60 protein-coding genes and 1 tRNA gene (2 of these 61 running past the window's edge) are annotated in these 56,004 nt (G+C 57.4%); 12 read left to right on the forward strand and 49 right to left on the reverse strand.

From position 1 onward, the window contains the following. Nucleotides 1-681, forward strand: the final stretch of a protein-coding gene (locus FEZ63_RS23625; protein ID WP_150949674.1) for a hypothetical protein. Its footprint begins 783 nt before the window's first position; only the last 681 of its 1,464 coding nucleotides appear in the window; its start codon lies beyond the left edge, outside the window; its stop codon occupies nt 679-681. Between the two features lie 123 nt (nt 682-804). On the opposite strand, the gene FEZ63_RS25860 is transcribed toward FEZ63_RS23625, so the two are convergent. The 8 genes from FEZ63_RS25860 to FEZ63_RS23665 form a co-directional block, all read right to left on the reverse strand. Continuing rightward, on the reverse strand, nt 805-1,260 hold the full coding sequence (locus FEZ63_RS25860; RefSeq protein WP_244622960.1) for a protein phosphatase CheZ: 456 nt from the start codon (nt 1,258-1,260) through the stop codon (nt 805-807). A 262-nt stretch (nt 1,261-1,522) separates the two neighbouring features. Further along, nucleotides 1,523-1,906 carry a response regulator gene (locus tag FEZ63_RS23635; protein WP_150949678.1) on the reverse strand — a complete coding sequence of 128 codons (384 nt, stop codon included), beginning with the start codon at nt 1,904-1,906 and terminating at the stop codon, nt 1,523-1,525. Between the two features lie 56 nt (nt 1,907-1,962). Then, nucleotides 1,963-2,451 (reverse strand): chemotaxis protein CheW, encoded by a 489-nt coding sequence (locus FEZ63_RS23640; RefSeq protein ID WP_150949680.1) that lies wholly within the window; start codon nt 2,449-2,451, stop codon nt 1,963-1,965. A gap of 1 nt (nt 2,452) precedes the next feature. Continuing rightward, a complete protein-coding gene (locus FEZ63_RS23645; RefSeq protein WP_150949682.1) occupies nt 2,453-5,194 on the reverse strand; it encodes a hybrid sensor histidine kinase/response regulator in 2,742 nt (913 codons plus the stop codon). A 71-nt stretch (nt 5,195-5,265) separates the two neighbouring features. Next, on the reverse strand, nt 5,266-6,951 hold the full coding sequence (locus tag FEZ63_RS23650) for a methyl-accepting chemotaxis protein (RefSeq protein ID WP_150949685.1): 1,686 nt from the start codon (nt 6,949-6,951) through the stop codon (nt 5,266-5,268). A gap of 50 nt (nt 6,952-7,001) precedes the next feature. Continuing rightward, entirely contained in the window at nt 7,002-8,699 is a 1,698-nt protein-coding gene (locus FEZ63_RS23655; protein ID WP_150949687.1) for a methyl-accepting chemotaxis protein, read from the reverse strand. A gap of 204 nt (nt 8,700-8,903) precedes the next feature. Next, nucleotides 8,904-9,581 carry a response regulator transcription factor gene (locus FEZ63_RS23660; RefSeq protein ID WP_150949689.1) on the reverse strand — a complete coding sequence of 226 codons (678 nt, stop codon included), beginning with the start codon at nt 9,579-9,581 and terminating at the stop codon, nt 8,904-8,906. A gap of 939 nt (nt 9,582-10,520) precedes the next feature. After that, nucleotides 10,521-10,937 (reverse strand): hypothetical protein, encoded by a 417-nt coding sequence (locus FEZ63_RS23665; RefSeq protein WP_150949692.1) that lies wholly within the window; start codon nt 10,935-10,937, stop codon nt 10,521-10,523. Nucleotides 10,938-11,398: 461 nt separating this feature from the next. On the opposite strand from FEZ63_RS23665, the gene FEZ63_RS23670 reads away from it, so the two are divergent. After that, complete coding sequence (locus FEZ63_RS23670) at nt 11,399-11,770, forward strand: hypothetical protein (RefSeq protein WP_150949694.1); 372 nt, start codon at nt 11,399-11,401, stop codon at nt 11,768-11,770. A gap of 11 nt (nt 11,771-11,781) precedes the next feature. Here the strand turns inward: FEZ63_RS23670 and FEZ63_RS23675 are convergent, their stop codons facing one another. The 20 genes from FEZ63_RS23675 to flgF form a co-directional block, all read right to left on the reverse strand. Next, nucleotides 11,782-12,567: a DUF1217 domain-containing protein gene (locus tag FEZ63_RS23675; RefSeq protein WP_150949696.1), complete on the reverse strand. Its 786-nt coding sequence runs from the start codon at nt 12,565-12,567 to the stop codon at nt 11,782-11,784. 56 nt (nt 12,568-12,623) lie between these two features. Further along, entirely contained in the window at nt 12,624-13,187 is a 564-nt protein-coding gene (locus tag FEZ63_RS23680; protein WP_150949699.1) for an SRPBCC family protein, read from the reverse strand. Between the two features lie 91 nt (nt 13,188-13,278). Further along, nucleotides 13,279-14,715, reverse strand: a complete 1,437-nt coding sequence (locus FEZ63_RS23685) for a flagellin N-terminal helical domain-containing protein (protein WP_150949701.1) — start codon at nt 14,713-14,715, stop codon at nt 13,279-13,281. Nucleotides 14,716-15,033: 318 nt separating this feature from the next. Further along, nucleotides 15,034-15,891 carry a CheR family methyltransferase gene (locus tag FEZ63_RS23690; protein WP_150949703.1) on the reverse strand — a complete coding sequence of 286 codons (858 nt, stop codon included), beginning with the start codon at nt 15,889-15,891 and terminating at the stop codon, nt 15,034-15,036. Beyond that, nucleotides 15,891-16,979, reverse strand: coding sequence for a protein-glutamate methylesterase/protein-glutamine glutaminase (locus tag FEZ63_RS23695; RefSeq protein ID WP_244622961.1), 1,089 nt, complete (start codon nt 16,977-16,979; stop codon nt 15,891-15,893). Before FEZ63_RS23695 ends, FEZ63_RS23690 begins: the two co-directional genes overlap by 1 nt. A 117-nt stretch (nt 16,980-17,096) precedes the next feature. Continuing rightward, complete coding sequence (locus tag FEZ63_RS23700) at nt 17,097-17,546, reverse strand: hypothetical protein (protein ID WP_150949708.1); 450 nt, start codon at nt 17,544-17,546, stop codon at nt 17,097-17,099. Then, entirely contained in the window at nt 17,543-17,929 is a 387-nt protein-coding gene (locus FEZ63_RS23705; protein ID WP_244622962.1) for a flagellar protein FlgN, read from the reverse strand. Before FEZ63_RS23705 ends, FEZ63_RS23700 begins: the two co-directional genes overlap by 4 nt. After that, nucleotides 17,930-18,436: a rod-binding protein gene (locus tag FEZ63_RS23710; protein ID WP_150949710.1), complete on the reverse strand. Its 507-nt coding sequence runs from the start codon at nt 18,434-18,436 to the stop codon at nt 17,930-17,932. A 32-nt stretch (nt 18,437-18,468) separates the two neighbouring features. Further along, complete coding sequence (locus FEZ63_RS23715) at nt 18,469-18,885, reverse strand: hypothetical protein (protein ID WP_150949713.1); 417 nt, start codon at nt 18,883-18,885, stop codon at nt 18,469-18,471. Between the two features lie 2 nt (nt 18,886-18,887). Beyond that, nucleotides 18,888-19,643: a flagellar biosynthesis protein FliR gene (gene fliR / locus FEZ63_RS23720; protein ID WP_150949715.1), complete on the reverse strand. Its 756-nt coding sequence runs from the start codon at nt 19,641-19,643 to the stop codon at nt 18,888-18,890. Beyond that, nucleotides 19,640-21,715 (reverse strand): flagellar biosynthesis protein FlhA, encoded by a 2,076-nt coding sequence (gene flhA / locus FEZ63_RS23725; RefSeq protein ID WP_150949717.1) that lies wholly within the window; start codon nt 21,713-21,715, stop codon nt 19,640-19,642. The genes fliR and flhA overlap by 4 nt, the downstream gene beginning before the upstream one ends. Before the next feature lie 231 nt (nt 21,716-21,946). Next, nucleotides 21,947-22,213 carry a flagellar biosynthesis protein FliQ gene (fliQ, locus tag FEZ63_RS23730; protein ID WP_150949720.1) on the reverse strand — a complete coding sequence of 89 codons (267 nt, stop codon included), beginning with the start codon at nt 22,211-22,213 and terminating at the stop codon, nt 21,947-21,949. Continuing rightward, a complete protein-coding gene (gene flgD / locus FEZ63_RS23735) occupies nt 22,213-22,611 on the reverse strand; it encodes a flagellar hook assembly protein FlgD (protein WP_150949722.1) in 399 nt (132 codons plus the stop codon). The genes fliQ and flgD overlap by 1 nt, the downstream gene beginning before the upstream one ends. A 17-nt stretch (nt 22,612-22,628) precedes the next feature. Beyond that, the gene (gene flbT / locus FEZ63_RS23740; RefSeq protein ID WP_150949725.1) at nt 22,629-23,048 is read right to left on the reverse strand and encodes a flagellar biosynthesis repressor FlbT; all 420 of its coding nucleotides are present in this window, start codon (nt 23,046-23,048) and stop codon (nt 22,629-22,631) included. Beyond that, complete coding sequence (flaF, locus tag FEZ63_RS23745) at nt 23,045-23,392, reverse strand: flagellar biosynthesis regulator FlaF (protein WP_150949727.1); 348 nt, start codon at nt 23,390-23,392, stop codon at nt 23,045-23,047. Before flaF ends, flbT begins: the two co-directional genes overlap by 4 nt. Before the next feature lie 13 nt (nt 23,393-23,405). Then, complete coding sequence (locus FEZ63_RS23750) at nt 23,406-24,449, reverse strand: flagellar hook-associated family protein (protein WP_150949730.1); 1,044 nt, start codon at nt 24,447-24,449, stop codon at nt 23,406-23,408. A gap of 2 nt (nt 24,450-24,451) precedes the next feature. Continuing rightward, nucleotides 24,452-25,915, reverse strand: a complete 1,464-nt coding sequence (gene flgK, locus FEZ63_RS23755) for a flagellar hook-associated protein FlgK (RefSeq protein ID WP_150949732.1) — start codon at nt 25,913-25,915, stop codon at nt 24,452-24,454. A 26-nt stretch (nt 25,916-25,941) separates the two neighbouring features. Further along, nucleotides 25,942-27,168: a flagellar hook protein FlgE gene (locus FEZ63_RS23760; RefSeq protein WP_150949735.1), complete on the reverse strand. Its 1,227-nt coding sequence runs from the start codon at nt 27,166-27,168 to the stop codon at nt 25,942-25,944. Between the two features lie 134 nt (nt 27,169-27,302). Continuing rightward, nucleotides 27,303-28,625 carry a flagellar protein export ATPase FliI gene (gene fliI, locus FEZ63_RS23765; protein ID WP_150949737.1) on the reverse strand — a complete coding sequence of 441 codons (1,323 nt, stop codon included), beginning with the start codon at nt 28,623-28,625 and terminating at the stop codon, nt 27,303-27,305. Nucleotide 28,626: 1 nt separating this feature from the next. Then, nucleotides 28,627-29,352: a flagellar basal-body rod protein FlgF gene (gene flgF, locus FEZ63_RS23770; RefSeq protein ID WP_150949739.1), complete on the reverse strand. Its 726-nt coding sequence runs from the start codon at nt 29,350-29,352 to the stop codon at nt 28,627-28,629. Nucleotides 29,353-29,577: 225 nt separating this feature from the next. On the opposite strand from flgF, the gene motA reads away from it, so the two are divergent. The 8 genes from motA to FEZ63_RS23810 all read left to right on the forward strand — a co-directional run bounded on the left by motA (nt 29,578) and on the right by FEZ63_RS23810 (nt 35,409). Beyond that, entirely contained in the window at nt 29,578-30,459 is an 882-nt protein-coding gene (gene motA / locus FEZ63_RS23775) for a flagellar motor stator protein MotA (RefSeq protein ID WP_150949741.1), read from the forward strand. A gap of 2 nt (nt 30,460-30,461) precedes the next feature. Continuing rightward, nucleotides 30,462-31,394, forward strand: a complete 933-nt coding sequence (locus tag FEZ63_RS23780; RefSeq protein WP_150949743.1) for a flagellar motor switch protein FliM — start codon at nt 30,462-30,464, stop codon at nt 31,392-31,394. After that, entirely contained in the window at nt 31,375-31,686 is a 312-nt protein-coding gene (locus tag FEZ63_RS23785) for a hypothetical protein (protein ID WP_150949745.1), read from the forward strand. The genes FEZ63_RS23780 and FEZ63_RS23785 overlap by 20 nt, the downstream gene beginning before the upstream one ends. Nucleotides 31,687-31,698: 12 nt before the next feature. Then, nucleotides 31,699-32,049 (forward strand): flagellar motor switch protein FliN, encoded by a 351-nt coding sequence (fliN, locus tag FEZ63_RS23790; RefSeq protein ID WP_150949747.1) that lies wholly within the window; start codon nt 31,699-31,701, stop codon nt 32,047-32,049. A gap of 14 nt (nt 32,050-32,063) precedes the next feature. Next, complete coding sequence (locus FEZ63_RS23795) at nt 32,064-33,095, forward strand: flagellar motor switch protein FliG (protein ID WP_150949749.1); 1,032 nt, start codon at nt 32,064-32,066, stop codon at nt 33,093-33,095. A 17-nt stretch (nt 33,096-33,112) separates the two neighbouring features. Beyond that, nucleotides 33,113-34,180 carry a flagellar biosynthesis protein FlhB gene (gene flhB, locus FEZ63_RS23800; protein WP_150949750.1) on the forward strand — a complete coding sequence of 356 codons (1,068 nt, stop codon included), beginning with the start codon at nt 33,113-33,115 and terminating at the stop codon, nt 34,178-34,180. A gap of 164 nt (nt 34,181-34,344) precedes the next feature. Beyond that, a complete protein-coding gene (locus tag FEZ63_RS23805; protein WP_150949752.1) occupies nt 34,345-34,683 on the forward strand; it encodes a hypothetical protein in 339 nt (112 codons plus the stop codon). Between the two features lie 39 nt (nt 34,684-34,722). Next, nucleotides 34,723-35,409, forward strand: coding sequence for an AprI/Inh family metalloprotease inhibitor (locus tag FEZ63_RS23810; RefSeq protein WP_162419833.1), 687 nt, complete (start codon nt 34,723-34,725; stop codon nt 35,407-35,409). A gap of 29 nt (nt 35,410-35,438) precedes the next feature. On the opposite strand, the gene FEZ63_RS23815 is transcribed toward FEZ63_RS23810, so the two are convergent. The 17 genes from FEZ63_RS23815 to FEZ63_RS23895 form a co-directional block, all read right to left on the reverse strand. Further along, nucleotides 35,439-36,053: a transglycosylase SLT domain-containing protein gene (locus FEZ63_RS23815; RefSeq protein WP_244622963.1), complete on the reverse strand. Its 615-nt coding sequence runs from the start codon at nt 36,051-36,053 to the stop codon at nt 35,439-35,441. Then, nucleotides 35,968-37,161, reverse strand: coding sequence for a flagellar hook-length control protein FliK (fliK, locus tag FEZ63_RS23820; protein ID WP_162419834.1), 1,194 nt, complete (start codon nt 37,159-37,161; stop codon nt 35,968-35,970). The genes FEZ63_RS23815 and fliK overlap by 86 nt, the downstream gene beginning before the upstream one ends. 283 nt (nt 37,162-37,444) lie before the next feature. Continuing rightward, complete coding sequence (locus FEZ63_RS23825) at nt 37,445-38,629, reverse strand: chemotaxis protein MotC (protein WP_150949758.1); 1,185 nt, start codon at nt 38,627-38,629, stop codon at nt 37,445-37,447. Nucleotides 38,630-38,634: 5 nt separating this feature from the next. Beyond that, on the reverse strand, nt 38,635-39,813 hold the full coding sequence (locus FEZ63_RS23830) for a MotB family protein (RefSeq protein ID WP_150949760.1): 1,179 nt from the start codon (nt 39,811-39,813) through the stop codon (nt 38,635-38,637). A gap of 3 nt (nt 39,814-39,816) precedes the next feature. Then, nucleotides 39,817-40,500, reverse strand: coding sequence for a hypothetical protein (locus FEZ63_RS23835; RefSeq protein ID WP_150949762.1), 684 nt, complete (start codon nt 40,498-40,500; stop codon nt 39,817-39,819). Next, nucleotides 40,500-42,149 carry a flagellar basal-body MS-ring/collar protein FliF gene (gene fliF, locus FEZ63_RS23840; RefSeq protein ID WP_150949764.1) on the reverse strand — a complete coding sequence of 550 codons (1,650 nt, stop codon included), beginning with the start codon at nt 42,147-42,149 and terminating at the stop codon, nt 40,500-40,502. The genes FEZ63_RS23835 and fliF overlap by 1 nt, the downstream gene beginning before the upstream one ends. A gap of 154 nt (nt 42,150-42,303) precedes the next feature. Then, nucleotides 42,304-43,059: a flagellar type III secretion system pore protein FliP gene (gene fliP / locus FEZ63_RS23845; protein WP_150949766.1), complete on the reverse strand. Its 756-nt coding sequence runs from the start codon at nt 43,057-43,059 to the stop codon at nt 42,304-42,306. Nucleotides 43,060-43,142: 83 nt separating this feature from the next. Further along, a complete protein-coding gene (locus FEZ63_RS23850) occupies nt 43,143-43,658 on the reverse strand; it encodes a flagellar basal body-associated FliL family protein (RefSeq protein ID WP_150949769.1) in 516 nt (171 codons plus the stop codon). Nucleotides 43,659-43,681: 23 nt separating this feature from the next. After that, nucleotides 43,682-44,380: a flagellar basal body L-ring protein FlgH gene (gene flgH / locus FEZ63_RS23855; protein ID WP_150949771.1), complete on the reverse strand. Its 699-nt coding sequence runs from the start codon at nt 44,378-44,380 to the stop codon at nt 43,682-43,684. After that, nucleotides 44,380-44,697, reverse strand: coding sequence for a MotE family protein (locus FEZ63_RS26340; RefSeq protein ID WP_420846328.1), 318 nt, complete (start codon nt 44,695-44,697; stop codon nt 44,380-44,382). The genes flgH and FEZ63_RS26340 overlap by 1 nt, the downstream gene beginning before the upstream one ends. Nucleotides 44,698-44,918: 221 nt before the next feature. Further along, nucleotides 44,919-46,016: a flagellar basal body P-ring protein FlgI gene (gene flgI, locus FEZ63_RS23865; protein ID WP_150949775.1), complete on the reverse strand. Its 1,098-nt coding sequence runs from the start codon at nt 46,014-46,016 to the stop codon at nt 44,919-44,921. Beyond that, nucleotides 46,017-46,481, reverse strand: a complete 465-nt coding sequence (gene flgA, locus FEZ63_RS23870) for a flagellar basal body P-ring formation chaperone FlgA (protein WP_150949777.1) — start codon at nt 46,479-46,481, stop codon at nt 46,017-46,019. A gap of 24 nt (nt 46,482-46,505) precedes the next feature. Next, a complete protein-coding gene (flgG, locus tag FEZ63_RS23875) occupies nt 46,506-47,294 on the reverse strand; it encodes a flagellar basal-body rod protein FlgG (protein WP_150949780.1) in 789 nt (262 codons plus the stop codon). 10 nt (nt 47,295-47,304) lie between these two features. Continuing rightward, nucleotides 47,305-47,649 (reverse strand): flagellar hook-basal body complex protein FliE, encoded by a 345-nt coding sequence (fliE, locus tag FEZ63_RS23880; RefSeq protein ID WP_150949824.1) that lies wholly within the window; start codon nt 47,647-47,649, stop codon nt 47,305-47,307. Between the two features lie 2 nt (nt 47,650-47,651). Continuing rightward, nucleotides 47,652-48,068, reverse strand: a complete 417-nt coding sequence (gene flgC, locus FEZ63_RS23885) for a flagellar basal body rod protein FlgC (protein ID WP_150949782.1) — start codon at nt 48,066-48,068, stop codon at nt 47,652-47,654. Further along, the gene (gene flgB, locus FEZ63_RS23890; RefSeq protein ID WP_244622964.1) at nt 48,065-48,454 is read right to left on the reverse strand and encodes a flagellar basal body rod protein FlgB; all 390 of its coding nucleotides are present in this window, start codon (nt 48,452-48,454) and stop codon (nt 48,065-48,067) included. Before flgB ends, flgC begins: the two co-directional genes overlap by 4 nt. A 245-nt stretch (nt 48,455-48,699) precedes the next feature. After that, nucleotides 48,700-50,370 carry a methyl-accepting chemotaxis protein gene (locus FEZ63_RS23895; protein WP_150949787.1) on the reverse strand — a complete coding sequence of 557 codons (1,671 nt, stop codon included), beginning with the start codon at nt 50,368-50,370 and terminating at the stop codon, nt 48,700-48,702. A gap of 714 nt (nt 50,371-51,084) precedes the next feature. On the opposite strand from FEZ63_RS23895, the gene FEZ63_RS25995 reads away from it, so the two are divergent. Then, nucleotides 51,085-51,213 (forward strand): hypothetical protein, encoded by a 129-nt coding sequence (locus FEZ63_RS25995; protein WP_275552363.1) that lies wholly within the window; start codon nt 51,085-51,087, stop codon nt 51,211-51,213. Between the two features lie 786 nt (nt 51,214-51,999). Here the strand turns inward: FEZ63_RS25995 and FEZ63_RS23900 are convergent. The 4 genes from FEZ63_RS23900 to FEZ63_RS23915 all read right to left on the reverse strand — a co-directional run bounded on the left by FEZ63_RS23900 (nt 52,000) and on the right by FEZ63_RS23915 (nt 55,412). Beyond that, nucleotides 52,000-52,076 (reverse strand) — tRNA-His (locus FEZ63_RS23900). A gap of 127 nt (nt 52,077-52,203) precedes the next feature. Continuing rightward, a complete protein-coding gene (locus FEZ63_RS23905; RefSeq protein ID WP_150949789.1) occupies nt 52,204-53,178 on the reverse strand; it encodes a tripartite tricarboxylate transporter substrate-binding protein in 975 nt (324 codons plus the stop codon). A 60-nt stretch (nt 53,179-53,238) separates the two neighbouring features. Then, on the reverse strand, nt 53,239-54,741 hold the full coding sequence (locus FEZ63_RS23910; RefSeq protein WP_150949791.1) for a tripartite tricarboxylate transporter permease: 1,503 nt from the start codon (nt 54,739-54,741) through the stop codon (nt 53,239-53,241). After that, nucleotides 54,741-55,412, reverse strand: coding sequence for a tripartite tricarboxylate transporter TctB family protein (locus FEZ63_RS23915; protein ID WP_150949793.1), 672 nt, complete (start codon nt 55,410-55,412; stop codon nt 54,741-54,743). Before FEZ63_RS23915 ends, FEZ63_RS23910 begins: the two co-directional genes overlap by 1 nt. Before the next feature lie 426 nt (nt 55,413-55,838). On the opposite strand from FEZ63_RS23915, the gene FEZ63_RS23920 reads away from it, so the two are divergent. Beyond that, nucleotides 55,839-56,004, forward strand: partial view of a TerC family protein gene (locus tag FEZ63_RS23920; protein ID WP_150949796.1) — the beginning only. Its footprint extends 479 nt past the window's final position; the window shows 166 of its 645 coding nt (coding positions 1-166); its start codon is at nt 55,839-55,841; its stop codon lies off the right edge, out of view.

The raw sequence follows: 56,004 nt of genomic DNA on the forward strand, positions 1-56,004 counted from the left end.
CCTCGCAAGATTCGCGAACCGGAATTTTCCGCACCAGCGGCCGCTTCTTCGAGCCCTTCTGAGGTCCGACGCCCGCGCGGCCGTCCAAGGAAGGTCCCGCTCGCGGCGGGTGCGCACGCTCCTCAGGATTCTCAAATTCGCATCCCCGAAGTGGCCCAGGCAGCACGTCCGGCGCTCCCTGGAGCAGAGCCAGAGATGCCGCGCCGGCGCGGACGCCCCAGAAAACACCCGCTTCAACCGGCCGGGATCGTGTCTCCGCCGAATACTCCGTCGCCAGGAGGAAATTCCGACGGCGCGACCACCACTTCGCCGATCCGACGCTCAACCGTGCGCCCCAGAATGCCCGCGGCAGAGAGGGATTGGGACGGCAGCGCCTGGCTGCCGCAGGCTTTAGTGTACTCGCTCCCCGACAAGAAGGACCCGCGGAAATACGTGACCGTGATCCAAGTCGAGCGGAAGCTCTGGGAAAGTGCGGGGTTCGATCCTAAGGATCGGCTTGAAATTGAGCGGGACGGATATGAGCTCTTGATTTACCGCGCCGATACTGGTGGCGTGAAGGCAAAAAAAATAGACGATGATGCGGTGATGATCCAAGCTCCCAATCTTGGGAATCTCAACTTGAAGCAGGTGAAAGTCGCGGCCGGTCGCGGGGCGGTGGTTGTTCGCGGCCTGAAGGTGTAACCACCATCAGGAGAGCGCGCGCAACGACAGCGCATCGAATCGTCAAGTGCAAAAAAATGCCTGACACCAGCTGGGCATCAGGCAAAGTCTCTCATTGGCAATTGAGTGGATCGGCACCTAAGCCTAATTAAACATCGCGTCGATATTGTCTTGCGAAGTTCTGCCGGGATCGTGATCGAGCGCCGGTCCATTCAACAGGCTCTGCTCGCCGTTCGCATTGGCACCCTGTAGCCGCTCGATATCCTTGAAGCTCTCGATGCCACCCCAGATTTTGATCATCTCGGTGACGCGCTCCTCGACAAAGCGCATGGAAGCCACGACCTTGCTAATGCGCTGCCCGGTGATGTCCTGGAAATTGCAGGCTTCGAAAACACTGATGACCTGATCGGAAATCTCCTTCGCGATATCGCGATCACCCCCAGCAAGACGAGCCGCAAGATTGCTTGCCAGTTCGTCGATTTTCTCAGCCGCTTCCAAAATCGTGTGTGTGGCGGTCTCGGTGCCCAATACCACTGCGCCGAGTTCATCTGTGGCGCTCGCTATTTCCTGCCCCTGTGCTCCCGCATAATGCAGCGTCACAATTTCCTGCTTGGTGCGTTGGATTGAAGCCGAAATCAGTTCGAGTTCGCTCCTGAGCCGAAGGGCCTCTTGCATGTCGCGGCGGCTTTCCTCAAGCAGGGACCGTGAGACGACCTGACTCGGCGCGACGCTCTCCTTCAGCGATGAAAGAGCATCCATAATTTCGGCGTGCCGATCGCTGGCCGATCCGTCGTCCATCGCCGTGGAGCGATCAGATTCGATCCGAAATCTCTTTTGCGTTTTCATGGTCTTCGCTCGCTGTCTACTCGCCCATGACCGCGCTGATTTTGCTGCGCAGCGTCTCGGCGTTAAAGGGCTTGACGATATAATTGTTTACGCCGGCTTTTTTTGCCGCCACCACGTTCTCGGTCTTGGCCTCTGCCGTGACCATGATGAAAGGCAACGTGCTCAGCTTCTCGTCGGCGCGCACCAGCTGCAGCAACTCGTACCCCGTCATGGGCGCCATATTCCAGTCGGAAATGACCAGGCCGTATTTCTTTTCCTTCAACTTCGCGAAGGCAGCCGTGCCGTCAGAGGCATCGTCAACATCATTGAAGCCGATCTGCTTCAGCAGGTTGCGGAGAATTCGCACCATCGTCTGGTAATCGTCCACAACTAGAATGGGGGTAGAAAGATCCAAGCTCACGATATCATGTCCTAATTCGACTATGGGAACAGTTCAGGCAAATTCAGAATCCATCGTTACGCGACCTCGCGTTCGGTTTCAAACGCGAGAACGGCGTCGACATCGAGAATGATGAGGAGTCTGTCCTTGAGTTGGTGGACGCCTTGCGACAATCCAACCCAGCGCGGATCCAGATGTACTGGGTTGGGCTGCATCGCAGCGTGGTCGAGTTCCAAGACTTCGCCCACCTCATCAACCAGAAGCCCGTGAGCTTCGCCGCAATTTTCCAGACCGACGGCCATTCTGCGCTCGCCGTTGCTGGCATCTGTCAATCCAAGGCGTCGGCGCAACGACACCGCGGTCACAACTCTGCCTCGAAGGTTCAGCAATCCGGAAATCTCGGGAGGGCAAAGCGGCACGGTGGTCATTTCACTGACGACGAAGACATCGTGCACTCGATGAATCGGGAGCCCGAAAATCTGCCCCGCGACGACAACCGTCACATACTCCAGCAGACGTGTGGGTGTCTTTGTCGCGATGGCGGTATTGGTGTTTGCAGCTCTCATGTCAGGCGGCCTTATCTGAAAATTCGCTTACTTCGGCGAGTGCGGACAAGAGGCCGCGGCGATCATGCTTTGCAACCACTTCGGAAATCTGAAGCTTGTGCGCCAGTGCAATCTGATGGGCGTCCCGCCCAACAGATAGAGCGATCACGGGCATTCCTCGATGATCGGGATCAGCACGCAAAGCGGCCACCAGCTGAAGCCCCGAATGATCCGACAACACAAGGTCAGTCACCATCATGTCGATCTGCGTTCCGCTGGCTATGATTTGCAACGCTTCCTGCGCACTCGACGCGGTGTGGACCCTGTAGCCAAGTGCTTTCAGAACCGGGGATAGCATGTCCCTGAAGAACATCGAACTATCGACCAGAAGGAGTGACTGGGCGATCGTGCCGTTTCGCGCGCCCGAGGGGGCCCAGGCTTCGGCAATCAACGGAAGGTAGTGAGCGACATTGATCACCTCGGTCGCTCGTCCACGGATCACCGCCGTGCCCACGAGGTCTGATCGCTCGGCGACGAGTTCGACGTCGAGTCTGTCCTCGACAATGTCGATGATCTCGGCGACCGCAAGGCCGAGCGTCGTCTCGTTGCTGGAAAACACCACAAGCGATTGCATCCCGCTCTGCTTGATCATCAGCTTATCGTCGGAGGCGACGATCGGCATCAGGCAGCCGCGATACTGAACGAGCGGGTGGTCCCCGGACCATTCGATCGTCGAAGCATCAATCTCTTCGACCCGCGTAACGAGTGAAAGCGGAACGGCCTTGAGGCTCTCCGCTCCACCTCGGAAGACGAGCAGCGACAATGTTTCATCCTGCACGGCGTCAGGCTGTTCGAGGGATGCAGCACCGAGGAATTGATCGTCTTCCGCGCCGGACCCAACCATCCGAGCAAGCCCATTCGGGTCGATGATCAGGACAACAGCGCCGTCGCCAAGAATTGTATTGCCGGAAAAAAGCTGAATATGCCGCATCTTTGACGACATCGGCTTCACGACGATTTCTTCCGTCTGGAATACTCCGTCAACCAGAATTCCAAATCTCTGTTGTCCGACCTGCGTCACGACCACAAAACCTTCATTGGCCTCCCGCGCATCGGCTAAGCCCATGACCTTTGACAAAGGCACGATCGGCAGGAGGCGGTCGCGGAGACGCAGGACAGGCGTGCCATCGATGCGTTCGACAGCCTGTTCCGAACCGGGCATGACCCGCACCAGTTCTTGAACGGCGATTTGCGGAATGGCGAAGCGCTGGTCCTTCGATGCGACAATCAGGGCGGCCACGATCGCCAGCGTAAGCGGTATCTTGATCGTGAAGGTTGTTCCCTTGCCGGTCTCGGAACGGATATCGACCGTTCCGCCGATAAGCTCGATATTGGTCTTGACCACGTCCATGCCGACGCCGCGACCCGACACCGAGGTGATGGCTTGCGCAGTCGAGAAACCCGGGTGGAAAATGAACTTGGCAACCTGAGCGTCACTCATGCGCTCGACCTCAGATTCGGTCGCAACGTTACGCTCGACTGCCTTTCGGCGTATAGCATCGAAACTCAGGCCCTTGCCGTCGTCGGTGATCTCAATCGTGATCGAGCCACCTTCGTGATAGGCATTGAGACGAATTGTTCCCTTCTCCGGCTTGCCGGAAGCCTTCCGCTCTCGTGGCGTTTCGATACCGTGATCGGCGGAATTGCGGACCATATGCGTGAGGGGATCCTTGATCACTTCAAGCACCTGGCGATCTAGTTCCGTGTCGGCACCCTGCAATACCAAATCGATCTTCTTCGAAAGTTCGGTGGACAGATCCCGAATAACTCGCGGTAATTTTTGCCAGGCATTTCCGATGGGCTGCATCCGCGTTTTCATCACACCCTCTTGGAGTTCAGCTGTGACTTGGGACAAGCGTTGCAGCGGTACCTTGTAGCCAAGGTCGTCAGAGTTTCGACGAGCAATTTCCAGCAGTTGATTTCGGGTCAAGACTAACTCGGAGACCATCGTCATCAGGTGTTCCAGCGTTTCAACGCTCACCCGGATCGTCTGGGCTTTGCTGGCGGGTTGATCCCCGCTTTCGGGCACCTCCGTCGCCTCCGCCGTGACATTCTTGGTTGTCAATGCAAGGGAAAGCTCTTGCGCCGGTGCGTGCGTTGCCGGACCCGCGGTCTCTCTGAAGGCGCGCTCCAACTCGTCCAACGAGACTTCGCCGGGCTTCAGAGCCCTTTCCAGAACCTGATACGTGAGGTTGCCAATCGTCTCGGGGCCAGAAGCCTCCTGAAAGGCACGTTCCAGCTCGTCCAGAGATACCTCTCCCGGTTTCAGCGGCCGGTCGAGCGCCTGATGCGACGTGACCGCGAGGTCTGTTTCCGTCGGCATCGTAAACACTGCGGACGACATGCCGTCTAGGGCATCTATCAAATCTTCATCGGATCCTTGCGGTTCTGTCGCAGTCCGCTCCAGCTCCGCGAGGATGTCCTTTACTCTGTCTAGCGTGACGAGAATGAGCGAAACCGCAGGCGTTGTAACGGGCATTCCGTCTCTGAACTTGCCCATCAACGTCTCGGCCGCGTGCGCGAGCGCCTCAAGGCGAGGTAAGCCAAGAAAGCCGCACGTTCCCTTGATCGTGTGGACCAAGCGAAAGATATTGCCGAGGATTGCCTGATTGTTGGGATCCCGCTCGAAGCGAACGAGCTCCACATCAACTGTTTCCAGGTGCTCGCCCGTTTCAGTCAAAAACTCTCGTAGCAAATCGTCCATGATTATTTCTCAACTGAAATGGATGACACCGGACGGGGAGTTGAAGTCGCCGACGCCCCGCGGGTAGCACATCAAGCTGCGTTGACGCCGGAGAGGAAGTCATGCACCTCATTGCCGAGGCCTGTTGAATGACGGGCGAGTTCCTGTGCGGCGGAAAGCACCTGCGACGCTGCCGTGCCAGTTTCGCCAGCGCCATGTCGCACGCCAACAATATTGGCCGTGACCTGCTCGGTTCCACGGGCCGCTTCCTGCACGTTGCGCGATATTTCTCGCGTCGCGACGCCCTGTTCCTCCATCGCTGCAGCAATCATCGTCGATATGCTCGACATGCTTGCAATCGTCGTCACGATGTTCTGAATCGCGCTGACGGCCTCCTGGGTCGCCTGCTGAATCGCCCCGATCTGGGAGGCGATCTCGTCCGTCGCCTTGCTAGTCTGGCTTGCCAGTTCCTTGACCTCGGACGCAACAACGGCGAATCCCTTCCCAGCCTCGCCCGCTCTGGCTGCTTCGATCGTGGCGTTGAGCGCGAGCAGGTTGGTCTGACTCGCGATGTTGTTGATCAGCTGGATGACAGTTCCAATCTTGTCCGCGGTTGCTGCGAGCGTCTGCACCGTCGCATCGGTGCGTCTCGCATCCTCCACCGCCTGACCGGCAATTCGCGAGGATTCCCCCACTTGGCTGGAAATCTCGCGAATCGAGATGGACAGCTCCTCGGTCGCAGCCGCCACGGTTTGAACATTGGCCGAAGTCTGTTCAGCCGCGGAGGCGACCGACACGGTCCTGCTATTCGTTTGATCTGCGACATGCGTCATCGATTGAGCCGTCGCCTCCATCTCGGTGGCGGCCGACGACAAGGCGCCCGTCAAAGCGGATACGTTGGTCTCGAACTGCTTTGTCAAGCCGTCCAGCACGCGCGCCCGTCGCGTCGCGGCAGCAGCATCGGCCGCTATCGCTTCATCGCTCAGCTTCTTTTCAACCAGAGCATCCTTGAAGACCTGCACAACTCGCGCCATGACGCCGATCTCGTCGCGTCGAGACCTACCTTCAATCGAAGCTTTCAGATCACCACCTGCCAGAGATTGCATGTTCGCGACCAGCTTGTGAATCGGACGTGAAATGCTGCGTCCGAGGACGAACGCCACGACGATCAGAATGCCGCCAGCAGCCGCCACCAGCATCAAGAACAGGTTACGATAGGACGCCGCTATGCTCTGCAGGTCGTCGATGTAGACGCCGGTTCCGATAACCCATCCCCACTTGTTGAAACTAACCGCGTAGGAGAGCTTCGGCGACGCTTCCTTCTGGTTCGGCTTCGGGAAAAGATAGGGGATAAAGCCGCCGCCGGACTTGGCCATATCCACCATCTCTTTCAGAAACGGCCTGCCCGTCGTGTCTTTGAGCTCGCTTTGGTCCTTTCCGACCATCGCCTTGCTGAAGGGATGCATCAGCATGAAGTTCTTGTCGTCGAGGATGAAGAAATATTCCGATCCACTGTAGCGCAAAAGCTCAACCGCCTCAGACGCTCGCTTCTTCGCCTCCTCGACTGACATCTCGCGGCGTTCGGCTCGTGTTTCGAAATCCGCCACAATGCTGAGAGCCACCTGAGTCAGGTTTTGAAGCTCGGTTTGCTTCTGCTTCGTGAGGAGGCTCGAGATTGTCAGGGAGCCGAACATCGCCAGCGCGGCCAGAGCCACGATGCTGGCAGCCATTCCGGCATAGAAACGACCCGTGATGTTCCACATCCTGGACAATGACATCGTTGATACCTTTATTGTTATTTTATGTTCCCAATGGCCCGGCGCGTTGTTTATGCTGCCTTTACGCCGGTCAAAAACTCCTCGACCTCGTCGCCAAGGCTCGACGAATGTCGTGCTAGTTCCTGCGCGGCTGAAAGCACCTGTGAGGCCGCGACACCTGTTTCGCCCGCACCTTGCCGTACATCGGCAATGTTGCCTGTAACCTGTTCGGTACCCCTTGCGGCTTCTTGAACATTCCGTGCGATCTCGGTTGTTGCCGCACCCTGCTCTTCCATCGCGGCGGCGATAGAGACGGAGATCTGAGACATCTCGGAGATCGTGGCGGCAATCTTCTGAATCGCCTCGACAGCGTCGCCCGTTGCGTGCTGAACGGAACCAATCTGGGCGGAGATTTCGTCAGTCGCCTTCGACGTCTGGTTAGCGAGTTCTTTTACTTCCGAAGCCACAACAGCAAAGCCTTTCCCTGCCTCACCCGCGCGGGCGGCTTCGATCGTCGCATTCAACGCCAGAAGATTGGTCTGACCCGCAATGTTGTTGATGAGCGCGACGACATTGCCGATTTTTTCTGCCGAAGTGGCCAAAGCCTGAACAGTTTCATTGGTGCGCTTCGCATCTGAGACAGCACGCTCGGCGATTTGAGAGGATAGATTCACCTGGCTCGAAATCTCCCTGATGGAAATCGAAAGCTCCTCCGTTGCGGCGGCGACCGTCTGGACATTGGCTGATGTCTGATCTGCGGCCGACGCCACGGTCACCGTCCGCTCGCTGCTCTGATGCGCAACGTGGGTCATAGTCTGAGCGGTCGCTTCCATTTCCGTCGCGGCGGAAGCGAGCCCATGCGTGAGAGCTGAAACTTTCGCTTCGAAATTCTTAGTAAGCTGATCCAGAACCTGGGCGCGGCGCATCTTGGCGTCGCTCTCCGCTTCCTGCTCCGCCGCAAGGCGACGAGCTGCGAGAGCGTTCTCCTTGAAGACCTGGAGTGCCCGCGCAAGGCTACCGACCTCGTCCTTTCGCTCTGCGCCTGTCACCTCGACGGTTAGATCGCCTTCGGCAAGGCGGCCCATGGCGGCCGTCATGCCAGACAGAGGTCGCACAATTCCGAAGATTGCGATTGAGCCAATCAGGCCAAGTGCAACTACTAGTCCGAGCACGGCTGAAACCATCAACGTCCTTCCGGTGCTCGCCGCGAGTTCAGCCGCGTCGGCCTTGGCCTGCTGGAGCTCGAGAGCGATGCCATCAGTGCTGGCACTGATCTGTTCCCGCAATTGCCTGCGAAGGTTTCGACCTTCGCCATCGGAAATTGCCGACGCACTTTCATCGTCGCCGGCGGCAGCAAACGCCGTGCTTCTGCTCATCATCTCAAAATATTTCGACACGCTGGCCTTCAGGTTCTCATTGAGCTTTCGGAACTCTGGAGAGCTAGACAAGGCAATCATCTCATCGAGGCTTTTTATTGCCTGGGTGGTATACTCACCGAATACCGCCTGGGTGCTCTTGATCCGATCCGCCTGGTCGGGATTCAGCTGGATCATGCTTTTTTCCTGAATCGTCGCCTCGTTCATGTCGCCGTGGACAGATAGGACGAGTTGCAGTCGCCGGGATTCGATGTCGACGAGTTCTTGCGCGTCCGTCGCCATGTGGCTCAGCCCTGACATGGCGAAAGCAACCAGCCCGACGGAAATCGCCACAAAAATAGCAACCGGGATGGCGAGCTTGGCGACAAGCCGCAGGTTATTCAGGAATTTCATTTTCTTTCCTTTTAATCGGCTCGCCGCCGCAAAGCGTTTTAGTTTTTCTGTCCGCCGCATTTTTTGGGCAAAAGCGCCCGCGTGTGCTGGCTTTCAGGGTTATTGTGGTCATTGAAGCCAAAACATCGTCATCTGGCGAATTCGGCTGTCGTGGAGATGGTCGAATAATTTGAGTGGGGAGCAGTTTTGCCCCGCCCGCGGGCCTTATCCGATGTAGGAGTATCCGATGTATCTCTTCGCTTCGATGGGATCGTATCCAAGGCGTTGGCGGAGTTTTTTTCTCAGCTTGCTGACGTGGCCCTCAACAACGCTGTCTTCGACCTCTGAGCTGTAGATGCCATAGACCGCATTAAAAATTTGCAGCTTTGTGAGGCGCCGTCCCTTATTTCGAACCAGGTATTCTAAAATATGACGTTCTCTGCGCGGCAGATTGAGGCATTCACCGTCAATTTCGACATCTCGCCCATCGAAATAAACCTTTAGACGGGCGCTGTCTGAATCAGCCTTCGCATTGCTACTCGTATTCACCCGCCTCCAGACGGCCTCAGAGCGCGCAAGTATTTCGCGAACGTGCACTGTCTTGCGTACCACGTCGTCGAATTTTGCCGTGAAGAGATCCAACGTCTCGTCAAGAGAACGCTCTTCGCATAAAGCAATAATAGGAGCCTTTGAATGTCTTCGAATACTATTGGCGCAAGACGCTCTTTGCGGAAATTCGCCGAGTACGAAACCTTGCACCGCATCCAAATCGGAATTCGAGGCTGTACTTAGCCATTCATGGAACTCTTCAGAAAACAACCCCAGCGACGACACGCCCTCGCGTTCGAAGTTCGCTGCATAGCCGGAAGCTACGACCTGTCGCTCGTCAACGACGATATACATTTTTGCCGCCCTGCGTTAAATTTTAAGCGCATTTTTTTAGGCGAACCCTCGGCAGTAATTTCGGTTTATAAACCCGAACAAATGCACGTCTAGGAATTCGTTAACCACGGTATAACTACCCCAAAATGGGTAGGCAACTGGAACGCGATAGAAAAGCCACGTGGTTGCCGCCTGCTTATTTTTCTGAAACAGTATCCAAAAATCGCCAGAAGGCCCCGTGGATATTGGGATTTCTGGAATCAATAGGCGGCTTAAAATTCGAATCTGATCTAAGAAATAAGGAAGCTCACTTAATTTTGCGTTTTTTTATCGGTCTTGTTGCGGAATTATCGCACTGCATTTTCCGGCACAAAGCCCCGCGTTTGCTGAGGACTTCCCAGGCACGTGTTTTTGCCGACGTCTGAAATAGACCGGTGCGGTTGGTTAATTTTATTGGCCCGTCGAAATTCGGTCCGAGGGTACGCCAAGGTCGTGTCGGAAAATTGCCCAAACCGCGGGGGCGGGCGTTCCCCTCCTCCTGAGCGTTCCAAGGACGTCATCTCGACCCTGATATTTTGATCGCCGCGCGGGGATCAACTCACCGGCGGGGCCCCCGCCCGCGAACCCTTGTGGCTTGAGTGACCCGGTCATCTCTGGATTAGGCGGAACCGACCGGACGCGGCGAAAGCCGGTTCGAGCTCGCGCGGCCGCACGAGGCGAAATCGCTGCTCCCTTCGGCGGCAAAGCGCCAGGGTTGGCCGCTATTGTCGAGCCACGTCCTCGCTCCAACCGGAGGACATTGCGGTCGGCAATATGGCCGCGCGGCAGTAGGTGCGCGCTGAGATCACCCGGCGGCGCTCTAGTGATCTGACCGGGCCAAAAGCATCTCGGCGGTTCTCACGCGCTGCCGCTCGGAGGGCCCGTAGCAGATGCGTCCCGGATTGGAGCTTCTAGCGTGAATTAGGTCCGCGCGTGCCGGGCGGCCAACGCACGTTGTGAAAACTCTCGCGCTGAAGGCTGTTCGGAAACGGCCTTTTTGCCACGAAGCGAAGAGGGCCGCCCCGGGGGACGTTTTACTCGCGGAGTATTGGCGGTGGTGCGGCTGGCCGCGACCTTCTTACCGGCCTCCGCGTCGCTGACAACTGGCCTTGCTTCGGGCGAGGCAGCGCGTTCGCTGCTGTCCCGTTTGGCCTTCTTCGTCTCAACGCTGCTGCCCGACGCCGCCGCAAGGCGCTGGGCATTGGCGAGCGCCGTCTTGATCCGAACGTTCCTGAACGGGCCAGGGGTGCTTTTCGCGGAGATGACCTGATTGCTGCCGGCGTCAAATTTCAAGAAGAGGCCAGTCCCAGGATCCTGCATCTGATAGCGCCCCTTCACATTGCCTCGTCGACCCGAGCCAGTGTTAATCGCCATTCCAAAACTCCCACTTGGACAAAACCGATCGCAACCGTGAAAACCCAATACTCACAAGTAAAATCTCCTCGCTACCCCGCTACGGGGCACTACCTCTTAATTTCCCGCCCACCGGGTGCCGGCCCCGCATCGCGATCCGCATTCCGCCCGCGAAAAGAGACCGCTCCCAAGTAATATTGTTGCACGAATTTCATCGTATTATCAAGCGGGAAAGATATGTCGAAAAAATGTCCGATCTCGTGATTCCTCGCCGAATGTCGGGCAGCCCTCCGGTTTAACCCGAGGAACCACCCACATCCTGCGAACCTTCCTCCCATTTAGATGAGATTTTTAAAGAAAAGCTTTCTAAAATAGGCGGGGCGGCATAGACGCTTCATCATCGCTTTTTCCCTTGCCTTTTGGTCTGGTTTTCCAGGGAGACTATCGTGAAAAAATTGGCGTTGGCGGTCGGCCTTGTTGCAGTAGGCGCGGCTTGCGCTCCGACAATTCACGAGACGTTAGCGGTGGAATGTTTTGAATATATTGGCCGCCCGATTTCTGCGCCTATTGCTGCGCTAGGGCCTCCAAAAAGAACCTTCCGCGTCAGTCCCACTACAATCGGCTACGTTTTTGAGGCCAGCGACACACGGTTCATCGGCAATCACCGCTACTACAGCGTCAACTATCTGACGGGAGTCGACCAACATCGGACGCCGATCCGTGCCGCAACGACCACCTGCCGCGGCAATTTCATCGTCCGAGATGACGGCCTACCGGCGTCGCAGCGGATTATCGTCGACGTGTTGCCGGCCTATTGAGCCGCGCCACCTCAGTATCCGCCGCGCGGGAGTTTCGAAATACTCATCATGAGATCGATGCTGAACCCGGATTCCGTCGAATCGCCAAACAGGTTCAGGATTGGGTTCATCGTTGCCTGCGTGGGATTGTTCATATCCCACATTGCGCTGAAACGCTGGATCAGCTTCTCAACCTTGGCGGGATCCTGCAGGTCTTCAATCTTGATATGCTTCCTCAAATTCCGGACCTGAGCGTCGAGATCGGCTTTTGACGCCTCAGCAGGGATATTGAAGACCGTTTGGACGAATTTCAGCACCGCCTTGTCGCCGAGCAAACCCATATGGGTGGTGATTGCCGAAGCCTTGCGCTTGAAATAGAGAGCGAGTTGAACTCCCTCGTTCTGCTCACCCTCTTTGTGCTCGAGCGTCTGCTGAACGTATTTGCTGACTGTTTCCGTCGTGGCACTCGCCTCGGACGTCGCCAGCGCACCCTTTCCGGCGAAATCGAACGCTTTGACAAACTCCTTGTAGAGCGGGTTCGTCATCTTGTTCGCCATGCTTTTAGGATTGTCGACGCCCTCTTCTAGCAGTTTTTTTACGAAGGCCTTGCCATAAGCCATATCGGACAATCCGTGGGCCTTCATCGCATAGTTGAAGAGCCGATAATCGTTGACGAATTGGTCGATGGTTTTCACATTTTTGATGTTCGCGTTGTAAAAGGCCGTCTCTCGCTTGACGACAACATCATTCTCAATCGTCGACCGAGTTCGAATTGGGTTCGCCGCTAGGATCTGATAACGACTCGCTGTGCTGAACATCGGTTCAATCCTTCGTTTGCGTCTTCGGTTTGGCAGCTATTCTTTGCCGACGAGCTTCAGCGTTTTGCGCCAATAGAGCTACAGTCTTTCGCAAACCGGTCGGCGACTACCCGTGTCCGGTCACGATCAAGAGTGAATTCAGACCGCAGCGTCTCGTAGCGATAGTTCGATAGTTCAACCACAAGTCTCTCGGAAGCGACCAGGTGCTCCACGAATCCTTTCACGTTTTCCTCACCGCGGAGCTGTCCGTATCTGTCACGATAAACCCAATGGGAAACTTCAGGAGGGTCTTCGTCAAACCACGTCACCGTGCTTCGCCCCTTGGGATTGCTTGATCCCAGAAACCGTGCGGCGGTCACGGTCGCGGCCACCAAAATCGATACCGTCTTCATATCAGTTGAGGCCACGTGCGAACAGGAAATCCACAATGCCGACCCATCCTTGCTTCGCAAGCGCGCCAAGACCATTTGTGGATCACCCTCCAAATTGGTTTTGACTGCGTATTCCCAGCTCTCGCCGGTTTTCGCATTCGCCGGGACCGTTCGCAGCAGGAGTGTCGCGACACCAAAACTTAGGGCAAGCGCGCGCACCTTTGCTCTGTATGAGCTTGCACGGGACATGATCGGGAGAACCTTCGTGACCGCTTAACAATGAGGCCCCGTCTCTCTCAAGACGGGGCCCCGTTCGCCATCAGATTGCGGGCTTATGCTCTTACTGGAAGAGCTTCAGGATCATCTGGCTGTTCTGGTTTGCGATCGAGAGCGCCTGAACGCCGAGCTGCTGCTGCGTCTGCAGAGCCTGGAGGCGGGTCGAAGCCTCGTTCATGTCGGCGTCAACGAAAGCGCTCACGCCGGCAGTCAGCGAGTCGGACAGAACGCCGACGAACTCTTCCTGGGTCTCCAGCAGAGCCTTGTTGGCGCCGAGCATCGCCGAGCCTTCGCGAAGGTCGTTGATGGCACGATCGACCGACGCGAGTGCATCAGCCACAGCGATCTGGCCATTGGTCGTGTCGACGCCCTTCGTCACATTCTTCATCGTCGCTTCAACGTCATTTGCTACGTTGACAGCGGTCAGGCGAAGCTTGCCGTTATCATTGGTTGCGATCACCGAGGCGCTGACGGCAGAGTCCGCATTCATCGAGGAGACGAGCTCATCGATCGACTTCTCCGACCCGATCTTGAAGGTCGAGACGGTCGTACCGCCGTCAACCGAGAACGAAATCTCGTCGCCGTTCGACAGCTTCGCGGTATCCACCGTCAGTTCCGAGAAACCAGCGACGGCCGGAGGACCAGCAGCCGCAGCGGTATCGGCGCTGACAGTCGTGTCAGCAAAACTTCCGCTGACGTCCTTGCCGGAAGTCAGCGAGGTCAGGCGCAGTTTGCCGTCAACGACCGATGCCTCAACCTCAGCGCCAATCGTCGCGTCGGCGTTCAGGTTGGCGGCGAGCGTAGCGAGGTCGGTATCACCAGCGACAAGATCATAGCTGATCTCAGTGTTGCCGGAGACTTTGACCCGCAGCGTGTCGCCAGTTGACAGATCCGCCGCAGAGATTTTGACATCGGTGTAACCCTGAGCGTTCGGAGGGTTCGCAATGTCAATGTCCGACACGGCCTTGAGAAGTCCGCCCGTGGGGTTGGCCGCATCATCGAACAGCTGGACCTTCGAGGTGTCGATATCGAGCGTGTTCACCTTTTTGGCTTCGCCGTCATAGGACGTCACCAGCTTGACGGTTCCGGAATCGCCGTTCAACCAGTTCTGGCCATTGAACGAAGCCGAAGATGCAGCGCTCTTCAGGCCGTCGATGCTGCCCTTCAGCTCGACCTGGATCGCGTCGAGGTTAGCACCGGGGTTCGAGCCGGCAGTCAGCTTCTCTTTCATCTTGTTGAGATAATCGAGAGACTTGCTGATGGCCGAGGTGTTGGTGTCGAGCATCGCCTTGCTCTGCTTGATCGAATCCTTAACCGCGCCGAGAGCGCCGTTGTCGGACTTCATCTTGGTAGCAATGGACCAGTAGGAAGCGTTGTGCGAAGCCTCGCCGACGCGCAGACCAGTCGAGATCTGGCCTTGGGTCTTGGAAAGAGCGCTCTGGGTCGACTTCAGCGACTGCAGGGCGGTCAAGGCAGAGAGGTTGGTATTGATCGAAGCCATGAGGATTTACCCGTTTGAAAAATTGGAAGGATTTTCAGGCAATGTCGGAATCAAACCGACTCAGCAGAAGAGCTTCATGCATCGAACAAGGTTCGATCTGCTGTTCATGACATCCGGGCTGTCCGGGACTCTGGTGTAGCATCATGCTGGGCTCCTGATGAGGAGCCAACCAAAAGTGCGTAATGCGAAGATGAAGTGGGGAAGATTCCGCCGCAACATCTGCGTCTTTTTTTAATATGAGAAAAAATTATTCCGGTCAACAGGCGTATAAAAAAATTATTAAGTTTTGGATTTATGGTTATCGAGATGACGCTCTGATCACATGGAGCCCGCCAGAAGCTTGGTTGGCGCTCCAATAGCGGCGTCTCCGGCCTTCGTATAAAGTCCGCGGTGAGATGAATCCGAGGAAAATAGATCGCTAACGCCCAGGACGGTTTCGGAAGCCCCCATCAAGAGGGCGCCGCCAGTTGCCATGGCGCGCGAAACCCGTGAAAGAACGTCGCGCTTGGTATCCAGATCGAAGTAAATAAGCACGTTGCGGCAATAAACGATGTCAAACTGGCCCATCCGCGAAAAATCTTCTATCAGATTGAGATAACCAAAATCCACCATTTGCCTGATTTCTGCGGAAATCTGCCAATGATCCCCGTGTTGCTGGAAGTATTTTGTCAAAAGCCGAGGTGGTAAGCCGCGCTGGACCTCAAACTGATTATAGATTCCTGTTTTTGCCTTCTCGATCACATCCAGCGAAATGTCCGTCGCGGCGATTTCGATCTTCCATCCTGAGAAGCGTGCGGCCGCCTCCTTTAGTATCATGGCGATCGAGTATGGCTCCTGGCCGGTGGATGCAGCCGCACACCAGATCCGAAGACGCCGAGTTTCGGCACGGTCTTTTAAAAAGCGGGGGAGCAGGGTGTTTTCGAGAATTTCAAAGGGCGATTTATCCCGGAAAAAAAAAGTTTCATTTGTCGTCATCGCCTCGACGACGGCCTTTTCCAGCTTCTTTTGCGTTCCCGATTTAATTTCGCGACAAAGCCTGGAAAGGCTTTCCAGGCTAAAACTCTCGCAAACCGGCCTAAGCCGGCTTTCCGCCAAGTACCGCTTGTCGCGAGCAAGAGACAGGCCCGATTGGGTCTTTAAGAAAGCGCGCAGAACGTCGAACTCGAGATCAGTCATCACACGGGCTTTTTGATTATGCTCTTTACGAGCGGACCAAGGGCTTCAAGTGGAAGTGTTTCGCGAGCCAGGCCCGCTCGGGACACGCTGCCCGGCATTCCCCAGACGATGCTCGTCATCTCATCCTGAGCCAGGATGGTGGAGCCGCTTTGTGCCAAGGCGCGAGCACCATGGGTTCCGTCGGACCCCATTCCAGTCAAGATTATTGCCAGCGCGGAAGCTCCGAAAACAGCGGCGGCATCCCGAAACAGAACGTCGACAGCGGGACGGCAGAAATTTTCCGGCGCGCCATCGTCGAGCCGGATCACGGGCTTCCCGTTGATGACCGCAAGACCCATATGCCTTCCGCCCGGCGCGACGAGAATTGTTCCGGGAGAAAGAGCGTCGCCGTCCCTCCCCTCTCTGGCGGGAAGTGACAGAAGACTCTGGAGGTGCTCGGCAAACACCGCCGTAAACATCGGCGGCATATGTTGCACGATGAGAATAGGCAGACTCGCAGCAGCATCTCCGAGATCGCTCAAAACTCTCTCGATGGCACGAGGACCGCCGGTAGACGCGCCAATCACAAGGCACTTGGGCCGAACAGGAGGCATCTTCAGCGGCGCCGATTGTGAAGCCGGCGGCGCCGCAGGTGGTTTTACGTGCCGGGTCTTCGTAGCACCAAGGGCGCGCAATTTTTGAACGAGATCGTGCTGGAAATCAGCCAACGCGCCGGCTACGCGCGAGCTTTCCGGCTTCGGCAAGTAATCGACCGCGCCGAGAGACAAGCACTTCAGCGAGATCTCCGCGTTGCGCTGCGTGAGCGTTGAAATGACGATTATTTTTGCGCTCGGCTGAACCTTGAGAAGCAACGGCAGCGCCGTCAATCCGTCCATTTCCGGCATTTCAAGATCAAGCAGAACGATATCCGGCTTGAGGCGCTCCACACTTTCAACGGCGACGCGGCCATTGCCTGCGGAACCCACGACCTCGAAACCGCCCGACTCACCAAGCCATCGGGTAATAAGACCCCGAATCACCGCGCTGTCGTCCACAACCAAGATTCTGATCGGCGGTGTCACCGGAAGCGATACTTTATCAACGGGCATGGGCATAAAACTTCTCAGGAGATCAGATCGAGCGCAGCCCGGTTCGATAGCGCTCAGGGTCGATGAGAAAGCAAGCCTGTCATTTGACAGGCTTGAGACAGAAAAATACCTGATCGCCTAAGACCGGATATCAGTTTTATCCACGAAATTAATATTCTCGAGAAGGATCTCTTTAACAATCTCGGAACCGAGGCGCTTATTCACGGCGGCGCGCACGTTGTCGATCATGGCGTTGACATCATACCGCGAGAGTTTTTTGAAATCGAGACTTTCATCGGAATAGATGTAACGGAACGTCTCATCTTGAAGGAAGGCTTCGGCCGGAACTGATATCTGGCGGAGCGTTTGTGCATCCGCCGTAAAAACCATGTTGGCCACGACGTAGCCCTGGACAGCACCTTCGGCAATGATCGGAATATTGATGACGGGAAGCTTCTTGTATTGCAGGCCTCCCAGATAATCAGTCTTCTCAGGCGCGCCACTGGCCATCGAATACGTCATCGCGCCGTAGCAGGATCCGAGGGCGATTCCGCAAACCCAGAAGCCGGCAGCGATGTTCCTGATCATGCGCTCGCGCCGGCATGCGTTAACGGCGCCGAATATGTGCCATCGGAGTTGGCGCTGTGAATGGCGCCCGAAATGATCTCAGAGACCTCTTGAGCAGCCCGCATGTAACGCGCCAGTATGTCTTGATTGATCTCAAGCTTTTCGCGAAGCTCTGCAAATCGCTGTGTCAGCTCCCCGGCAAGCGATCCTTCGTTCGTGGAGCGGATCAGACGGGTGATCTCGAGCAGGCTCTGGCTTTTTCTGCGGTTGAATTCCGACAACGCCGTCAGATCCCGCGCCAGGAGCGCCGCGTTCTCCTGTTCAATCGTCTCTGCGAGCCGATCCAGCGATTTTGTTAGCATGTTTGTGTTCCTCATTTGAGCCAAGACCGCGCCTCGATTCACTTACACGTTCTTAGGAAAATTTTTAATCGAATCTGATGGGACCGGCTGCGACAAAAGAGGGCCGTGGTTTTCCGCCTCACGAGACGCCAAAATTTTGCTGGCAATTCCGACACCGCCCGCCTTGGCTATCTGGGATCCGAGTTGCTCAGCCATCATCGACTTCCAGATGGCGCCAGCGTTACCCTTGCCGAAAGTGTTCTCCGCATTCTTGGGAAGCATCGATTCGATAAAGGTCTGAAGCACGAACGCCTCGAACTGTTGATAGGCCGCCTTGTCTTTCGTCTCGGCCGAAAAAGCAGGGCCATTCTTTAACGTGTTCCGCAACGAGTAGATGTCGGTACCACCGAACGCCATCCGAGTTCCGGCCGACTCGAAGGCCGCATCAAAACTCGCGCCATCGACTGCACTCGCACCTTCGGAGAGCTTCTGCGCAGCCGCCTGATATCGCGCCGGGTCAGCCGCGCGTGCAACATCATTCACAATATCCGACGGCAGCGTAATTGCCATGCGACGTTTCCCAACTCCCGTTCACCAGGAATCTATAATCCGCGTAGCTTTCCGGAGGCTTGCGTCTCTCGCCCCATCCATGAGTCGAGGATCTCCAGCAGATCGTTTTTTTCCGTCGTCCGACGATCGGTCTCACTGAGAGCGGCAGCCATCCTTTCCGTTCGCTTGACTTGCATTGCACGCTGCAACGTTACTTCTCTCTGCGTCACTCGCGCCACCTCGACCTCTGCTGCTTGCCCGGCAAGATTCTGGAGGCGCTTCGCAGCCGCATCCACAAAAAGTCCGTAGAGATTCCTGGTGTCGCCCAAGGTCTCGATCAGCGCACTCTGACTCTGCTCCAACTCGCTCTTCTTTCGCTGCAGCTCAGCGAGCTTCCACTCCGAAATTGTTTGAAGCTGCCTTTGAACCCTGAGGATGCGGTCGATTTTTTCGGACCGTCGCTTCGTCATGATCAACCCTGCCTCAACCAGGTAGCGAACGCATCCATGAACAAGCTGATAAAATCCGTTATCAGAAAATACATGAGGAGCAGCCCGCCCAACATCACAAACGGTGTTGCGAGAAAGTAGACCGGGATCTGCGGCGTCAGCTTGTTGGCTAATCCGACAGCGAGGTTCACCACCACCGAGTAAATGATGAACGGCGAGCTGATCCTCAGCGCAAGGACGAATGCTGCCCCGATGCGATCTACAATCTGGATCAGGGAGAACTGGCTGCCAAAGCTTTCCCCGATGGGCAGTCTTGAATAGGAGGCAATGAGGCCGCGAAACAGCTCCCAATGCATATCCGAGAGAAACAGAACTGCGGTCGCAACCATCATGATCATCGTGCCGATCGCCGGAAGGGGCTCGGCATCGTCAAATGGCGTACCCGGGATGCTACCGAAGCCGATTGCCATTGCGGCGCCGGTCACAAGCGTCTGGAGTGCCATGAAATAGACGCGGCCGAGAAAGCCGATCGTCAGCCCCGTCAAGATTTCCGAAACAATCAGCCATAGGACCGCAAACGGCGCCTGACTTCCCAACCCGCTCTCGAATTTTCCGATTACCAACGGCGAGATCGCCAGCGATGTCGTCAGAGCGATGAATAACCGGACTTTCACGGCAATCCGGCTGCTGGAGAATCCCGGTATGACCATCAGGCAGGCGCCGATCCGGCAAAAAATCAGGAAAATTGCCAGAACCGTATCCGGCGTCGGTGCCGTCACGAAATGGTTCCCAGCGAGTTCACCTCGATTCCACGGGCAATTTCCAAGTGGGAGAGAACCGGAAGCGTCGAGAACATCCGCTCAATGATCATACGGACATAAGGCCTCGCGTCGGGAGCTGTTATGATGGCGAAATTCCGAACCTGCCCCATCCGCAGCTTGATCGCCTCGGACGCCTCGGCGCCAAATTGCTCGACCATTCTGGGATCGACATCAAACTCGACCACATCACCCTTGGCATCGCGTTTCAAACTCTGGTGAAACACCATATCCCACTTGTTGCCGAGACGAAGGATATTGAGCGCCCCGCCTTCGGCAAGGTCGCCACAGATCTGTTGCGCGATGCGCGTCCGCACATGCTCGACAAGCTGCTCGGCGCGCCGCGCGTAAGGCGCAACTTCTGCAATCGCCTCGAGAATGAGGTGAAGATTCCGAACTGACACACGCTCGGCGAGAAGCAGCTTGAGAACCGCCTGGAGACCCGAATACGAAATTTGAGACGGACAGATGTCGTCGAGGAGGCGCTTGTACTCCGGCTCCAGGCGGTCCAGCAGATTGCGCATATCCCGGTAGGACAAAAGCTGCGGTAGATTATTCCGGATGACTTCGCTCAAATGGGTCAACAGCACGGAGCTGCTGTCGACCGCTGCAAACCCCTGTCGCCTGATCTCGTTGGCATAAGCCTCGGAGACCCAAAGGGCCTTCATCCCGAAGGCCGGTTCTTTGATTTCATCGCCTGGGAGATCGGGCACCGGGCCCTCGCCGATGACCACCATCAGTTCGCCGGGGCGAACTTCATGGGTGGCGATGATCGTGCCGTGAATTTTCACCTGATAACATTTGGGAGCGATCATCAAACTGTCGGTCAGCTTGATCTCCGGGACCACGAAGCCATATTCCTGCGCGAACTTCTTGCGCATTTTGCTGACGCGGTGAACCAGGTCCGCCTGGGAATGGTTGAAGACCGACGCCAGATGCTTGCCAAGGCATAGCTCGATTTCCGACGTTTTCAGCGATTCCTTCACCGACTCGCGGGATTCGAGCAGCTTTTTCTCTTCCGCCTGCAACTGAACCGCCTGGACGCGCGCGGTTTCTTCGCCCTGGCGCTTCGGGATGATGTACGCGACAAAGCCCATCAAGAACCCAAGCACCGCGAACGGAACAAGTGGCAAGCCGGGAACGAGGGCGAAAATAAACATCAGAAACGACGCGACCCAAAGGGCCCGCGGATAGGCACTCAGCTGGCCGAGAACTGCTTGCTGCGCCTGACCGCGGGTTCCACCCTTGGAAACGAGCAGACCTGCAGCAAGCGAAACGACCAGCGCCGGAATTTGGCTGACAAGTCCATCGCCGACGGAGAGTTGGGTGAACACATCTGCCGCCTTCGACAGCGGCATGCCGTGGCGGGTGACGCCAATGATGATGCCGCCAAAGATATTGACGGCAATCGTGATCAAGCTCGCCACCGCCTCTCCGCGGACGAACTTCGATGCGCCGTCCATGGAGCCGAAGAATGAGCTCTCTTCTTCCAGTTCTTGCCGGCGTTTCTGCGCTTCCTTATCGTCGATCAGGCCCGCGTTCAGGTCGGCGTCGATCGCCATCTGCTTGCCGGGAATGGCATCGAGCGTAAACCGTGCGCCTACCTCGGCAATACGTGTCGCTCCCTTCGTGATCACGAGAAAATTGACTGTCACCAAGATAATGAAGACAACGATCCCGATGACGAAATCGCCGCTCATCACAAATCTTGAAAAGCCGGCAATTACGTGCCCCGCCGCATCGACACCTTTGTGCCCGTCCGCCAGAATGAGACGAGTCGACGCAATACCGAGAGCGAGCCGCAAAAGCGTGGCTATCAGAAGAACGATCGGGAACGCCGAGAACTCGAGAGGTTTTTGGATCCAGAGCGCCACCATCAGGATCAGTACGGAAAGCGCGATGGACAAGGCGAGGCCCATATCGATGAGCACCGCGGGAATCGGAAGGAACAGGATTGCCAGAATGGCGACGATGGCGCCCGCAAACGCCATGTCTTTGCCGCGATAAGGCTTAGGAGCCGCGAGTGCAACCATGTTATCTTTCGATCAGTTGGAAAAATCCGACTGAAGACACATGGACTTCCTAGCTTGCGCGAAGATGGCGTGTCGCAACGTGCACTCTGCCAACTGGATATGCATTGGCCACCAATATCCGGCGCACGGTCAGAGGCAATTGCCAGGAGCCACGAGCCATGGATTTGCTACTTGGACAATGGGTCTGCGTTCCGCGCTTTCGCGCCAATCATATGGCAGGAGATGCCGCAATCAAAACCCGGTCGCTATCCGGCCATAAACCGTTTCGGTAAATGCAAAAATCTGGGACCCAACGAAAGACCCGGTTAAAAGCACCACCAACAGAATAGCGATGATCTTCGGGATGAACGTCAGGGTGACTTCTTGAATTTGCGTCAGGGCTTGAATGAGCGCAATCGATATACCGACTACCATTGCGGCCGCGACGGCTGGTCCCGCGCCGATGATCACGGTCCAAATCGCCGCCCGCACAATTTCAAGCGCATCGACTTCATTCATCAGCTGATCGCGATGCCAGAACCCAGGACAAGCTCCTTGCCATTGGCGAGCATAGCGACGACACCATCATCGAAGATCCGTACCGACTGGACCTGACCGGAGATCGTCCCGTCCGCCGATGTTACAGTGCGGCCGATGATCGAGTTCGCCTGAGCCAGGGCCGAGGATGAAAGGAGCGCATCAAGCTTCGAATTTGTCTTGGTCTGCTGCTCCACCTGCGAGAACGTTGCCAGCTGGGCCATGTACTCGGTCGATTCCATCGGCGCCGTCGGATCCTGATTTTTCATCTGGGTCAGAAGAAGCTTGAGAAAGTTGTCGTAGCCAAGAGCCGGAGCGGAGGTTTTGGGGGAGTCGGAGCGCTGCAACGCAGACGCGTTATTTATCGCCGTGATATCCATTCCTTCAATCCTCCAGATTAGGCTGCTTGGTGGGAAGCTGTGCGGTCAGTCCCAACTTTGAGATCGTCAATTTCGAAGAGCCCACGTATCATTTTTAAAGCCTCGAAAGTACGCCCGGTTTCGACCAGCTCGCCAACCGCTCGAAGCGCTTCCGTCACCTCATGGTCGGCATGGAGCGCCAGAAGCGAAGCGAGAAGCTGGCGGAACATGATCATCGTCTGCTCTGTCGTGGCCGGGCTAATCAACAAAGCTTGAGCGACGAAGTACAGCTGACGGGTCGGCGTGGTGGCATCCTCGACCTGCAAGACATGAGATTCGAGCAGGAAGCGCGCGTCGTTCAGAAGACTGAGCATCACCTTTTGGTTCACGGTCAAGACCGCGCCATTGATGAAGATCCGTTCGCCAGCCTTCAGCGAAAACCGCATCGTCGCTTTCATTTCAACCCATCCCTGATCATCGCATTAATGTCGATTACCCCCGCAACGTTCGATGACTCGCCGCGTACGATCATGTTCGTTTCCTTGATCACCCAAAGGCCAATGGAGATGATCTCGCCCTTCAACTGGTCCGAAAGACCGTTCCCCGGTGACCCCAGATCCTGGAGAAGGAACGTCCATACCTTTTGCACGAACGCGACAGCATGAATCATTTGCACCGATCCCGGCTCGGCGCCGGCTGCATCTCTCAGCATCGTGATAGCGCGGTCGAAGAGCTCGTATTCGCGTTGCCGGCACTCGTTCGACGAGTCTTCGACTGCTTCGGCATATGAAAATCGATACATCACGAGTTCCAAATTAGAGGTGGTTGATCAGGCTGAGATTTCGCAGTTGCGCCGTCAGGGAAAAGGAAAGCTGGATCTGTGTTGAGAGCTGGTCGATTCGGATTTTGGCTTCGCCGGGATCGACCCCCTCAAGCTTTCCCAACTTTTCATCGAAGATCGACTTCTGAATATCCATCCGATCGTTCGCGCTCTCGAGCCGCTCCTTCGCCATCCCGAGCGTTGCCTCGAGGTCCGCGACGCCCGTCGATGCTCCTGCGAGTGTCGACACAACCTTCGAGATCAAGGCTTCTCGCGTCGTTTCCTTCAGTCCTGCAACCCCGAGATCAAGCGCCATGGCGTAAGCCATCGCGATGTCCTGAATCGCCTGCTCGTTTGCATTGACCGAGGTTGCGATTTTGTCGGCGGGAGAGATCAGGCTCTGGATGTTCCTGCTCGATGCCGAGGACCAGTTGTTATCCCAATCTGTACCTCGGAATAGATTCTTGAATGCACCATCCAAGAAAGTGTTCATGGCGGCTGGCTCGATCAATGCAGCAGCCGGATCATTCTGGGGGAAACCAAACTCGGCAAAAAAAGCATTATCAATGGCAATCTTTGCAGGTGACGTTGCAGAATACTCACCGATCGGCTTTTGCTTGGTGTTGATGCCACCAAAGATATACTGACCGTTTGTCGATTTGTTCAAGCCCGCGATCAAGCCGTCGAGGTTCGCCTCTGCCTGATAGACGACAACAGCCATGTTCCGTTCGGCCAATGGCGTTGAAATCAGGGTATTCATGAAGTGATCGGCAGTTTCCCTGATTCGCTGAAGCGATGAACTTGACGAATCCAGGCGAACTTTCACGGCCGCATTGCTATCGATGAGCGTGTCGAGCTCCGCTCTTTCCTGCCGAAGCGATATGGTTTCGCCGGTCCGGTAACCAAGCCTCAAGCCCACATCCGTATCGCGCCCCGTGACCAGCTCCTTGTTGGCCTTGATCAGATCATTCTGCATCTTGTCAAGGTTTGTGCGCGGCGAATTCCAAAGTGAGGCCGTCGAAATGAAGGTCGTTTTCATCTTTAACCTACCATGTTCAGGAGGGTCTTCATCATCTGGTCGATGACGGAGATCAGCTTCGCCGAGGCTGCGTAGGATTGCTCAAGCTGAAGCATATGAGCAGTCTCCTGATCCATATTGACGTCGGTCGCGTTGGAAAGGGCCTCCGACGCCTGTGCAAGAAGCGTGTTTTGGTAGGACACGTCGCTTGTGGCTTTCTGGCGTACGCCCTGAAGCCAGCTTGCTGATGCGGTGGAGAAGCCGCCGAGCGTGGAGGTCGCACCGAAACCGAACGCGGCGTTGAAAGGCCTGTCCGTTTCCATGGCATCCTTCAGTCCGTAAAGGCGATCCGAAAAGGCAGTATCGCCCGATGCCGCTGGATTATAGCGATACGCACCTCCGTTGATGCCGCCGTCGCGGATCACGTCGTAGCTACCGCCCTGCGCGGGGTCGACCACGCTGTTGATTTTGAGCAGCGCAGCAAGACCGACCGTGGCGGGAAGCGTTGGAACGCCGGTTGCTCCCGCATAGGTGAAGACACCGGGAGCATCGGGCAGGCCCGACGCACTTTGGTCGGATTCCGCGAAAGCCTCGATCAGGCCTCTCGCAAGATCATCCAGCTGGCTTTGATAATCGACGGTAACATCGTCGCGCAATGTCGTTTGGCCAACGAGATTGCCGGAGTTCAACGGCATCGGGGCACCTGCGCCCGTCACTTGAATCCCATCGATGAAAACCGCGTTCCCGGTTGTGTTCGGCCCGTAGACGGTTGTCGGATCAAATGTCACCGGACGCGCGGTCCGCTCAAAAAGAGGCACCCCGCTATCTGTATAGAGGGCAATATCCCCCCCCTCACGATGCACCACGGTAACGCCAATCTCCTCCGAAAGCTGAGCAATCAAACCGTCGCGATTGTCCAGGCTGTCAGTAACATCGGCTCCGATCGCGTGTCCCCGCATAACCTCACGATTGACGCTGTCGAATTTGGTCAGAAGGTCATTGATGCGTGAAACAGAGTTCGAGATGGAAACATCCGCTGCTTGGCGGATAGCTTGCACTTGCGACGTCGCTTGGTTGAGGGTTGTCACGAGATTGGACGCGGATGACAAGAACGCTTTCGCCATCACGTCGCTGTCAGGTGACTTCGCATAATGTTCAAGCGAGGTCATCAGTGCGCCGATCCGCGCTGCCGGCGACTCCCCGAGATCCGTATCTCCAACGGTCGCATTGAGCTTCTCAAGGCCCAGAAGCAGCGCTTTCTGAGTCGCTGCGTCTGAGGTTGAACTCAACATTTTTGTATAGAGAGCAATATCGCTTGCCCTCGCAACCGTGACCCGGGCCGCGCCGCCTTGCGCCACGAGCGACGCAATCTTTCGGGAATATGTCGGATCCGAAGCACCCGCTGTGTTGCGAGCGACCACAGAAATCTGAGACTGGGTCGCCTGCAGCGAGGAACGGGCGGTGTTGAGCGCGACTGACAAGGCCATAAAGGAATTCCCGGAGAAAAGAACAGTTAGCGCTTCAGGCTCATCAGAACATCAAGAAGTTCGGAACCAGTTTGGAACACCTTCGAATTCGCCGTATAGCTGGTTTGCGCTTCGATCATGTTGGTCAGCTCGGTGCCGATATCCACATTTGAACCTTCGAGAGCGCCAGACGTGATGGTGCCAAACCCGCCGGATTCCGGGTAGCCGATCTGGTATCCGCCGGACGAGATGCTCGCCTCGTAGACATTCCCCGCTTTCGGGACGAGGTTGTCAGGGCTCGGAACGGTCGCCAACGGAACTTTGTAGGCAGGCACTCGCGTACCGTCTTCGTAGACCGCATACACGGTTCCATCGGAACCAAAGTCTGCACCCTTCACGGCCGAAGGCGCGTTGCCGTTGGCAGAGCCAGTGACATTGTAATCACCGGCGAGCTGCGTCATGCCGGCCATGTCAAGCGTGAAGGCCGCCGAGCCATTAGGAATGGCGAAAGTCATGGAACTTGTACCCGTCAACTGCCCGTTGACATCAAAGGCAAGAGACTGGGGTGGCGTCATCGGAGTCGCCGGAAAATTGCCCGGGATGTTCCCATTGTAGATCGCAACCTCCCAGGTGTTCGCGCCGACCTTCGTCATGTAGATATCAAGTTTGACTGAATTGCCGACATTATCGAACGTCTGCAGGGATGATTTCTTGCTATAGTTCGCAGATGCAGGTGGTGGCGTCGCGATGACAGCGTCGTTGTACGGAAGATTGCCGGAAAACTTCCCGGCAGTGGTTCCTGTCGCCTGCATGCTCATCGACGCGATGTTGACCGGCACCATGTCCGTCAGGCTGTTCAGCGACGGCGTCGCATTGCCGTTTGCCAGGCTGTATCCCATCAGCGTGAAGCCGGACGCATTGACCAGGTTCCCGGTCGGACCGTCGACCACGAAGTTTCCGGCGCGCGTCAGGTAAGGAGAACCCTTCGGGTCGGAGACGACGAAGAAGCCATTGCCGGAAATCGCCAGATCTGAACCGGATGTCGTATAGGAGATGGCGCCTTGATCGGCGATTGCATAACGAACCGTGCTCGTCACCGAACCTGAATTGTAGGCGCCTTTGCTCGAGGGCAGAATGAGAGACGAGAACTCGGTCGAAGCACGCTTGTAACCATTCGTGTTCGCGTTCTGGATGTTCTCAGCGACGGTGCCCAGTTTGTTCGACTGAGCATTCATGCCGGACACGCCGCTGCGAAGAACGCCGTAAAGACTCATGTAAATCTCCCATTTCTTCTGGTCGCACATAAACACGATGTGGCTTGTGCGAAGCTGTATTCCTGAAACGCACCGGCACATTTGGCCGCGTGCAGCAAGAATATATCTGCGAGTCTGTCCCGCAGATCTTCACTTCAGTGTTTCAAGGATTGAGCAAGATCCAGGAACGCGTCCTTGCTCGTGGGCATAGAAGGATCCTGCCGAAGCGCGTCATATATTTTTGGAACAATGACGACCGCTTGATCCAACTCAGCGTCGCCGCCTTGCTGATAACCACCCATGAGCCGCAGGTCACGAGTATCCTCGAACCGAGCAATGAGACCCCTCAGACGTCGCACAAGCTCCTTCTGATCGGCTGTCCATACGTGTTCTGCCAACCGGGAAATGGAACCCAGCACATTGATGGCCGGGTATCGGCCCTGGTCGGCAATCATGCGGTCAAGGACGATATGACCATCCAGAGTGCCGCGGATGTTGTCGGCGACAGGATCGTTGTGATCATCGCCATCAACCAGCACCGAGAATATCCCCGTGATCGAGCCATTCGCGATCTCGCCCGGGCCGGCTCGCTCGAGAAGTCGCGGGAGGTCGCTAAAGACGCTCGGCGGATAGCCGCGAGCGACGGCCGGCTCGCCGGCGGCAAGCGCCACGTCCCGGGCGGCATGAGCATAGCGCGTCACGGAATCGACGATCAGCAGAACCGAATCTCCTCGATCGCGGAAATATTCGGCGATCAGCATGGCCGTTCTCGGCGCCTGGCGGCGCATCATCGGGCTCTCGTCGCCGGTGGACACCACCATCACCGATTTATGTAAGTTCGAGTGAATGGGGCCGTCGAGAAATTCGCGCACTTCCCGGCCGCGCTCTCCAACAAGAGCCACGACAATGGTGTCGAATCCTTCGCTTTTGGCGAGCATGCTCAGAAGGGTTGATTTGCCCACACCGGATCCGGCGAAAATTCCGATCCGCTGTCCCTGGCAGATAGGCGTAAAAAGGTCGATCGCTCGAACACCTGTCGCCAAGGGCTTTGTCACACGCGCCCGCTTCATCGCCGATGGCGGCGAGGCTTCGCTCGACATTGCCTTTGGCCCCTGTGCCAAACGCTTCAGGTCGTCCAGCGGTTCTGCAAGCGCGTTGATGATCCTGCCCTTCCAGCTCACATCCGGGCTTAGCCTCATATCGCCGACAAAAAATGCAGGCATTCCGATGCTTGTGTCGCTGCTTCCACTGAAGAGTTTTACGATCACGCCATCGTCATCAACGCGGACGACCTCGGCGATCTGCATGTTCCCAGGCGATCCGAGACCCACGCCGTCCCCAAGCTTTACAAACTGCGAAAGCCCTGTAACTCGGCAATAGCCTGCGGTTATTTCCCGGACCACACCACTGATTCGAACTCTCCGGAATGTCGCTCCTTCGGAAGCCGCAAAATTTTCGAGCGTTTCAAGAGCGTTCATCTCAGCTCGCCGGCCCCAAAGTCCGTATGGCGCTCATCAACGTACCTTCGGTTTCTTGAATCGTTGTCGAAGCGCTGTCGAAATTCCGCTGAAGCGCGATCATTTTGGTCATTTCCATGATCGGATTGACGTTGGATCCTTCGCTGAATCCCTGCTGTACAGAGGTTGAGGTGAAATCCTGCACAGATTCACCCGGCGCGCTTGAGAGAACTCCCGAGCTCCCGAAGCGAGACAGCGTACTTTGCTTACTTAAGAAGAACAGGCCAAGAACTCCCACCTGGTTCTGATCCTGCGTGATGGTGCCGTCTCGACCGATCGCCGGCGGACCTCCGTTCGGGTTAAGGGCGATCTGTGCTCCACCGGCGTCAAGCACGGGATAGCCATCAATCGTTTGAAGATCGCCGTTCTCTGTGATTTTCATGCGACCATCCCGCGTATAGGCGGTGCTGTTCGGGGTCGCGAACGAGAACCAGGCGTCGCCCTGTATCGCAACGTCGAGCGGGTTGTCGGTCTTCGTTACAGCGCCAGTTCGCCGGGAAATGAAGTTCTGGCCAGAGGAGGCAAACGCCACGTCTGTTTTACCTACCGTCGACAGTATCTCTTCAAATTTTATCTCATCCGCACGGAAGCCGCCGGTATTCATATTCGCAACGTTGTTCGCGGTCGTATTCAGACGCTTTTCCATCGCCACTTGCGCCGATAGAGCCACATAAAGCGCAGATTGCATCCAAGAACTCCAAAAACCGAGCGGCTCATTCCATCGTGCCGATGCGCGGCCGACCTTTGACGGCGACCTGATGGCTTCTGCTAAAGGATAAGCCTTGCACGAGGCTTGCCTCCCACGATTAAGTTATCGCCTCCAATGCCAGCTCCGGCAAAATCCCAGCTACACGCAAGCCTCGTGTTTTATGCCGCTTCGACGCTTCCGTAATTTGCAAGAAGGGCTTCACCGTTGGGCGCTTTAATCGGTCTGGTCATCGCCATCGGCTCGCTTCTCGGTGGCTTCATGGCGATGGGAGGCAAGCTCGGAGTTATCTGGCAGCCTTGGGAATACGTGATCATCCTTGGGATCGCGGTCGGCACCTTTATCATCGCCAATCCAATGGTTCTGGTGAAGGATGCCGGAAAGGCGTGCATGGAAGCCATTGGCGGAAAAGTTCCGAAGCGAGCCGATTATCTGTCGATCCTCGGACTTCTGTACGCACTCCTGCGCGAACTTCGCAGCAAGCCTCGGAATGAGGTCGAGCGCCATATCGACCTGCCTCAGGAATCCGAGATATTCACCGCGTTTCCGTCGGTACTCAAGGACAAGGAATTGTGCCTTTTTATCTGTGACTATGTTCGCCTCATTATCATCGGCAATGCTCGCCCCCACGAGATCGAATCTCTGATGGAGCACGAAATCATCACGCATAAAAAGGACAGCCTGAAGCCCTATTATGCCATCAACACCGTAGCCGAGGCCCTTCCGGCATTGGGCATCGTGGCCGCCGTGCTTGGGATCGTGAAAGCCATGGGAGCTATCGATCAATCGCCGGAGATTCTCGGTGGTCTCATCGGCGCGGCGCTTGTCGGCACCTTCGCGGGTATTTTTATTTCTTATGCGCTTCTTTCTCCCCTCGCTTTGAAAATCAAAGCCACACGTGACAGCCAAACTCGCGTGTACGTCATCGTGAAACAAGCCTTGATTGCCTACATGAACGGCGCGCTTCCGCAGATTGCCGTCGAGCATGGCCGGAAGGGCATCTCGAATGAGTATCGCCCTTCAATCGATGAGGTCGAAGCGGCAACGACTTCCGGCAGCCGTGTCGAAGACGTCAAAGAAGCAGCCTAGACATGCAAAGCGGCTCACACAGCGCAACTGATATACGCGACAAGCTCCTGGACGCGGCTGGCCTCTCACTGGACCGGCTGCCGATGCTTCACGTGATTTTTGACCGCATGTCGACGACCTGCGCCGAATATCTTCGTCACAAGGCGGCGTCCGCCATGTACTACTCCTTGAGTGGAATCGAGAGCGGCCGCATCGCAGAGATTCTGGAGATGTACGAATCGAATGCGGTGGCAGCCATCTTCCATGCGCCTGACTGGGACAGTCACATCCTGATCGGCTTTGATCGCGACTACATCTACACCATGGTCGAGGTGCTCTATGGATCGGACGGGTCCGAGCCTCCCGTGGAAGAAGGCCGCGGCTTTTCCAGCATCGAAATGAAAATGGCGCAATCGCTATTCGAGCAGGTGGCGAAGGCGCTCCAGGCCTCGTTCGCGATCGTGGCGGACACCCGGTTCAAGCTTGAGCGCCTCGAGACTCGTATGGATTTCGCGGTCATCGGGCGCCGCAACAACCAGGCAGTCGCAGCGAAATTTCTTGTCCAGGCACTTAATCGCGGCGGCGAGATGTTCGTGATCATTCCGCAATCAGCGCTCAACCCCTTGCGCAAGGTGCTTGCCAGCGCGACGACGACTGAGTCGACCGGGCGCGACCCGCGATGGGCAAAGCAGATCAAGACTGAAGTCAAGAAGACTTCGGTGACGTTGACCGCCGTGCTTGAAGAACGGGCCCTCACGCTTGATGAACTTGCAGGACTGAAGGTGGGCCAGATCATCGAGTTGCAGGCGACCCCCCGCTCTCGCATAAAGCTGGAAGGTAACCAGCAGGGGCTGTTCTGGTGCAATATCGGGCAGTCGGATGGCTCATACGTCCTGAAAGTTGACGCTCTTATCGACCAGAAAGAAGAGTATCTCGATGATATCCTCCCTCGCTAACACAATCCTGTTTGTGGCATTGGTCGCGACCAGCCTGATCGTCGTCGTGATGTACCGCAAACTCAAGAAATTTGAGCTCTATCACGCCGAGTATAAGATCATTTTTGAGCAGACTGGAGCGGCTCTCAATGCGGCGCAGATTGCCGTCACGCGCTTCAGCACAGAAAGCAAGGATACGCTCGCGGCGCTCGGGCAACGCGTCGACGAAGCGAAAGTACTGATTTCCGAAATCGATGGGCGAACGGATCGCGATCGAAGCCGGTCGAAACCTACCGTGACATTCAATTCGTAAGGACCCTTCGCAATGACCCAACCCGAGCCCTTCGGCGAACCGATTTTCGAAACGATACAGGACAAAACCGGTCTTGCCGGCGATAAACTTGGATCCGGGCGCAATCTGGATTCCATTCTGCGCATTCCGGTCATGATCCAGGTCGTTCTCGGCAAGGCGACGATGCCGGTCGCCAGTCTTATGAATCTTGGTCGCGGCGCCATCATTCCGCTTGATCATCGGGTCGGAGAACCCGTCGACATCGTCGTGAATGGCCGCGTTATCGCCCGAGGGGAGGTCGTCGTCGTCGAGGACGACAACTCTCGGTTCGGAGTTTCCCTCACCGAGATCGTTGGCCCACCGGCCAGCGAAATTAACAGCTAAGTCAGGTTCGGCTTATGTCTCTCGGCATCTCCGCTCGACCAGCAGGTCCAAAAGTTCTGAAGGGGCCGGAGCGCGTCGCAGCGCTTCTTCTCGCAATGGGAAAGCCCGCCGCGAGCAAGGTTCTTCGCCATTTTTCTCCCGACGAGATTCGCGCGGTTACGAAGTCGGCGGCGCTCCTTGGGCAGGTCTCGACGTCGCAGATCGAGGCTCTGGTCGAGCAGTTCGCCGCGAATTTCTCGAGCGGAACAGATCTCATCGGCAACGCGAGCGAGATCGAAAAACTGCTCAGCGGTATTTTGCCGCCCGACCAGGTCGCCGAGATCATGAGCGAGGTCATCGGAAATGCCAACCGTAACATTTGGGAGCGCATCTCAGGTGTATCGGAGAACGTCATCGCGTCGTATCTCATGAAAGAGCACCCTCAGACTGCCGCTCTTATTCTGTCGAAGGTGAAACCGTCTTGCGCCGCAAAAGTCATGGCTCAGATGCCGCCTGGATTGCGCAACGGCCTGATGCGTCGAATGCTCAGCATGAAACCGATCGTCGACGAGACGATGAAGAACATCGAGGCGACACTTCATGAGGATTTCATGGCGAATTTTTCGAAAAACGCCGGAGCCGATACTCACGTCAAGATGGCGGATATCATCAACAAGATGGAACGCGATCACATGGAGGATGTGCTAAGTGATCTGGCGACCATACGACCGAAATCGGCCGAGATTCTGAAGGGGCTTCTCTTCACATTCGACGACATCGTCAAGCTGACGCCCAAGGATCGCACGACAATGTTCGACCAGATTCCTCCGGATCGGGTCGTCTTGTCGCTCAAGGGCACGGGAGAGGAGTTCCGAAAAATCGTTCTCAGTGCGTTGTCGTCACGCGTTCGACGCATGGTGGAGCACGAACTCAGCGGGAAGGACCCGGTGCCTCAGAGAGATGTCATCGATGCCCGCCGCGCGATTACCGACCTCGCTCTCGAGATGGCGTCGCGTGGCGAAATCGTCATCAATTCGGAGAACGAAGACGAAGCGTCCGTTTTCTGATCTCGTGAGAGCGCTGTATGTCTGAGGAAGCCGACAAGGAGAGCAAGACAGAAACGGCTTCTGACAAGAAGATTCGAGATGCGGTCGAGAAGGGAAATATCCCCTTCTCGAGAGAGGCGCCGATGTTTGCCTCTTTCCTGGCATTTCTGCTCGTCCTTGCATTTGCCACCAGAAACAACGTGAAAGGGTTGACTGAGAAGTTGTCACTTTTCATTGACCGGCCACAGGATTTCCGGCTCGAAACTGGAGCTGACGCCGCCATTCTGGTTCACGCTGTCGCTGCTGAGGTGGGCCTATTTCTCGTTCCAATCATCGCACTTCTCGCGAGTTGCAGTCTCGCGGCGTCCCTCTTCCAGAACGTTCCGAGCATCGTGACCGAGAGGATCCGGCCGAAGTGGAATAAAATTTCTCCGGCTGCAGGCTTCACTCGGCTGTTCGGGCGCCAAGGGCAGGTTGAGTTTTTGAAATCCGTCTTCAAATTCGGGACGGTTACCGTCGTTGTGCTCCTTCTCCTCAAATCGGAGCAGTATAAGGTTATCAACTCGATGTTCAGCGATCCGACGCTTATTCCGGAAATCATGCTGAGCATGGCCATGCGGCTGGTATCGGCTATCTCGATTGCAACGATCGTCCTTGTCGCCGCCGACCTCATCTGGGCGCGTGTGAAGTGGAACCGCGATCTGCGAATGACCCGGCAAGAAGTCAAGGATGAGCACAAACAGATCGAAGGCGATCCGATGGTCAAGGCTCGGATGCGATCGATTGCTCAGGATCGTTCGCGCAAGAGGATGCTTTCAGCCGTGCCGAAAGCCACCTTCGTCATCGCGAACCCCACGCATTATGCCATTGCGCTTCGCTATGAGCGCAGTGAGTCCAGCGCGCCCATCGTTGTCGCAAAAGGGCAGGATTTCATCGCATTGAAGATCCGCGAGATCGCTGAGAAGAATGGCATCCCGATCATCGAAGACAAGCCTCTCGCAAGGTCCATGTATGACAGTGTCCAGGTGGATCGCATGATCCCTCCCGATTTCTACAAGGCTGTGGCGCAAATCCTGTTCTACATTCTCACCAGGTCGAAGAAATGAGTCGTCCGCGGAATGACTTAGTTCCTCCGGTTTCGCCGGAGAACCTCGATATTCGCGTCTGTGAACGGATTTTGGCGTGCAGCCTCAGAGACGTCATCGGAGATCTTTGCCTGGCAGACGCAGATATCATAAAATCTTATGTGGCAAAGCAACTGCATGGGAACATGAATGAGATTGTGACGTCGTCAACCGAGCTTTTCTTCAAGAACGATACGCTCACCTATGCGCGCGCCGCCGATTTCAACGTCGGGTGGACGACAGCTCCCAACGTCGTCCTCGACATGGAATTCGCGCACGGACCCGTCAGCGTCTTCTTCAAGCTCGTCCTCGGCGACAAGTATGCGGCCGTTGAAATTGTCCAACTTGTTTTGAGCGAGCACAGTGCAGAGGATCTATTCGACGCGGCCGCTTTTGCTCTTGTGCTTGCGTCGGCGAGGCTGCAGCCCCTATCGCGCCGTTTCATGCACCTTTCTCATTGCCTGAGAAACGTCACTCAACACTAAGCTGATAAGAGAAACGGCAGTTTCGCCATGCAGAGAAGATTGTCACTACCTATCTTGGTCGCATCCGCCGCCATGTTGTCCGCCTGCAATACCAGCGATTATTATTACTACTCGACGGGCCCGTGGGGTCCTCGATCCGTTTACCGCGCTTATCCCGAATACGATGCGCCTTGGGGTGGCCCCAGTTTCGCAACCGCCGAAATTCCGCCGCTCTATATCGATGGTGGCGGTGTTGATCCCAGTGTCCGCCGGGTCCCTGTGCCCGCCGGACGCTTCGAAGTGCTGCTCCCACCTGATCCCGTCCCGCCCGGTCCGGCGCCCTGGCAATATGGCTCCCGCACAAACGACGCTCGGCAGGACGCACAGAGCACCGTCTCACCGACGCCATCGTTATCGCAGAAGATGGCTCACTCCAGCGCGCCAGCGTCTCCAGTTGTGAGCGCTCCCACGCGGGCCTTCGCCTATGCGGGCAGTTGGAAGGCCGTCGACGGCAAGGGAGCGTCTTGCAAAATCAATCTCTCGTCCGCGCCAAGCCTGGACCATTATAAGGCGTCCGCTTCGGGATGCTCGGACTCAGATCTGAAGAGTGTGAACTCCTGGAGCTTCGGCAATACCGAAGTCATCCTCTATGCACGCGGGAAGGTCGTCGCGCAGTTGTCGGGCCAGGAAGCAAACCTTGAGGGAGCGCTTGCCGGCAGTCGTCGCAGCCTGAAAATGACGCGCTGAGGCGCCGTTAGAGAGATCAGGCGTGACCCTCAAGTGTCGCAGAATGTTCGGGCGGGCGGTGTCCACCGGCCAAAGCCGGTCGCTACCATATTGGAGATAACCCTGCATACGTAACGCTTCTGTGCCGGATTGTTGTCCGGCCCGGCATGATAGCGCGCCACCGCCATCGTCCAGGACTCGTGTCGCCCCTTCAATTCCTTCAGGAAGCGTGCGGCGTATTCGACGTTGTCCCGCGGATTGAGCATGCTGTCCAACGAGGTGAATTTCTCGCGATGAAAATGATGATTGATCTGCATGCAGCCGAGATCGATCAACTTTGCGCCGCCGCGACGGGCCGCCTCGAATCGCTGTTTAGCCTCTAACGAGGTGCTCGCGAAATGAGCCTTGCCTTCGATGTTCATTGCATATGGCTGCAGGCTGCCTCTGCGCCCTGTCTCCGTCAGGCCGACGGCGTAGAGCATTCCCAACGGCACGCCGTACTTTGCCGAGGCTCGCTTCATCTCCATCTCACATGCCCCGCTGGGGCTGCCGGATTGTGCCGCACTGGAGCCGACAACGCTAAAGGTAGACCCCGTCAGCGCTGCGATTGATAGAACTGCGTTCACCAGCCATTTCGCCGCTGTCGTCCTTGCGATCATTCTCATGTCGTTCTTCACCTCTCTGGGGACGACCTTGCTGGCTCGCACCCTGCTGAAACGCCTCCTGCTGTGATTGTCCCAATGATTGTTGGCGCTGGGATTGAACCGGATCCAACTGAACCGACTCGGTTTGGCCGGAATGGATATTGATCGCTTCGGTGCGATAGCCGGATGCCCGCAGCAACGTGGTCAGTCTTTCCGAATCATGTTTCAGCATGCGTGCCGTCTCCTCATTCGAGACCTGCACGTCCATCTGGAGGTTGTCGCCCGAGAGTTTCAGCTTGATCGTAACGAGGCCGAGATCCGCCGGATGGAGCTGGATGTTCAGCAGCCTCACGACTGCTTCCGACGCACGCGCCGTCGCGACGAATGCCACTCCATCCGCGGGTAATGAGCGGCCCAAGCTGGACGCAACCGGCTTCGCCTCATCGACGATAGCACCCGCAATCCGCTCCAGCATGGCGGGAGCAAGGGAAGGTGGTCCATCCGATTTCGCCGCCGCCTCAGCTTTCGCTGAGCTTTCCATCGCGTGACCCGGTGGGTTTGCGGCGCTCTGGATGAAGCGAGCCTCGGGAGGACTTGCTGACGCCTTCGGCGACACTGCGTCACTCCGGGAAAGCTCCAGTCCGATGTCCAGTGGCTCCGCTGTATTTATTTGCTTCGCATCGCCTCGCGAAACCACGCTCGCGAAAGCCTCGTCCGAGCCCCCCTCAGCCACCGAAGGGCCTGTGTTTAGATTCATGTTTTCAGAAACAGGCTTGGTGGTGAATCCTTCGACGATAGGTCTGAAGTGCGCTTCCTGATGCCTTACGATCACATTCAGCGCCGCTCCCGATGAATTGAGCGCGCGCTCCTGGTCCGGCATGAGACCCGGCAGCTGAATCCCTGATCTGACAGTCGTCACATTGGTCGTGCCGGAGGTTTGGTTTTGAATGCCGCTGGCCCGATCGGCAATCTGAGGAAGCAGCTCGCTGAGAACCGTCTGAGTCGCGCTCGATGCTGCTGGAACAGGCTGGCTCTGGTTTGGCCCGGCGCCGTTATCAACGAGAACTGCTTTCAGAAGCTCACCAACCAGCCGATCGGTGCCTGACTGCTCCGGCGCCTGGAGCGTCAAGCTTTCGGTCGAAGACCCTTCTGATGTTTCAACCGTGATAGCAGCCTCTTGTGGGCCGCCTCGGCCGCCGAATGCGTGGGTAGCACCCGGCCCATGTGTCGATCCGTCGCCGCCTTGATCCTTGCCTGATAGTCCACTGAGGACGGCGCCAAAAGTATCGCGCGTCGCTGCTCCAACTTCGGCGTCGGGACCGTTCGATGACGATGATGCCGCGGATTGGCTATCGGTCCGGCGAACCACATTCTGAAGCATCATATCGAGTTTGCTCATCGGGACAGTCGCCTCAGTTCTTGATCAGCTTGTCGACGCGTCTCAAGGCCGCCTGAGCCTTTGTTACGGCGGAAAGCTGTTCTGGCGCTTGCGTCGGGGGGGTGATGCTGTCTGCTGCCTTTACATCCGTCACCCGATCGGGGAGTCGCCGAATCTGCTGAGCCATCGACATGGCTGAGTTCAGCAACTGCCCATCCACGGCCGACAACACGGACTTATTGATCGCCTCGAGTTCCTGAAGCCCCGCATCGAGCGATTGTGGCGACACGACCATTGCGGCGGCGTGATAAAGCTTGGCTCGCGTCGCGCTCTCCTCACTGCCTTCCGACAGCTGAAGTGCCGCCTCAGCCGTCAGGAGCGCCGACTTGAGTCGCCCCTGTTCGACGGAGGTTCGAGCAGCAAGGAGGTACAGGTCCCTCCTGGCACTCGGCTCAAGATCCTGCAGGATCACCGCAATTCTGGAAAACCGATCGGCGGGCGTCGCGAAATCGACGCGACTGAGGACGGAGGCTAAACGTTGGCGGAAGTTTCCCGCATAAACGGAATGCCGGTAACGCCTTAAGTAATTGCGAACGAGAAACTCAAACTTCGCGTCATCTTGCATCTGGCTTGCAACAAAAACCTGTCTCCGAAGAGCTGCCTCCTCCAAAAGCGTCCCGGGTGCCTGAAGCCGCACAAGGTCCAGAAATTCCATCGATTTTTCTGGTTGCGCCCGCACGAGCAGCGCGGACTGCACCAGCGCCAGCTGAGCACCCATTGTTGCCGGAAGAGCGACGGCATTGATCGGCAGAAGCGCCCGCTTGGCCTCTTCTTCTCGCCCTTCGACATACGCGAGAGCTCCTTCGACTAACGGCAAATCTTCCTGCGAGATCAGCCGTGGGTCGAGCAATTTCCGCAAAATCTGCGGGCTTCCGCCGCTGAGTGCATAAACGACGGCCGCATGGACATTGCGCTTGTCCTGCCACAGGTCATTGGCGAGCCCCAGGAATCGCTCATCAAAAATCGCGAGGAGACCGCGCTGGCCGGCGTGAGCCTCGCTCGAACCTACAGCAATCTGATCCTGCATCAACTGCAGGGTGCGCATCATTTGAATTGGGGGCGAGACCGCATCGGGCTCCTTCAGATCAGGCACCGCCAAAGAGGCCGTTCCAAAGCTCAAGAACAAGGCCAGAAGCACTGTCGATGCAAGGCGGCTCATGGGGGTCACTCCTGAAGGAGAATTTCGATGCGGCGGTTCTCGGCCGCATTTCGATCATTTGCGACACGCGGATCGCGATCTGCATGTCCTTCGATTCGCACGATCCGCTCTTCCGGAAAGCCACCGCGGACAAGCATATAAAGAGCCATCTGGGCACGTGCCTGCGAAAGCCGCCAATTGTCATAGTTCTCCGATTTGAATGGACGGCCATCAGTATGTCCGCGAACAACAATCTTGCCGGGGCGGGCCCGCAGGATCTTTGCAATGCTCTCCATCGCTTTCACCACCTTTTGATGTGGTTCGGCCGAGCCGATCGCGAACATGCTGAAATCGAAATCGTCGGTAAGGCTGATCAGTGTGCCCGCCCCGGTCCGCCGCACTTCCATCGAGGGCGCGGCTGCTTTGTCTCGCGCAGGCTGAACTGCAGTCGTGATTTCGCTTTTGAGTTTGGCAATCTCCTGATCGACATCGCGCACCGCGGTTGCGAGGATCGCACCGGGATGCTGCTCCTCAGGGGCTCTCCCCGCTGCGTCAGACAATGATTGCGCCGGCTCCTTGCGCGTATTTGGCGCCAAGACGTCGAGCGCCCGTTTCGACGACGCCGGGGCGGTGCCAGGTTTCGGTGGCGTCTCGGTCTTCAGCGCATCGACCGGCGACACCTGCCAGTAGAGAGGATCAAAAGGATCCCGGTAAGCTTCGCCAGCGGCAAGCCCTGGAACCTCGCTATCGCCCGGCGTCGCATCGGCGCCGAGCGTATCCTGTGGCCGAGGCTCAATTTCGGTCGCGATTCTCGCGAGTACCGCATAGGGATCTTGAAAAAGCGCGCCCTCCTTGAATCGGGGCTTCTGCAGTTGATGGGACTGCCCACCGGTGCCCTCGCCGCTTCCCTTCTCATGACCTGACTTCTTGGGATCAGGCACGCCCTCGGGGGGAACATTCTGCGGCTCATCCAGCCCCTTCTTGTTTGGCGTCGTCTCTGCCAGTTGAACTGGGTTGAAATAGTTCGCAATGCTGGTCCGGGTGTTCTGATCCGTCTGGCTGATCAGCCACATGACGAGAAAAAAGGCCATCAGGGCCGTCATGAAATCGGCATGCGCGATCTTCCAGACACCACCCTTCATGACCTCCTCTTCGTCGGCAGCGCGCCGAACAATGATGATTTCCTGTTTATCCGAAGCAGCCATAAATCACTCGCAAACAGGTATGCTGCGCAGACGCTCGGCCCAGGAAGTCAATTGCGTCTCGATCAATGTACTACCCGCCGCAATCGACACGTCGCTATCGCTGCCCTCGATAAACTCTACCACCGTGTGAAGATCGCCGGCGGCTTTCCTAAACTCATCTAGAACGTCCTTCGGGCCGGTGACTTTGATGATCGGGGACGCCGGACCCGACAGAATCGAACTCAGAGCAGCCTTGGTGACGGTCATGGCCTGCTGACGAAACGCCTCCGCCATGAATGGCCTGAGGATGTTTGCAATGCGCCCGGACAGTGTTTCTTCGACCTCGTGGAGTGTCTCGCGAAGTTGCAACGCCAACGCCGAGCCTTCGCAGGTAGCCCACGCTGCGCGTTCGGCCGTCAAACTCTCCACATACTTCTGGTTTTCCGCCGCAAGCACGTTATCGAGATGAAGACGCGCAATCTCCCGTTCCGCCTCCCTTGCTTCCTGAACGGCGGCGTTGATGGCTTCTGCCTGCAGGTCAGCGGGGGTAAGCTTTGGCTTCGGTGCTGCGCGCGCCTCAAGCGGATCCTGCCCATCATCTTCGGAGAGCCGAATCGTGCGCAGCGTGGAGAACGGGTTCTTGGGAACAGATTGCCGCGCTGGATCGGCAACAGTGAAGTCCGTCAGCAGGAGGGAAAGCGCGCTCACTACGCGGCCTCCGGCTGCATCAGCCATTGCTTCAGGACCAACGCCGCTTGCTCTTCGTTGAAGTCGACGATGTGCTCGAGCATCCGTTGCGGGGTATTGCCCTCAATCAGCTTGGGTAAGGGATCGGCCTCCAGCCTTGCGTGACGTTCGGATTCAATTTCCGCCGCCTGCAGCGCAAGCGTTTCCGCCTGCTGCTGTGCCAGCAAGGCAGCGGCCCGTTCCTTCTGATATTCGATTTCCGCCTGCTGCCGTGCAACGAGCATCTTGACCGCAGGGCGGAGCCCAAACCAGATCATCAGGACACAGAGCGCCAGGATCGTCACCGCGTTGATGAACGTCCCTAGCTGACGACCCAGAATCTCAGTCCAGCTTGGTCCCGGAACGGGCTGGAGATTATCCGAGCCCTCGATGAATCCGACAGCCGCGACTTTGATCTGATCGCCGCGCGCCTTGTTGAAACCGGCGGCAGACGAGACCAACTGCTCGATCTCGATGATCTTGGCATCCAGCTCCGAGGGTGCCGCGTTCTCTCCCACTAATGTGGCGAGACGCGTCTTGTTGACCAGAACCGCAACCGATAGATCCTTGATCGAATATCCATCGCTGACGGTTTGGATGGTCTTCGAGGAAATTTCGAAGTTTGTCAGTTCCTCTCGACGTTGATTGTCTTCGCTCGAGTTTTCGCTGCCGTCGGCCCTGACATTCTGATCGGGCAGATTCTGCTGAACCGTCGTTGGCTTCTGCCCCTGTCGGTTCTGCGAAACTTCCACTTCCTTGACGGTCCTGATCGACCGCTCGACTTTGGATTCCGGATCGAAAATCGTCTCGCTCGTGTTAATTTTATCCGTATTCAAACGCGCCGCGACGCTGATCTCGAAATTTCCGATACCCAGGTACGGCGCAAGAGTCCGTCGCACGGCGTTTTGGATTTCGCTTCCGACGGTCTTCTCAAGATTCGCCAGCTTTCCGGTCGAGACGTTTGCCGCGTCGTCGCCCGACATCAGCAATATGCCATCTGTGTTCATCACAGTGACCTTCTCGACCTTCATGCCGGGAATGGCCGCCGCCACCAGATGCCGGATGGCCTGGGCTGCCGAGCGATCGTCGCTCGGTGTTGTCCTGATAACCACCGAAGCGGAGGGCACCTGTTGCTCACGACGGAACGAGCCGCGATCGGGAAGGACGATATGAACGCGCGCAGCCTTTACGCCTTTCATGGCCTGGATGGTGCGCGCAAGCTCACCCTCCAGAGCCCGCACTTTCGTGACTTCCTGCATGAACGAGGTCAGACCCAATGAACCGAGGTCATTGAAAAGTTCATAACCAGATTTCGTGCTGTGCGGGAGGCCCTTCTCGGCGAGTAGCATTCGAGCCTGCGCGGTGTTCCCGTAACTCACCAGCAATGCAGTGCCATCCGAGCTGACGTCGAATGCGATGTTGGCGTCTTTCAGCACAACTCCCATTCGGCTGACGTCTTCCCGGTCAAGCCCCGTATAGAGGGTCTCTTGCGCAGGCCGGCTCAAGAAATATGCACCGGCACCCACGATCAGAAAGACAGCGAGGCCAATCGCTCCGAGCATTGCAAGGCGACGAGCACCGAGCTGGAGGAGGCTGATCCACAATCGTTCGGCGTGTTGACGACCAGGCATTCATGCTCTCGGGTTAGACAAATCGATTTCACCGGGAACTTTTGCCTGATCAACCTTGCGCGAGCATTGCACCCGAATGCTTTCAACCCGTGCGACGCGCGGGGAAACCTCGTCTTGATAGCAGGCAACGCAACCTAAGGCGCCGAAAATCGCCTCAATAGTAGGACTTCACGAGGCCGGTAACCAAAATGTTCCAACCATCGATCAGGATAAAAAAGAGTATTTTGAATGGCAATGAGATGACGGTGGGCGGCATCATCATCATACCCATCGACATCACGAGCGTAGCCACGATCATGTCGATAACGAGAAAAGGCAGCGCGATCAGGAACCCGATCTCGAAGCCTCTTCTGAGTTCCGAGATCATGAAAGCCGGGATGATAATCCTGAGGTCAATCTTTGCATCCGGACCCGCTTCGGCATCCACGGCGGAACTCGGAAAGCTGTTCGAGGCGAGATCGGTGAAGGTTTGGAGATCCTTGGGCCGCACGTGTTGAAGCATGAAGTCCCGAAACGGGTCGGTTGCCTTCGCAAACGCCTCGCTCTCGGAAATTCTATTCTCCGTGAGAGGTTTCAAACCCTCCTGCCACGCCTTGTCGAAGGTCGGCGCCATGACAAAAAACGTCATGAAAAGTGAAAGGCTTATCAGAAAGAGGTTGGCGGGCGTGCTTTGAAGGCCAAGTCCTGATCTGAGGAACGAGAACGCCACCACAAATCGCGTAAAACTCGTCACCATGATCAAAAGGCTGGGTGCCAGCGACAGCACTGTCATCAGTGCAACAAGTTGGATAATGCGCCCGCTTACGGCGCCATCCCCTTGGGGGATGAGGGCATCGAGCCCCGGCAACTGGGCGTTGGCAGCCGTCGTCGCGAGGCAAAAAAGGCCAGTCAGGGTGAGACGAATAAACATCGGTAAATATCTAAAAATCGAGGTCAAAAATTAGCCAATCCGTGCGAGCGAAGGACGACGACGTCGCGAGCGCCCGCACGCGCTCACTGGACAACCAGAGATTCGACGATTAGCTCCTGGATACTGCCCTTCGAGCGGAGCCGTACCCTTTCGTTCAAATCTTCCCTGAGATGAAGCAGCCCACTCGGACCTTGTATCTGAGCAAGCGAGACGGTCCGCAGAAAAGCGAGGAGGTCCTGACGGGTTTCGGCGACCATGATGTCGGGATTGATATCCGTACCACTCTTGAACACAATCGAGGATTCGAGGCGAATCCAATCAGTTTCCGAATTGGCGAGATTGGTGACGACGGGTGCAACACTCCTGAGAGAGATGGCGCCCGAATAGGGACTCGCCGACACATTGCTCGCCTCGGTTTCCGCGCGATGCTTCGCAAGGACTGCTCTTTCGAACTCAGAGACCATCAACGCACCGACACCACCGCCGAGACCCACAGCCAGAAGAGTCAGGAGCACAAGGGTCAAAGCCCAACCGAAGCGCCCGCCTCTGTTGGCGGCGTTTCCGGAATTCGGGAGAGCCAGAGTGTCACCATCAGCCATTGCGTATCGCCTTGTTGAGGTATCTAGAACGGCGTGACAGCATCAAAGATCTGCTGCCCGTAGGCCGGTTGCTGAACCTCCATGATTCGGCCACGCCCGCCATAGGCCACTCTCGCTTCGGCGATCTTGTCGTAGCTGATCGTGTTTTTCTTGGATATGTCGCCGGGCCGAACGATTCCGGCGATATTCAGAACCCGAAGCTCGAAATTCACCCGGACCTCCTGAGACCCGCTGATGAGCACGTTTCCGTTCGGCAGAACCTCGGTCACGACGGCAGCGACCGATAACCGGAGCTTTTCCGATCGATCGATGGTGCCCCTGCCGTCCGATGAGGACGTCGACCGCAAGCCAACCTCGCCGACGCCATCCGCGTTCCAGCCGTTGAACGAGAATCCATAGTCGAGACCTGCATTCAACCGGGATGACCGCGAGCGGTCACTGGCGTTCTCGAACTCTGCCTTGTCGTCGATCTGAATGTTGACCGTCACAATGTCGCCGACCCGTTTGGCACGCGCGCTCGTGAAGAGATCCGCGCTCGCATTGCTCCAGGTCGACCCCGGAGAGCTGCGTTCCGCGATCTTGAACACATGAGGCACGCCCTGCCGCTCAACCGAAAGCCCCGAGCCAACGGGGGTCATGCCGGGCTCACGTCCAATATCTGCGGGACGTGTGGAGCAGGCTCCGAGGAAGAGAACCGCCGCAAGTGCAAATCCGCGTTTCATCAGGATTTCTCATTGGTGTGAATGCGGGTCGGCGCGTCCGTGATCACATTCGTCAGCTGAGCAGCCCGCGCAGGCTCCATTTCGTTCAGCACCGCGCTTGAGGCCCGCGGGTTCAACTTGGCCAGAATGGCCGCCGCGATCTCAATGTCCATATTGGCGAGTTGAACCGCAGCAGCATCGGGGCGCATGCGCGCATAAATCGACACGACCTTTTCGTCAGCCTTTGCAAGAAAATCGTTGCGCCTGGCCAGCCATTCCTCGAATTCAACACGCTTCGCTTCGAGAACCTTGATCCGGCCTTCGATTTCCTTCTCCATTTTGGCTAACGCCTCTTTCTGCAGAATGAAACGGGCGTCGGCTGCCGCATCCGCAATGCTCTCGCAGTACTGACTGGATTTTGCTTCCGGTGGCTTGCTCGCGGCAGCCTTCGTTTCGAAAGGCTTCCGGGCCGCGGTTTGAGCGACGGCCGGTCCGGTTGCGCCAAGGAGAAGACACAGCGTTGCTGCCGCAAACGCCGACCTCGTTAGATTCGGCCGCATCATTGGATCACCAATTCAGCCTGCAAAGAGCCGGCCGTCTTGACCGCCTGCAGGATTGCGATCACGTCTGTGGGCTTCAGGCCCATCTGATTGAGCCCCTTCACGAGGGTTTGAAGGTCGGAGCCACCGACAATCGCCAAGGGAACCCGCTCCTCGGCCGCGGTAATCTCGGTCCGCGGAACCACCACCGTTCGCCCGTCGGCAAACATATCCGGCTGCGACACTTGCGGCGTTTCCGTCACGCGGATCGTCAAGTTGCCGTGCGTGATGGCAACGGTCGAGATTTGTACGTTCTTTCCGATCACAACCGTGCCGGTGCGTTGGTCCACCACGATTCTTGCCGGCGTATCTGGCTGAATCAAAAGATCACCGAGTTCGGCGATAAACCGGGTCGATCCGACATTCTTGGGCTTTGCCAAAACGACTGTGCGAAAGTCCCGCGGAGAAGCAACGCGCGTTCGGTAGCGCTGTTGCGAGTATGCGTTGATGGCATCGGTTATTAGCGTAGCTGTCTTGTAATCCGGATTTTTCAGCTCGAGAATCATGGAGTTGGACTCGCGCAAACCGCCGGAGACTTCCCTCTCGATCAGCGCGCCATTTGGAATGCGGCCGGCTGTGGCAACGCCCGAGGTCAGCGTTTCGGCTTGTCCTTGAACTGAAAATCCCGAGACTGCGATTCCGCCTTGTGCGACCGCATAAACTTGGCCGTCTCCACCTTGCAGCGCCGTCAGCATGAGGGATCCACCCTTGAGGGACGTCGCATCGCCCATCGAGGTGACCGTGACGTCAATGCGGGAACCGGTGCCGACGAAGGGCGGAAGATCCGCGGTCACGATAACGGCAGCAACGTTGCGGGTCCTGAGATTGAGCTCGCGAACATTCACGCCCATGCGATCAAGCATCGATTGCAGGGATTGTTCGGTGAATTGAGAATTCCTCAACGTATCGCCGGTGCCCTGAAGCCCCATGACGAGCCCATAGCCGATCAGCTGATTGTCGCGCACGCCCTGAACCGCCGCGACATCCTTGATGCGCGTCGCCGCAACGCTTGGGGAGATGAAAAGGGCCGCAACGAGACAGGCGAGAGTTCTGAACATTTAATAGCCACCAATCCGGATTTTTCCGTCAGCTTCGACGCGACCGATGATGATCCGACCCGAGTCGATGTTCTTGACCTGAATGCTTTGGCCGACGATGCCAGATTGAAGCGGGGTTCCCACGCCGGTGATGGAGAGGCCGGCCTCCTCAAAGACGACGGTGGTCGGAACGCCGCGCGTCACCACCTTGGGGTCGTCAACCGAGTTCATCGGTATCGCTTCGCCGGGTATCAGCGTTCTCCGGACCGTTTTGCCGATCAGCACGCGCGGGCTTTCGATGACAGCCGTCCGGAAGCGGTATGTGTCCGGATACAACCTGTCCTTCAGCATCGCCGCATCGATGATGTCGCCGGGATAGATCGTCACCGTCGGAACCGGGAGAATACGATCTTCCGCTAAAACGGGAGGAACGCCAATCGTCGCCATGGTCACGGCGACGAGGATGGGCTTATGAAATGCTTTCATCACGGCTTTCCTGTTCCGGAAATGTTAGCGAATGCCTTTGGAGACGGTTCCCGCCATGTCGTCGGCAGCCTGAATCACTTTGGAATTCATCTCGAAGGCGCGCTGCGCCGAAATCAGGCTCGTGATTTCCTTGATCGGATCAACATTGGAGGCTTCCAGATAACCTTGATGAATTTTGCCGAAGCCCGGATCACCGGCGACGCCTACCACCGGAGCACCTGACGCCAGGGTTTCGCGATAGAAATTGTTGCCAAGCGGTTCGAGCCCGGCATCGTTCGCGAAATTCGACAATGTCAGCTGGCCGATCTCCTGCGGAGCAGCCTGACCGTCGATCTTCGCATAGACTTGCCCCGATTCATTGATCGTCACATCGATCGTGTTGACCGGAATGATAATGGCCGGTTGCAGCGTATAGCCATCGATGGTGACCAACTGACCGTCACCATTCTTATTGAACGATCCTGCGCGCGTGTAGATCGTTTCTCCGCCGGGCGCGTTCACCTGGAACCAGCCTCGACCGTTGAGCGCGAGATCAAACTGGTTTGAGGTGTTGGCCAGCGATCCTTGGCGGTGAAGGTTACGGATCGCCGCGGTTCTCACACCCAGACCGAGCATTGCGCCCTCCGGGACCGGGCTTTCGCCAGCTTGCGCCGGCACGCCCAGGGATCTTTCGGCCTGATAAAGCAGGTCGGTGAACTCCGCACGCGCGGCCTTGAAGCCCGTCGTGTTGACGTTCGAAATGTTGTTGGCGATGACCTCGACGTTCAGCTGCTGCGCGTTCATGCCGGTCGCAGCAATTGCAAGAGCTCTCATGATGCTATCCTCAAATCGCCATACGCGAAATTTCTTGGTAGACGCCCACGACCTTGTCGCGGATCGCAATCGCCGTCTGAAGCGTCTGCTCCGCGGACATGACCGCCTCGACCACCTGCTGGACCGAAGCTTTGCCTTGAATGCCGGAGATCGCGGCGGCTTCGCCGGTTTTGATCGTGTCGACGGCAGTGTTTGCGACCTGCGCCATCATATCGCCGAAGCTCGTCGGGGAGGCGCCCGCAACACCGGCGGCGCCAGCGGTCCCCATGTTCTGGATCCCGGTCACCTGCTGGCTTGAGGTGACGCCGCCGGCGCGATCGATGACCGACGAGATGGAGGAAATGGAGTTGAGCATGGTCATGTTCTCAATAGGTCAATTGTCGCCGATATCATCGAGCGCACCTGCTTGATCATCTGCAGGTTGGCCTCATAGGATCGGTTGGCCTCGCGCATATCGGTCATTTCGGTCAGCACGTTGATATTCGGCATCTTCACCATGCCGTTCTCATCCGCCGCCGGGTTTCCCGGATCGTACTGAACCGGATACGGAGCCGAATCCTCGCCGATGCTCTTGACGGAAACCGACGCGGCGCCAAGCGCGCGGTCCAGTTGGCTCCGGAAAGTGATTGTTTTGCGGGTATAAGGGTCCGAACCTTCCGTGCGGCCGGTCGAACTTGCGTTCGCGACGTTCTCCGAAACAACGCGGAGGCGCATCGATTGCGCCTCGAGACCGGCGCCGGATAGCTTGGACGACGCAATGAGCGGGTCGATCATGATCCGGTCCTCACAGCTGACATCAGCATCCGATGAAATGATTTGACGATGGTGGTATTCAATGTGTGCTGACGAGCGACCTCGCCGGATTTTGTCAGTTCCTGCTCCAGGCTGACCGAGTTGCCCGAATAGACAGTGTCCCAGGTGTCCGCCTTCTTGACCTTCGTGCCTTCCACATGGCGCGCGTCAAAGCCGATGTGATTGGCTCTGGTTGCCACCATCGTGAGCTTCGTCTTGTCAAGAATGTCCGCAAACGGCTCTACGTCCCGCGCTCGAAAGCCGGGAGTGTTCGCATTCGCAATGTTTCCGGAAATCGCCGACTGACGAACGGCGAGCCATTTAGCTTGCCGCGATGCCACATCGAACAGGTAGACAGGTGCCGTCACACTGGCCTCCGAGGAAGTCTTCGGTAGCCGGTTTACGCCCACAACCTTGCGCGAAGCTGACATTGCGACCGGGGAATTGGGGCAGTCCTACCGCGCGCGAGCGCGGGCCGGGGCAACGGGAGCAGAAGCCGCGGCGCGCGGCAATCGCCTCGACTGCCGCGCGCTGTTGACTTTGCTAATCACCGGTATGGTGCGGGCATTGGCAGGCGGAGAAGCCGAAGCTGCCCCGCCTTGGCAACGCCCGATCAGGCCGCTCGAATATGACTGAGGAAAGAATCGACCTCGCGGCTCAGCTTGGTCGAGTTTCGGGAAAGCTCGCCCGCCGAAGAAAGCACCTCGGATGCGGCCGTCTGCGAATGGGTCGAGGCGGCCTGGACGTGGGTGATGTTGCCGGTCACCTCCTGAGTGCCGCGTGCCGCCTCGCTGATCGAGCGTGCGATCTCCTGGGTTGCCGCCTGCTGTTCTTCAGCGGCAGCCGCCACCGTCGCGGCAATCTGGTGCATTTCTTCGATCGTCGCGCTGATTTCGCGGATGGCCTCGACGGCGTCGCGGGTGTCCTGCTGGATCTTGCCGATCTGTTGAGATATTTCCTCGGTGGCCTTCGAGGTCTGGTTGGCGAGTTCCTTCACCTCGGATGCCACGACGGCAAAGCCTTTCCCGGCCTCTCCGGCACGAGCGGCTTCGATCGTCGCGTTCAGCGCCAGAAGGTTTGTCTTCTCCGCCACATTGCTGATGATCGACACGACATCCCCAATTCGCTGCGCATTGGCAGCGAGCGCCTCGACTCGTGCGTTCGTGCTCTGTGCCTTCTGGACCGCCGATGACGCGATGCGCGAGGATTGCGAGACCTGCATGCCGATCTCGCCTGCTGTCGACGCCAGTTCCTCTGTCGCCGCGGCAACCGCCTGGACATTCGACGATGTCTGTTCGGAGGCGGAAGCAACCACACTTGACTGTGCGAGCGCCTGCTCGGCCGTTGAAGACATCGACTGAGCCGTGGTCTCCATCATGTTTGCTGCAGTGGAGAGCTGCTGGACGAGAGAGCCCACGCTGCCTTCGAAATTCCTGGCGAGATCGAGCATCTCCACTTTTCGAGAAGCCACGAGTTCCTCGTCTCTCCGGATCTGGTCGAGCCGCATCTTTTCGGTGTTCGCCATGTTGGTGGCAAAAACGCCCATCGCCTTCCAGATCTCTCCAATTTCATCGTTGTTCGGCTTTGCGGTCGGGAGGTGATAGTCGCCCGAGGCAAGCTTCTGGATGGCAGTGGCGACATTTTGCAGCGGCCGCGCAACCTGCACATGCCCGATGATCCAGCCCAGCGCAACACCACCCAGCAGCCCGCCGGCCGCAAGGGCCAACATCAGATTGAGTCGGAATTCGTATTCGCCGGCCGCGTCGCTGTCGATTACCGCAATCCTGTCGGCGATGCGCTTCGTCATCGCGTCGATGCTTTCCTGCAGAGCGCGCCTGTTGGCGCGGTTTCCTTCATTGAAACCTTGCTCTGCGGCGGCCGCAGGAGAAATCTGAGTGCCGAGGCGAATGGTCTCGAGGCGAAATTCTTCGAAAGACTTTGCGTCTTTTACCAACTTATCAAAAATCGCGCGATCTTCGGCAGTAATGAGCGGCGACCATTTCTGGATCAGGCCGTTGATCCCGGCGATGGCCACGCGGGCGGGCTTGGCATATTGCTCGGCCTCGGTTTTGTCCTTGGCCGCGTAGATGCCTCGGGATTCCATGACAACCGCGGTGACGAGCCGGTTCATATGCTCGCTGTACAGCGCCTGCTTCGACGTCTCGGCCGTCATGTCGACCGCGTGGTCAAAGACGATGATACTGTTGATTCCAACCGCCGAGATCGTGACTGCGATAAAACTGAGCGCGCCGATAAGCGAAAATAATTTGGTCCTGATGCGCATAATAATGCCTGATCGCGTTAGCTGCTGGAATTAGCATTAATCGGCATTAAAGACATTTTTTAAAAATTCAAGGCGCCCCGGGTGCTCGGGAATTTATTTTTTGGAATTTTTATTGATTTGTTTTTTAAGACCAAGGATGCGGTTTTTTTGCACGACGGAGCGCAGCCCGCGGAAAAAAACCGCTGCGAACTCCGATGAAATATATTTTTTGGTTTTTTTTTGCGAGTATTTATCGATTTTCGGGTTTCTGTCTCCGGCGGCAGACCCAAAGCATCGGATGGCCATTTGGACACTTCGTCCGTTTCCTGACGCTCACAGCACAGCGCCGGGATGGGGTGGCAAGTCGCCCGATCGGAGATTATGTAAGCGGCCTTTCAAGAAGCTCAATCATGAGAAGGACCCGCTCAAGCCGACTTCTCGCAAGGGAGATTGAAATAGGCCTATTGTGGCATGCAGCTGGTCACAGAACGGCCCAGCTCGTCTAGAAATCTACTTGTTCCCTTTTTTCCGCCTTAAACGACGCGTGCCGAGGTTTCGTCCCCCGTGCGATCGCAAAAATGCCACCTCCCGAAATCGCCGACTTGACCCAGACCACCCCTCTTCCACTCGCGTCTGGCGATGGCCGGCTCAGAACCACCAAAGAGTCGAGCTGCCGTCGCAGCGGGAAATGCTGTAATCTCGGCCGATCCTTCACCGCATTTGGAGGGCCATGACATGGCACATCGTGAACAGCATTCGAACCGGGAAGCCAAAAAGCCCAAGAAGGAGAAGCCGAAGGACGAAGCACGGTCCAAGTGGATCGTAAACGAGGCGGTGGAAGCAAAAACTCACGAGAGGCGCTGAACCCGCCAGGTGCTCCCTCGCCGCTCAATTTTTCGACCTTAAGGCTTTAGGCGGCAACATCGAGTTTGGTGCGGTCGTTGCCATATTTTGCCATGAGCCGCATTGCCATTTCTAGGGTGATGCCGTGCTTGTTCGCGAAGATTGAGCATCCCTCGCGCCCGGCGCCGAGCGACGGGACTCCGCCACCACGTGACAGCGGGACAGCCCCAGCGTGAAGCCGATCAACGGCGCGCCCGGATCATGATCACGACGGCGCTGAGAAGAAGAATGATCAGAATCCCTATTCCGACCGCCTCGATAAGATTCTCCGCTCTCTCAGTCCCCGGCGGCAGGGCTCCAGTTTCAGTCTCGCCCTCGGGACCGGGCACGGACCCGCCAGCGCTTCGGATGAGCAAGGGTGAGCACACGACTTGTTCGGCGCAAATCAGAGGAAAGACGAGCGACGCTGGCGCAGTCAGGTGCATCATTTGCCCTACGCGGCTATGACGAGCTCGAACCATCAACGAATCACGAAGGCGGTTGTTTCTCGAGCGTCGTCCCGGCGAGCCAAGCTGTGGCTCACCTGGACGCGGGCGGGCCAGTCCTACTGCACGATGCGAAGGCGCCATCATCGTTGAACTGACAACCTCAGGCGGAGAGGTCGACATGGGACGGCGGATCGCGCTGCAAATCCGACTGCACCGGAGATTGGTCATGTTTGGCTGTCAGATTCGGCGGAGGCGTTACCCGGACACCATTCCGGGTGAATTTTCGGGTCGCAGCCGAGACATAAGTTTTTGATTTTAATGGTACAGCCGCCCCGGCTTGAACGGGGGACCCCCAGATCCACAATCTGGTGCTCTAACCAACTGAGCTACGGCTGCACACGCGGCACGGTGTAATCGCCCCAGCGATCATTTTCAAGACCTGTTTGATGCGGCAGCCGTTAAACAGAGGAACGGCGGGCTCTTGGGAGCCCGCCGTTTTCGTCCGGATTGAAGCTCAGTTGCGTTATTCAGCTGTTGCCCCGGCAGCCTTCAAGACGGGGGTCCAGCGAGCCACTTCGGATTCCACCAGCTTCTGGAGCGACGCGGGGGTCTGTTCGGCCGTGCTGGGGATGACCCCGCCGAGATCGAGCAGACGTTTCTTGGTGTTCTCGTCACTGAGAGCCTTCACCAACGCCTCGTTAAGCTTGGCGACGATTTCAGGCGGCGTTCCCTTCGGGGCGAAAACCGCGTTCCAGGCGCTCACCTCGTAACCGTCAAGACCCGCCTCCTTGGTGGTCGGAACGTCCGGCAGCGCCGGCGAACGCGTCGCGGTAGCGATCGCAAAAGCCTTGATGTTGCCGCCCTGGACCTGCGGTGCGACGTTGACGATCTGGTCGGTCATGAAGTCGACCGTGTTGCCCATGAGATCGTTGAGGGCCGGCCCGGTTCCGCGATAAGCCACCATGGTGGGCTTCGCCTTGATGACCGACGTGAAGAAGATCCCCGTCGAGTGGGACACCGAACCGACGCCCGCATGGGCCATGTTCACCTTGTCGCCGTTCTTCTGCACGTACTCGACGAATCCCTTCAGGTCCTTCGCCGGAAAGTCCTTTTTGGCCACGATCAGGATCGGCGTGCCGGCCGCAAGACCGATCGGCGCGAAATCCTTGCTCGGGTCGTATTTCAGGTTGGGATAGAGCGCGGGAGCGGCGCCATGGGTCCCCATGTGACCCATCATGATGGTGTAGCCGTCGGGCTGGGCCTGTGCTCCGCGGGTAATGCCCGTGGTGCCGCCGGCACCGGCCACGTTTTCGACGACGATCTGCTGGCCGAGGGTGCGCGACATGTTATCGCCCACGATACGGGCGATCACGTCCGTCGGGCCGCCCGCGGCGAAAGGAACGATCATGGTGATCGGCCGCTGGGGGTAATTGCCTTGAGCTTGGGCGGCCGATGTGGCGAGCCCGAAAGCTGCAAGGGCGAGAGCAATCTTTCTCATGGTTTCCTCCCTGGAAAATAATCCAGCATGCTACTGATATAAGGTCCGGCCGCCGATTGGCTATTCGACGAATACCTCATCGCGTCCTTTTCGGATTGATGGCAGCAGCGCCAGAACCAGCAGAACGGCCGCCACCGCGAGGAGGGCTGCGCTGATCGGCCGTTCGATGAAGGTGTCCAGAGAACCGCGCGACAGAATGAGCGCCCGCCGAAGGTTTTCCTCCAACAGTTTTCCAAGCACGAACCCCAGCAGGAGCGGGGCGGGCTCGAACCCGAACTTGATCAGAATATAGCCGACGATCCCGAACAGGCCGATGAACATCACGTCGGTCGGGAGCGAGTTGATCGAATAGATGCCGATGCAGCAGAACATCAGGATCGCCGGAAACATCAGGTGGTACGGCACTTTGAGAAGGCGGACCCAGACGCCGACGAGCGGCAGGTTGATGATCAGCAGCATCAGGTTGCCGATCCACATGGAAGCGATCATGCCCCAGAACAGGTCGGGGTTGCGCGTCATCACCTGCGGGCCGGGAACGATGCCGTGAATCGTCATGGCGCCGACCATCAGGGCCATGACGGCGTTGGGCGGAATGCCGAGCGTCAGCAGCGGGATGAACGATGTCTGGGCGCCGGCATTATTGGCGGCCTCCGGCCCGGCGACGCCTTCGATCGCCCCTCGCCCGAAGCGACTGGGATCCTTTGCGAGCTTCTTCTCCATCGTATAGGAGGCAAACGGTCCCAGCACGGCGCCGTTGCCCGGCAAAATGCCCAAGATCGCCCCAATCGTCGTTCCGCGCAGGACCGGACGCCAAGATTGCCTGAAATCCTCCCGGTTCGGCAGCAGCCGGCCGATGGCCTGCTGCACCACGTTGCGTGTCTCAGTATGGTCGAGGTTTCGCAGGATCTCCGCGACACCAAAGATCCCCATGGCCAGGACGGCAAAGTCGATCCCGTCCGAGAGGAATGGCAGCCCGAAGGTGAGCCGCTCCTGTCCGGTTTCGAGGTCGGTGCCGACTGTCGACAGAAGAACACCCAGGACGATCATGGCAATCGCCTTCAGGATCGATCCGCGCGCCAGAACGACCGCGAAGACCAGGCCCATCACCATCAGAGAGAAATATTCGGCCGGGCCGAAAATCAGAGCCAGCCTTGTAAGCGGCGCTCCGAGGGCCGCGATCACAACCGTTGCGACCGTTCCGGCGAAAAAGGAACCGATGGCGGCGATGCCGAGCGCGACGCCGGCGCGGCCCTGACGGGCCATCTGGTGCCCGTCCAGGGTGGTGACGACGGACGTCGCCTCGCCCGGAATATTGACGAGGATCGCCGTGGTCGAGCCACCATATTGGGCGCCGTAATAAATGCCCGCCAGCATGATCAACGCGCCGACAGGCTCAAGGCCGAAGGTAATCGGCAACAGCATCGCGATGGTCGCAATGGGCCCGACGCCCGGCAGAACGCCGACGAGCGTGCCGACAAGACAGCCCAGAAAGGCCAGCCCAAGATTCTGGAACGTCAGCGCGATGGAAAAGCCGTGGTTCAGGTTCGAGAAAAGATCGCCCATTACATCGTCCCCGAATGATCGACCACATCGATCCGATTTGAGGGGCGCCGCCGGCCAGTGAGGAAAAGCGCGAGTGCTGCGATAGCCATCACCACGGCGGTCGCCCGCAAGATTTCCTTTTGCGACCAACTCGCCGGAAACAGATTGGCAAAGCTCTGGGGGAAGATCGGGATTGGCAAATTCAACAGATCGCCAAACAGCACCATGCAGAAGGGCGTCAAGCTCAGCGCGAGGATCAGGAGGGGGCGCAGCCGCACGTCCGGGGTCGCATAGCCCCCGATGATGATGGCAAGAGGCCCCGCGACCACCATGCCGAGGCCGGGTAGTCCCATCGCTCCGAGACTGAACGGGCGGATCGTCATGGCGAATGCCAGGATGGCGAGCAGGACCACGACTGGTCCGCGCAGGCTCGATTTCGCAAGTGCCTCGCCGTCTCGCAGAAGGCTCATCACGACGAGGGCAAAGCCACAGGCGCCGACTCCATAGGCGAGCCAATCAGGCAGCATGGCGGGACCCATGGAACGTAAGCTACCCTGCGGCAGGTTGCGAGCCAGGTAGAGCGCCAGCGCCGCCAGCGCCAGGAGGAAGAGTCCTCCGGCGAAATTCTGTGTGGATCGTATCGGACCTCGCCGCATCGGCGGCTGTGCGACACCCTGTGGGGATAGGGACATAGGCGGACCTCCCGATCGAGCTTCTCGGTCCCGACCTTATCTTCTCGCCTTCGATTAGTGCCCAAGCCCGCGCCCGGGATCAAGCGGTCCATCGTAGGGGCTCACAACTGCCGCTGCGGAACCGTCTCCTCAAGATTCCCTTTTGGACCATGGCTGCTCTTCAGGTGCCATAATGACCCCAAACGACTTGATCGACCTCCACGTCTTGGCTAGATCAAAGGAACCAGGCCGGGCCCCTCTGGCGGCTCCTCGGAGCAGCGATGTCGGACTGGATCGCAACCTGGATGGCCTGGAACCGTTCGAAACCGTCGCCCTCACCCCCGTTTTTTCAAGTTGCCCGCCGTTTGTCCGGCTTCGCAACGGTGAGGCGCCTTCTGGTCTAACGATTCGCATGTGCCGTCCTCGAATGGATCAAAGAGGCATCGCATGAACGAATTTTTCTCGCCCGAGATCACCGCCTTCCTGCAGGTGGTGATGATCGACCTTGTTCTGGCTGGCGACAACGCGATCGTGATCGGTCTCGCCGCGGCCGGCCTTCCCAAGGAACAGCGCAACAAGGCGATCCTGGTCGGTGTCATCGCCGCTACCGCCC

The sequence above is a fragment of the Microvirga brassicacearum genome, assembly GCF_008757455.1.
GTDB lineage: Bacteria > Pseudomonadota > Alphaproteobacteria > Rhizobiales > Beijerinckiaceae > Microvirga > Microvirga brassicacearum.

Bases quoted from the DNA above. Each gene is read 5' to 3' on its own strand.
- FEZ63_RS23640 (WP_150949680.1), bottom strand. From the start codon at position 2,451: ATGAGAGCTGCAAACACCAATACCGCCATCGCGACAAAGACACCCACA.
- FEZ63_RS23645 (WP_150949682.1), bottom strand. From the start codon at position 5,194: ATGGACGATTTGCTACGAGAGTTTTTGACTGAAACGGGCGAGCACCTG.
- FEZ63_RS23650 (WP_150949685.1), bottom strand. From the start codon at position 6,951: ATGTCATTGTCCAGGATGTGGAACATCACGGGTCGTTTCTATGCCGGA.
- FEZ63_RS23655 (WP_150949687.1), bottom strand. From the start codon at position 8,699: ATGAAATTCCTGAATAACCTGCGGCTTGTCGCCAAGCTCGCCATCCCG.
- FEZ63_RS23660 (WP_150949689.1), bottom strand. From the start codon at position 9,581: ATGTATATCGTCGTTGACGAGCGACAGGTCGTAGCTTCCGGCTATGCA.
- FEZ63_RS23675 (WP_150949696.1), bottom strand. From the start codon at position 12,567: ATGTTCAGCACAGCGAGTCGTTATCAGATCCTAGCGGCGAACCCAATT.
- FEZ63_RS23680 (WP_150949699.1), bottom strand. From the start codon at position 13,187: ATGTCCCGTGCAAGCTCATACAGAGCAAAGGTGCGCGCGCTTGCCCTA.
- FEZ63_RS23685 (WP_150949701.1), bottom strand. From the start codon at position 14,715: ATGGCTTCGATCAATACCAACCTCTCTGCCTTGACCGCCCTGCAGTCG.
- FEZ63_RS23690 (WP_150949703.1), bottom strand. From the start codon at position 15,891: ATGACTGATCTCGAGTTCGACGTTCTGCGCGCTTTCTTAAAGACCCAA.
- FEZ63_RS23695 (WP_244622961.1), bottom strand. From the start codon at position 16,979: ATGCCCGTTGATAAAGTATCGCTTCCGGTGACACCGCCGATCAGAATC.
- FEZ63_RS23700 (WP_150949708.1), bottom strand. From the start codon at position 17,546: ATGATCAGGAACATCGCTGCCGGCTTCTGGGTTTGCGGAATCGCCCTC.
- FEZ63_RS23710 (WP_150949710.1), bottom strand. From the start codon at position 18,436: ATGGCAATTACGCTGCCGTCGGATATTGTGAATGATGTTGCACGCGCG.
- FEZ63_RS23715 (WP_150949713.1), bottom strand. From the start codon at position 18,885: ATGACGAAGCGACGGTCCGAAAAAATCGACCGCATCCTCAGGGTTCAA.
- flhA (WP_150949717.1), bottom strand. From the start codon at position 21,715: ATGGTTGCACTCGCGGCTCCTAAGCCTTATCGCGGCAAAGACATGGCG.
- fliQ (WP_150949720.1), bottom strand. From the start codon at position 22,213: ATGAATGAAGTCGATGCGCTTGAAATTGTGCGGGCGGCGATTTGGACC.
- flgD (WP_150949722.1), bottom strand. From the start codon at position 22,611: ATGGATATCACGGCGATAAATAACGCGTCTGCGTTGCAGCGCTCCGAC.
- flbT (WP_150949725.1), bottom strand. From the start codon at position 23,048: ATGAAAGCGACGATGCGGTTTTCGCTGAAGGCTGGCGAACGGATCTTC.
- flaF (WP_150949727.1), bottom strand. From the start codon at position 23,392: ATGTATCGATTTTCATATGCCGAAGCAGTCGAAGACTCGTCGAACGAG.
- FEZ63_RS23750 (WP_150949730.1), bottom strand. From the start codon at position 24,449: ATGAAAACGACCTTCATTTCGACGGCCTCACTTTGGAATTCGCCGCGC.
- flgK (WP_150949732.1), bottom strand. From the start codon at position 25,915: ATGGCCTTGTCAGTCGCGCTCAACACCGCCCGTTCCTCGCTGCAGGCG.
- FEZ63_RS23760 (WP_150949735.1), bottom strand. From the start codon at position 27,168: ATGAGTCTTTACGGCGTTCTTCGCAGCGGCGTGTCCGGCATGAATGCT.
- fliI (WP_150949737.1), bottom strand. From the start codon at position 28,625: ATGAACGCTCTTGAAACGCTCGAAAATTTTGCGGCTTCCGAAGGAGCG.
- flgF (WP_150949739.1), bottom strand. From the start codon at position 29,352: ATGCAATCTGCGCTTTATGTGGCTCTATCGGCGCAAGTGGCGATGGAA.
- FEZ63_RS23780 (WP_150949743.1), top strand. From the start codon at position 30,462: ATGCAAAGCGGCTCACACAGCGCAACTGATATACGCGACAAGCTCCTG.
- FEZ63_RS23785 (WP_150949745.1), top strand. From the start codon at position 31,375: ATGATATCCTCCCTCGCTAACACAATCCTGTTTGTGGCATTGGTCGCG.
- fliN (WP_150949747.1), top strand. From the start codon at position 31,699: ATGACCCAACCCGAGCCCTTCGGCGAACCGATTTTCGAAACGATACAG.
- FEZ63_RS23795 (WP_150949749.1), top strand. From the start codon at position 32,064: ATGTCTCTCGGCATCTCCGCTCGACCAGCAGGTCCAAAAGTTCTGAAG.
- flhB (WP_150949750.1), top strand. From the start codon at position 33,113: ATGTCTGAGGAAGCCGACAAGGAGAGCAAGACAGAAACGGCTTCTGAC.
- FEZ63_RS23805 (WP_150949752.1), top strand. From the start codon at position 34,345: ATGAATGAGATTGTGACGTCGTCAACCGAGCTTTTCTTCAAGAACGAT.
- FEZ63_RS23815 (WP_244622963.1), bottom strand. From the start codon at position 36,053: ATGAGAATGATCGCAAGGACGACAGCGGCGAAATGGCTGGTGAACGCA.
- FEZ63_RS23825 (WP_150949758.1), bottom strand. From the start codon at position 38,629: ATGAGCCGCCTTGCATCGACAGTGCTTCTGGCCTTGTTCTTGAGCTTT.
- FEZ63_RS23830 (WP_150949760.1), bottom strand. From the start codon at position 39,813: ATGGCTGCTTCGGATAAACAGGAAATCATCATTGTTCGGCGCGCTGCC.
- fliF (WP_150949764.1), bottom strand. From the start codon at position 42,149: ATGCCTGGTCGTCAACACGCCGAACGATTGTGGATCAGCCTCCTCCAG.
- fliP (WP_150949766.1), bottom strand. From the start codon at position 43,059: ATGTTTATTCGTCTCACCCTGACTGGCCTTTTTTGCCTCGCGACGACG.
- FEZ63_RS23850 (WP_150949769.1), bottom strand. From the start codon at position 43,658: ATGGCTGATGGTGACACTCTGGCTCTCCCGAATTCCGGAAACGCCGCC.
- flgH (WP_150949771.1), bottom strand. From the start codon at position 44,380: ATGAAACGCGGATTTGCACTTGCGGCGGTTCTCTTCCTCGGAGCCTGC.
- FEZ63_RS26340 (WP_420846328.1), bottom strand. From the start codon at position 44,697: ATGGAGAAGGAAATCGAAGGCCGGATCAAGGTTCTCGAAGCGAAGCGT.
- flgI (WP_150949775.1), bottom strand. From the start codon at position 46,016: ATGTTCAGAACTCTCGCCTGTCTCGTTGCGGCCCTTTTCATCTCCCCA.
- flgA (WP_150949777.1), bottom strand. From the start codon at position 46,481: ATGAAAGCATTTCATAAGCCCATCCTCGTCGCCGTGACCATGGCGACG.
- flgG (WP_150949780.1), bottom strand. From the start codon at position 47,294: ATGAGAGCTCTTGCAATTGCTGCGACCGGCATGAACGCGCAGCAGCTG.
- fliE (WP_150949824.1), bottom strand. From the start codon at position 47,649: ATGCTCAACTCCATTTCCTCCATCTCGTCGGTCATCGATCGCGCCGGC.
- flgC (WP_150949782.1), bottom strand. From the start codon at position 48,068: ATGATCGACCCGCTCATTGCGTCGTCCAAGCTATCCGGCGCCGGTCTC.
- FEZ63_RS23895 (WP_150949787.1), bottom strand. From the start codon at position 50,370: ATGCGCATCAGGACCAAATTATTTTCGCTTATCGGCGCGCTCAGTTTT.
- FEZ63_RS25995 (WP_275552363.1), top strand. From the start codon at position 51,085: ATGGCACATCGTGAACAGCATTCGAACCGGGAAGCCAAAAAGCCCAAG.
- FEZ63_RS23905 (WP_150949789.1), bottom strand. From the start codon at position 53,178: ATGAGAAAGATTGCTCTCGCCCTTGCAGCTTTCGGGCTCGCCACATCG.
- FEZ63_RS23910 (WP_150949791.1), bottom strand. From the start codon at position 54,741: ATGGGCGATCTTTTCTCGAACCTGAACCACGGCTTTTCCATCGCGCTG.
- FEZ63_RS23915 (WP_150949793.1), bottom strand. From the start codon at position 55,412: ATGTCCCTATCCCCACAGGGTGTCGCACAGCCGCCGATGCGGCGAGGT.